The sequence below is a fragment of the Pseudomonas sp. OA65 genome (genome assembly GCF_017498305.1).
Lineage (GTDB): Bacteria > Pseudomonadota > Gammaproteobacteria > Pseudomonadales > Pseudomonadaceae > Aquipseudomonas > Aquipseudomonas zanjanensis.
This window is the reverse complement of record NZ_JAGDEZ010000030.1, coordinates 1-57,150: the sequence shown is the minus strand read 5'-3', so window position 1 is coordinate 57,150 and position 57,150 is coordinate 1. Positions and strand designations below refer to the sequence as shown.

54 protein-coding genes and 2 tRNA genes (1 of these 56 only partly in view) are annotated in these 57,150 nt (G+C 59.5%); 35 read left to right on the top strand and 21 right to left on the bottom strand.

Annotation, left to right across the window (positions count from 1 at the left end; genetic code table 11):
- The 6 genes from J3361_RS21730 to J3361_RS21705 form a co-directional block, all read left to right on the top strand.
- Nucleotides 1–33, top strand: the end of a protein-coding gene (locus J3361_RS21730) for an NAD(P)/FAD-dependent oxidoreductase (protein ID WP_207966260.1). 954 nt of this gene lie to the left of the window's left edge; only the last 33 of its 987 coding nucleotides appear in the window; its start codon lies off the left edge, out of view; it ends in the stop codon at nt 31–33.
- Nucleotides 34–209: 176 nt separating this feature from the next.
- Complete coding sequence (locus tag J3361_RS21725) at nt 210–1,172, top strand: DUF523 and DUF1722 domain-containing protein (protein WP_207966259.1); 963 nt, start codon at nt 210–212, stop codon at nt 1,170–1,172.
- Nucleotides 1,172–2,116, top strand: coding sequence for a MerR family transcriptional regulator (locus J3361_RS21720; protein ID WP_207966258.1), 945 nt, complete (start codon nt 1,172–1,174; stop codon nt 2,114–2,116). Before J3361_RS21725 ends, J3361_RS21720 begins: the two co-directional genes overlap by 1 nt.
- Before the next feature lie 12 nt (nt 2,117–2,128).
- Nucleotides 2,129–3,580 (top strand): deoxyribodipyrimidine photo-lyase, encoded by a 1,452-nt coding sequence (gene phrB / locus J3361_RS21715; RefSeq protein ID WP_207966257.1) that lies wholly within the window; start codon nt 2,129–2,131, stop codon nt 3,578–3,580.
- 121 nt (nt 3,581–3,701) lie between these two features.
- Nucleotides 3,702–4,475, top strand: a complete 774-nt coding sequence (locus tag J3361_RS21710) for an SDR family oxidoreductase (protein ID WP_207966256.1) — start codon at nt 3,702–3,704, stop codon at nt 4,473–4,475.
- Between the two features lie 27 nt (nt 4,476–4,502).
- On the top strand, nt 4,503–4,808 hold the full coding sequence (locus J3361_RS21705) for a YkgJ family cysteine cluster protein (RefSeq protein WP_207966255.1): 306 nt from the start codon (nt 4,503–4,505) through the stop codon (nt 4,806–4,808).
- Between the two features lie 193 nt (nt 4,809–5,001).
- Here the strand turns inward: J3361_RS21705 and J3361_RS21700 are convergent, their stop codons facing one another.
- From J3361_RS21700 to hemA, 6 genes are all read right to left on the bottom strand, one after another.
- On the bottom strand, nt 5,002–5,520 hold the full coding sequence (locus J3361_RS21700) for an acyloxyacyl hydrolase (RefSeq protein ID WP_053125191.1): 519 nt from the start codon (nt 5,518–5,520) through the stop codon (nt 5,002–5,004).
- Between the two features lie 114 nt (nt 5,521–5,634).
- Nucleotides 5,635–6,426 (bottom strand): glutamate racemase, encoded by a 792-nt coding sequence (murI, locus tag J3361_RS21695; protein ID WP_207966254.1) that lies wholly within the window; start codon nt 6,424–6,426, stop codon nt 5,635–5,637.
- Nucleotides 6,419–7,174 (bottom strand): molybdopterin-synthase adenylyltransferase MoeB, encoded by a 756-nt coding sequence (locus J3361_RS21690; RefSeq protein WP_207966253.1) that lies wholly within the window; start codon nt 7,172–7,174, stop codon nt 6,419–6,421. The genes murI and J3361_RS21690 overlap by 8 nt, the downstream gene beginning before the upstream one ends.
- Complete coding sequence (gene prmC, locus J3361_RS21685) at nt 7,168–7,998, bottom strand: peptide chain release factor N(5)-glutamine methyltransferase (protein ID WP_207966252.1); 831 nt, start codon at nt 7,996–7,998, stop codon at nt 7,168–7,170. Before prmC ends, J3361_RS21690 begins: the two co-directional genes overlap by 7 nt.
- A 14-nt stretch (nt 7,999–8,012) precedes the next feature.
- Nucleotides 8,013–9,095 (bottom strand): peptide chain release factor 1, encoded by a 1,083-nt coding sequence (prfA, locus tag J3361_RS21680; RefSeq protein WP_207966251.1) that lies wholly within the window; start codon nt 9,093–9,095, stop codon nt 8,013–8,015.
- Nucleotides 9,092–10,381: a glutamyl-tRNA reductase gene (hemA, locus tag J3361_RS21675; protein ID WP_186705006.1), complete on the bottom strand. Its 1,290-nt coding sequence runs from the start codon at nt 10,379–10,381 to the stop codon at nt 9,092–9,094. Before hemA ends, prfA begins: the two co-directional genes overlap by 4 nt.
- 172 nt (nt 10,382–10,553) lie before the next feature.
- Between hemA and J3361_RS21670 the strand changes: the two genes are divergently transcribed.
- The 8 genes from J3361_RS21670 (at nt 10,554) to ychF (ending at nt 17,471) form a co-directional block, all read left to right on the top strand.
- Entirely contained in the window at nt 10,554–12,278 is a 1,725-nt protein-coding gene (locus J3361_RS21670) for a tetratricopeptide repeat protein (protein WP_207966250.1), read from the top strand.
- Between the two features lie 4 nt (nt 12,279–12,282).
- The gene (gene lolB / locus J3361_RS21665) at nt 12,283–12,900 is read left to right on the top strand and encodes a lipoprotein insertase outer membrane protein LolB (RefSeq protein ID WP_186705004.1); all 618 of its coding nucleotides are present in this window, start codon (nt 12,283–12,285) and stop codon (nt 12,898–12,900) included.
- A gap of 1 nt (nt 12,901) precedes the next feature.
- Entirely contained in the window at nt 12,902–13,753 is an 852-nt protein-coding gene (gene ispE / locus J3361_RS21660; RefSeq protein WP_207966249.1) for a 4-(cytidine 5'-diphospho)-2-C-methyl-D-erythritol kinase, read from the top strand.
- A gap of 37 nt (nt 13,754–13,790) precedes the next feature.
- A tRNA-Gln gene (locus J3361_RS21655) sits at nt 13,791–13,865 on the top strand.
- Between the two features lie 47 nt (nt 13,866–13,912).
- Nucleotides 13,913–14,854 carry a ribose-phosphate pyrophosphokinase gene (locus tag J3361_RS21650; protein ID WP_003171603.1) on the top strand — a complete coding sequence of 314 codons (942 nt, stop codon included), beginning with the start codon at nt 13,913–13,915 and terminating at the stop codon, nt 14,852–14,854.
- A 140-nt stretch (nt 14,855–14,994) separates the two neighbouring features.
- Nucleotides 14,995–15,597, top strand: a complete 603-nt coding sequence (locus J3361_RS21645; RefSeq protein WP_207966248.1) for a 50S ribosomal protein L25/general stress protein Ctc — start codon at nt 14,995–14,997, stop codon at nt 15,595–15,597.
- Nucleotides 15,598–15,763: 166 nt separating this feature from the next.
- The gene (pth, locus tag J3361_RS21640) at nt 15,764–16,348 is read left to right on the top strand and encodes an aminoacyl-tRNA hydrolase (protein WP_003185374.1); all 585 of its coding nucleotides are present in this window, start codon (nt 15,764–15,766) and stop codon (nt 16,346–16,348) included.
- Nucleotides 16,349–16,370: 22 nt separating this feature from the next.
- Nucleotides 16,371–17,471: a redox-regulated ATPase YchF gene (gene ychF / locus J3361_RS21635; RefSeq protein ID WP_207966247.1), complete on the top strand. Its 1,101-nt coding sequence runs from the start codon at nt 16,371–16,373 to the stop codon at nt 17,469–17,471.
- 94 nt (nt 17,472–17,565) lie between these two features.
- Here the strand turns inward: ychF and J3361_RS21630 are convergent, their stop codons facing one another.
- Entirely contained in the window at nt 17,566–19,629 is a 2,064-nt protein-coding gene (locus J3361_RS21630) for a calcium-binding protein (RefSeq protein ID WP_207966246.1), read from the bottom strand.
- 296 nt (nt 19,630–19,925) lie between these two features.
- Between J3361_RS21630 and J3361_RS21625 the strand changes: the two genes are divergently transcribed.
- Nucleotides 19,926–20,093, top strand: coding sequence for a nucleoid-structuring protein H-NS (locus tag J3361_RS21625; protein WP_207966273.1), 168 nt, complete (start codon nt 19,926–19,928; stop codon nt 20,091–20,093).
- 619 nt (nt 20,094–20,712) lie between these two features.
- Here J3361_RS21625 and J3361_RS29575 read toward each other — a convergent pair.
- From J3361_RS29575 to J3361_RS21610, 4 genes are all read right to left on the bottom strand, one after another.
- On the bottom strand, nt 20,713–21,084 hold the full coding sequence (locus J3361_RS29575; protein ID WP_243458972.1) for a c-type cytochrome: 372 nt from the start codon (nt 21,082–21,084) through the stop codon (nt 20,713–20,715).
- Between the two features lie 5 nt (nt 21,085–21,089).
- Nucleotides 21,090–21,677, bottom strand: a complete 588-nt coding sequence (locus J3361_RS21620) for a hypothetical protein (protein WP_207966245.1) — start codon at nt 21,675–21,677, stop codon at nt 21,090–21,092.
- A 4-nt stretch (nt 21,678–21,681) separates the two neighbouring features.
- The gene (locus J3361_RS21615) at nt 21,682–22,125 is read right to left on the bottom strand and encodes a DUF3592 domain-containing protein (RefSeq protein WP_207966244.1); all 444 of its coding nucleotides are present in this window, start codon (nt 22,123–22,125) and stop codon (nt 21,682–21,684) included.
- Between the two features lie 233 nt (nt 22,126–22,358).
- Nucleotides 22,359–23,576, bottom strand: coding sequence for an MFS transporter (locus J3361_RS21610; RefSeq protein ID WP_207966243.1), 1,218 nt, complete (start codon nt 23,574–23,576; stop codon nt 22,359–22,361).
- 330 nt (nt 23,577–23,906) lie between these two features.
- On the opposite strand from J3361_RS21610, the gene J3361_RS21605 reads away from it, so the two are divergent.
- Nucleotides 23,907–25,964, top strand: coding sequence for a methyl-accepting chemotaxis protein (locus J3361_RS21605; protein WP_207966242.1), 2,058 nt, complete (start codon nt 23,907–23,909; stop codon nt 25,962–25,964).
- A gap of 103 nt (nt 25,965–26,067) precedes the next feature.
- Nucleotides 26,068–26,144 (top strand) — tRNA-Met (locus J3361_RS21600).
- Nucleotides 26,145–26,249: 105 nt separating this feature from the next.
- Here the strand turns inward: J3361_RS21600 and J3361_RS21595 are convergent.
- Complete coding sequence (locus tag J3361_RS21595; RefSeq protein ID WP_243458971.1) at nt 26,250–26,996, bottom strand: autoinducer binding domain-containing protein; 747 nt, start codon at nt 26,994–26,996, stop codon at nt 26,250–26,252.
- A 117-nt stretch (nt 26,997–27,113) separates the two neighbouring features.
- On the opposite strand from J3361_RS21595, the gene J3361_RS21590 reads away from it, so the two are divergent.
- The 11 genes from J3361_RS21590 to ggt all read left to right on the top strand — a co-directional run bounded on the left by J3361_RS21590 (nt 27,114) and on the right by ggt (nt 39,093).
- The gene (locus tag J3361_RS21590; protein WP_207966241.1) at nt 27,114–27,659 is read left to right on the top strand and encodes an acyl-homoserine-lactone synthase; all 546 of its coding nucleotides are present in this window, start codon (nt 27,114–27,116) and stop codon (nt 27,657–27,659) included.
- A gap of 25 nt (nt 27,660–27,684) precedes the next feature.
- Nucleotides 27,685–28,278 (top strand): NAD(P)H-dependent oxidoreductase, encoded by a 594-nt coding sequence (locus J3361_RS21585; protein WP_207966240.1) that lies wholly within the window; start codon nt 27,685–27,687, stop codon nt 28,276–28,278.
- Nucleotides 28,275–28,805 (top strand): DUF2867 domain-containing protein, encoded by a 531-nt coding sequence (locus J3361_RS21580; protein WP_207966239.1) that lies wholly within the window; start codon nt 28,275–28,277, stop codon nt 28,803–28,805. Before J3361_RS21585 ends, J3361_RS21580 begins: the two co-directional genes overlap by 4 nt.
- A 23-nt stretch (nt 28,806–28,828) precedes the next feature.
- A complete protein-coding gene (locus tag J3361_RS21575; RefSeq protein WP_207966238.1) occupies nt 28,829–31,159 on the top strand; it encodes an MMPL family transporter in 2,331 nt (776 codons plus the stop codon).
- Between the two features lie 34 nt (nt 31,160–31,193).
- Complete coding sequence (locus J3361_RS21570; RefSeq protein ID WP_207966237.1) at nt 31,194–31,949, top strand: outer membrane lipoprotein-sorting protein; 756 nt, start codon at nt 31,194–31,196, stop codon at nt 31,947–31,949.
- Nucleotides 31,949–33,175 carry a hypothetical protein gene (locus J3361_RS21565; RefSeq protein ID WP_207966236.1) on the top strand — a complete coding sequence of 409 codons (1,227 nt, stop codon included), beginning with the start codon at nt 31,949–31,951 and terminating at the stop codon, nt 33,173–33,175. Before J3361_RS21570 ends, J3361_RS21565 begins: the two co-directional genes overlap by 1 nt.
- A gap of 28 nt (nt 33,176–33,203) precedes the next feature.
- Nucleotides 33,204–34,436: an AfsA-related hotdog domain-containing protein gene (locus J3361_RS21560; RefSeq protein WP_207966235.1), complete on the top strand. Its 1,233-nt coding sequence runs from the start codon at nt 33,204–33,206 to the stop codon at nt 34,434–34,436.
- Nucleotides 34,433–35,581, top strand: coding sequence for an NADH:flavin oxidoreductase (locus J3361_RS21555; protein ID WP_207966234.1), 1,149 nt, complete (start codon nt 34,433–34,435; stop codon nt 35,579–35,581). Before J3361_RS21560 ends, J3361_RS21555 begins: the two co-directional genes overlap by 4 nt.
- Before the next feature lie 11 nt (nt 35,582–35,592).
- Nucleotides 35,593–36,366 carry an SDR family NAD(P)-dependent oxidoreductase gene (locus J3361_RS21550; RefSeq protein WP_207966233.1) on the top strand — a complete coding sequence of 258 codons (774 nt, stop codon included), beginning with the start codon at nt 35,593–35,595 and terminating at the stop codon, nt 36,364–36,366.
- Between the two features lies 1 nt (nt 36,367).
- On the top strand, nt 36,368–37,099 hold the full coding sequence (locus J3361_RS21545) for an SDR family oxidoreductase (protein WP_207966232.1): 732 nt from the start codon (nt 36,368–36,370) through the stop codon (nt 37,097–37,099).
- A 161-nt stretch (nt 37,100–37,260) separates the two neighbouring features.
- Complete coding sequence (gene ggt / locus J3361_RS21540; protein ID WP_207966231.1) at nt 37,261–39,093, top strand: gamma-glutamyltransferase; 1,833 nt, start codon at nt 37,261–37,263, stop codon at nt 39,091–39,093.
- Here ggt and J3361_RS21535 read toward each other — a convergent pair.
- From J3361_RS21535 to J3361_RS29725, 3 genes are all read right to left on the bottom strand, one after another.
- Complete coding sequence (locus tag J3361_RS21535) at nt 39,075–39,308, bottom strand: helix-turn-helix transcriptional regulator (protein WP_207966230.1); 234 nt, start codon at nt 39,306–39,308, stop codon at nt 39,075–39,077. The genes ggt and J3361_RS21535 overlap by 19 nt on opposite strands.
- A gap of 7 nt (nt 39,309–39,315) precedes the next feature.
- Nucleotides 39,316–39,870 (bottom strand): DUF2975 domain-containing protein, encoded by a 555-nt coding sequence (locus tag J3361_RS21530; protein WP_207966229.1) that lies wholly within the window; start codon nt 39,868–39,870, stop codon nt 39,316–39,318.
- Nucleotides 39,871–39,962: 92 nt separating this feature from the next.
- Complete coding sequence (locus tag J3361_RS29725; RefSeq protein ID WP_207966228.1) at nt 39,963–41,279, bottom strand: PAS domain-containing methyl-accepting chemotaxis protein; 1,317 nt, start codon at nt 41,277–41,279, stop codon at nt 39,963–39,965.
- A 218-nt stretch (nt 41,280–41,497) separates the two neighbouring features.
- Between J3361_RS29725 and J3361_RS21520 the strand changes: the two genes are divergently transcribed.
- From J3361_RS21520 to J3361_RS21510, 3 genes are all read left to right on the top strand, one after another.
- Nucleotides 41,498–42,916 carry a TIGR00366 family protein gene (locus J3361_RS21520; protein ID WP_053187292.1) on the top strand — a complete coding sequence of 473 codons (1,419 nt, stop codon included), beginning with the start codon at nt 41,498–41,500 and terminating at the stop codon, nt 42,914–42,916.
- Between the two features lie 113 nt (nt 42,917–43,029).
- Nucleotides 43,030–44,190, top strand: coding sequence for a hypothetical protein (locus J3361_RS21515; RefSeq protein ID WP_207966227.1), 1,161 nt, complete (start codon nt 43,030–43,032; stop codon nt 44,188–44,190).
- A gap of 175 nt (nt 44,191–44,365) precedes the next feature.
- Nucleotides 44,366–44,893 (top strand): lysine methyltransferase, encoded by a 528-nt coding sequence (locus J3361_RS21510; protein WP_207966226.1) that lies wholly within the window; start codon nt 44,366–44,368, stop codon nt 44,891–44,893.
- A 9-nt stretch (nt 44,894–44,902) separates the two neighbouring features.
- Here J3361_RS21510 and can read toward each other — a convergent pair whose 3' ends face one another.
- Nucleotides 44,903–45,547 (bottom strand): carbonate dehydratase, encoded by a 645-nt coding sequence (can, locus tag J3361_RS21505; protein ID WP_186704992.1) that lies wholly within the window; start codon nt 45,545–45,547, stop codon nt 44,903–44,905.
- 132 nt (nt 45,548–45,679) lie between these two features.
- Between can and J3361_RS21500 the strand changes: the two genes are divergently transcribed.
- Nucleotides 45,680–46,084: a serine kinase/phosphatase gene (locus J3361_RS21500; protein WP_207966225.1), complete on the top strand. Its 405-nt coding sequence runs from the start codon at nt 45,680–45,682 to the stop codon at nt 46,082–46,084.
- Nucleotides 46,085–46,950: 866 nt separating this feature from the next.
- On the opposite strand, the gene rimI is transcribed toward J3361_RS21500, so the two are convergent.
- The gene (rimI, locus tag J3361_RS21495; protein ID WP_003205585.1) at nt 46,951–47,403 is read right to left on the bottom strand and encodes a ribosomal protein S18-alanine N-acetyltransferase; all 453 of its coding nucleotides are present in this window, start codon (nt 47,401–47,403) and stop codon (nt 46,951–46,953) included.
- The gene (locus J3361_RS21490; RefSeq protein ID WP_207966224.1) at nt 47,396–48,175 is read right to left on the bottom strand and encodes an energy transducer TonB; all 780 of its coding nucleotides are present in this window, start codon (nt 48,173–48,175) and stop codon (nt 47,396–47,398) included. Before J3361_RS21490 ends, rimI begins: the two co-directional genes overlap by 8 nt.
- Nucleotides 48,176–48,355: 180 nt before the next feature.
- On the opposite strand from J3361_RS21490, the gene mksB reads away from it, so the two are divergent.
- From mksB to mksF, 3 genes are read left to right on the top strand one after another with little or no spacing between them, the layout of a single operon-like run.
- Complete coding sequence (gene mksB, locus J3361_RS21485; RefSeq protein ID WP_207966223.1) at nt 48,356–49,636, top strand: Mks condensin complex protein MksB; 1,281 nt, start codon at nt 48,356–48,358, stop codon at nt 49,634–49,636.
- Nucleotides 49,626–50,327, top strand: coding sequence for an Mks condensin complex protein MksE (gene mksE / locus J3361_RS21480; RefSeq protein WP_207966222.1), 702 nt, complete (start codon nt 49,626–49,628; stop codon nt 50,325–50,327). Before mksB ends, mksE begins: the two co-directional genes overlap by 11 nt.
- Entirely contained in the window at nt 50,324–53,164 is a 2,841-nt protein-coding gene (gene mksF / locus J3361_RS21475) for an Mks condensin complex protein MksF (protein WP_207966221.1), read from the top strand. The genes mksE and mksF overlap by 4 nt, the downstream gene beginning before the upstream one ends.
- A gap of 195 nt (nt 53,165–53,359) precedes the next feature.
- Here the strand turns inward: mksF and J3361_RS21470 are convergent, their stop codons facing one another.
- The 3 genes from J3361_RS21470 to J3361_RS21460 are packed head-to-tail and all read right to left on the bottom strand — an operon-like array spanning nt 53,360 to nt 56,925.
- Nucleotides 53,360–55,663, bottom strand: coding sequence for an MlaD family protein (locus J3361_RS21470; protein WP_207966220.1), 2,304 nt, complete (start codon nt 55,661–55,663; stop codon nt 53,360–53,362).
- Nucleotides 55,656–56,279 carry a paraquat-inducible protein A gene (locus J3361_RS21465; RefSeq protein WP_186704986.1) on the bottom strand — a complete coding sequence of 208 codons (624 nt, stop codon included), beginning with the start codon at nt 56,277–56,279 and terminating at the stop codon, nt 55,656–55,658. The genes J3361_RS21470 and J3361_RS21465 overlap by 8 nt, the downstream gene beginning before the upstream one ends.
- Complete coding sequence (locus J3361_RS21460; RefSeq protein ID WP_207966219.1) at nt 56,266–56,925, bottom strand: paraquat-inducible protein A; 660 nt, start codon at nt 56,923–56,925, stop codon at nt 56,266–56,268. The genes J3361_RS21465 and J3361_RS21460 overlap by 14 nt, the downstream gene beginning before the upstream one ends.
- Nucleotides 56,926–57,150 lie beyond the last annotated feature (225 nt).

Sequence of the window (57,150 nt, the reverse complement as noted above, 5' to 3'; positions counted from 1 at the left end):
GCAGCACGTCGCCTGCATGCCAGCCTGCAGTAGATCGCGCGTTAGCGCTCATCATCCGCTGCTGTCGAACAAGACAGCAGCCTGCCTGCAACACCCATTGCGCCACCCCCTTGAATAAAATCCGGTTGACTTGCAGACATTCGGACCTATGATGAAAATATTGTACAGAAGAAAAAAACTGTACAAGATTTAGCTATCAGAGGCCATCCATGTCCAACGCAGCCATCGCCAAACCCAGAATCGCCATCAGCGCCTGCCTGATGGGAGCTGAAGTTCGCTTCAATGGCGGACACAAGCAATCGCCATTGTGCAGCCGCACCCTCGTCGATTATTTCGATTTCGTGTCGGTGTGCCCTGAAGTCGCTATCGGCCTGGGCATTCCCCGGGAACCGATCCGCCTGGTGGGCGACCCCGAACACCCCGAGGCGCTCGGCACGGTGAATCGCGACCTCAACGTGACCCGGCCACTGGCTGACTATGGGCAGCAGATGGCGGGTGAGCTGGAGGACATCTGCGGCTACATCTTCATGCAGAAATCGCCCTCCTGCGGACTGGAGCGGGTCAAGGTCTATGACTACAACGGCGTGACCCAGGACGGCGGCGGGCGCGGCATCTATGCCCAGGCCTTTTGCGAACGCCATCCCGACCTGCCGGTGGAGGAAGACGGTCGCCTCAACGACCCGGTGCTACGGGAAAACTTCCTGACCCGGGTGTTTGCCTATGCCGCCTGGCAATCCTTGCGCCGCCAGGGCCTGACCCGTCGCGACCTGATCGAATTTCACGCGCGCTACAAATACCTGCTCATGGCGCACAACCCGGAGCAGTACAAGGCCCTGGGCAAACTGCTGGGCACCATGGGCAAGGCCGACGCCAATGAGCTAGGCCCACGCTACTTCAGCGCATTGATGGCCGCCTTGAAGAAGTGCGCCACCCGCCGCACCCACACCAATGTGCTGCAACACCTGAGCGGGTACCTCAAGCGCGACATCGACGCAGAGGACAAACAGGAGGTGCAGCACCTCATCGGGCAATATCGCCTCGGCATCGTGCCCTTGGTGGTGCCGCTGACGTTGCTCAAGCATCACCTGCGCCAGCATCCCGATCCTTACTTGGCGCAGCAGGTCTACCTGCAACCGCACCCGGAAAACCTCAGTTTGAGAAACGCTATCTAATGAAGAACGACCCCGACGCCAGCGCCCGCGAAGACTTGGGGGCCGATTTTGCCCAGGCCTTGGCCCAAGGCTGGCTGCCCATCCGCGAAGTCGCCCGGCAGACCGGTGTCAACGCCATCACGCTGAGGGCCTGGGAACGCCGGTACGGCCTGATCGTGCCGCACCGCACTCCCAAGGGACACCGACTGTTCAATGCCGAGCATGTACAACGGATCCGGAACATCCTCACATGGATCGATCGTGGCGTTGCGGTGAGCAAGATCAAACCGTTGCTGGATACACCACCGCCGACCGAAACCACGCAGCCGGCGGAGAACGACTGGCAGCGTCAGCGCCACGCCCTGGTGCTGGCGGTGACGCAACTGGCCGAGCGCCAGATCGACGACCTGGTCAACCAGGCGATGGCGCTGTATCCGCCCTGGACCGTGTGCGAACAATTGCTCCTGCCACTGCTGGCCGACCTGCACCTGCGCTGGCAAGGCCAGTTCGGTGCGCAGTTGGAACGGGTTTTCCTGTACTCGTGGCTGCGTAGCAAGTTCGGCAGCCGGATCTATCACAACAACCGCCAACTGCGCGGCGCGCCCTTGTTGCTAGTCAATCATTCGGACTTGCCCCTGGAGCCGCACCTGTGGCTCACCGCCTGGCTGGCCAGCAGCGCCGACTGCCCAGTGGAAGTGCTCGACAGCCCGCTCCCGGCGGGCGAGCTGGCCCTGGCGGTCGAACGTCTCAAGGCCCGTGGCGTCCTGTTGTATTCCAGTCACGCCCTCAACCTGTCCCAACTGCCCAAGCTATTGGGCGCAATTGATTGCCCAATCATCATTGCCGGCCCAGCCGCGTCGATCCACCACGCCCGGCTATCCACAGGCGTCTCGATGATCGAGGTGTCCTGGGCCGAAGACCCGCTATCGGCTCACCGCGAACTGAGTCGCCGAGAACTCCTTTAGATGAAGAACAGCATGCGATTGATCTGGCTGCGCAGCGACTTGCGCCTGCGCGACAACACCGCCCTGGCGGCCACCGCAGCCCAAGGGCCTTGTGTGGCGGTGTACCTGACCAGCCCCGAGCAATGGCGTGCCCATGACGACGCCCCGTGCAAGATCGATTTCTGGCTGCGCAACCTCGGCGCGTTGAGCGCGGCCCTGGATGAATTGAACGTCCCACTCTTGATCCGCGAGGCAGCGCATTGGCACCAGGCGCCACAGGTATTGCTCACGCTATGTCGCGAACTGAACGTCGACGCCGTGCATGTCAATGAAGAGTACGGCGTGAATGAAACGCGACGCGACACCGAGGTCGCCCGCGCATTGAATGATCAGGGCATTGAGTTTCACAGTCATCTCGACCAACTGCTGTTCAAGCCCGGCAGCGTGCTGACCAAGACCGGCAATTATTTCCAGGTGTTCAGTCAGTTCCGCAAGGTCTGCTACAACCGTCTGCACTTCTCATTGCCGAGCCTGGTCGCCACACCGCCGCGGCAGGCCCCCACCGGCATTGCCCGCGACCCGGTGCCGACGCAAGTCGATGGATTCGCCCCGCCCAGTGAAGCATTGCGCGACCTCTGGCCCGCGGGTGAAACCGAAGCCCGACGGCGCCTGGACAGCTTTGTCGACCAGCACCTCGACGATTACCAGCACCAACGGGACTTCCCGGCCCGGCCCGGCACCAGCCAACTCTCGGCCTACCTGGTGGCCGGGGTGGTGTCGCCGCGTCAGTGCCTGCATGCCGCGCTACAAGCCAACCAGGGAGAATTTGAGAGTGGAAATGCCGGAGTTTTGACCTGGATCAATGAATTGCTCTGGCGCGAATTCTACAAACACATTCTCGTGGGTTATCCACGCGTGTCGCGTCATCGCGCGTTCCGTCCGGAAACCGAGGCCCTGGCGTGGCGCAAGGCCCCGGCGGAACTTGAGGCCTGGAAACAGGCACGCACCGGCCTGCCGATCATCGATGCGGCCATGCGCCAATTGTTGGAGACCGGCTGGATGCACAACCGTTTACGGATGGTCGTGGCCATGTTTTTGACCAAGAACCTGTTGATCGATTGGCGCGAAGGCGAGCGCTTTTTCATGCAGCACCTGATCGACGGCGACTTGGCCGCCAACAATGGCGGCTGGCAGTGGAGCGCCTCCACCGGCACCGATTCGGCGCCCTGGTTTCGCATCTTCAATCCGTTGAGCCAGTCGGAAAAATTCGACCGCGACGGGCTATTCATCAAGCGCTGGTTACCTGAGTTGAACGATCTCGATAAACAAAGTGTCCACCACCCTAATGCGCAGGGCGAATTGTTTGACAATACAAACTACCCGGCACCGATTGTTGATCTGGCCCAATCCCGGGCACGTGCGCTGGCAGCGTTCAGAAACCTGCCGACGCGACAGGACGCAGCCCTTGGAGGGATGGGCGATTAGCGAACATGAAATTGCCAGCCTTCGGGGTGCATTATTTATCCGCTGACATATAGTCTTACTAAACGCAGGAGCTCCACTGAAGCGGTGTATCAAAGCCCTGCGCAAGCGAAAGGAGTATGAAATGGGTCTACGACCGCCACGGCGCTATTGGCTTACCGGGGCTGGCAACGGAATCGGCGCTTCGCTGGCTGAAGCGCTACTCGAGACAGGTGCCTGCCTGGCCGTCAGTTCGCGCTCGGCCCGATCGTGCGAAACCCTTTCGATACGTTATCCAGGACAGGTGCTGATAGCGCCCGGCAATTTGACCGACAGCCAGACCGTGCGCGAGATCGGCGAACACATCACTCGACATTGGGGCGCGCTGGATCAGGTGATCCTCAATGCAGGTACCGCTGAGTACGTTGACGGACAGCCCGCCGATCACACATTGATCGAGCATATCGTGCGCAGCAACCTGCTGGCCGCCAGCTTCTGCATCGAAGTGGCGATGCCCTTGTTGCGCGCCGGGATCGAACCTCATCTGGTGGGTATTGCCAGCCCGGCGACTTACGTGCCGCCTTCGCAAATCGAAGCGGGGGGAAACGGAATGCGTCATCTGTTCGAATCGGCTCGCACAGCACTGTCCGGCGCAGGTATCGACGTGACCTTGGTACACCCTGGCTTCGATGGCCCATCGCCGGGGACCGACGATTGTTTCCCAGCCCCGACTCACTGGTCGCCGGAAGAAGCGGCGCGGCATGTGCTGAATCAATTGGTCGACCGCCCCCGGGAAGTTGCGCTCCCCATCGCGTCCATGACCGCGCTCTGGCCCTTGCCTTCCTGCACCGAAACCCTACTGGCCGACATCGACGCGGGCTTGGCAAAAAACGGCTATCCGATCAAGGGACGCCCCTGAGCCGCCGATTGCCTTACACTGCGCGCCATGAAAACCATCCCCCTCCATGAAGTCCCGACACCGGCCGTCACGTGCTCGACGTGCGCGGCGTGCTGCTGCCAACTGGAAGTGATGCTGATCACCGACACCGGAGTCCCGGAGCGATTTATCGACACGGACGATTGGGGCGGGGAAGTGATGCTGCGGCTTGACGACGGGTGGTGCGCAGCACTGGATCGCGACAGCATGATGTGCACCATCTACGAAAAGCGCCCACTGATCTGCCGCGAGTTTGAAATGGGTGCACCGGAATGCCTGGAAGAACGCCAAGGCATTGCCACGGCGTATCGGTAGAAGATGCTCGGCTTTTGAGGGCATGCAGCGCTATTCACTCAGCAGGATGATAAACCTGTGGCGAGGGAGCTAGCTCCCGCTTGAGTGCGAAGCGCTCATAAAACAGGCTGCTGCGCAGCCAGCGGGAGCAAGCTCCCTCGCCACAATGAATCAAACAACCCTTAAGTGAGCAACATTGCCAAGGGTTCGAGCTTTACAACGGCATCGTGTAGTGCAGCGCGTAGCTTTCCACACCATCGTTGGTCGACTTGATACCCGCGTTGGAGTAGTGAGTGGCGCGAATGCCCACTTCATGTCCGCCATTGAAGCGCAGGCCGAACCCGATGCGATCTTCGAACTGAAAGGCCGTGCCAAGCTTGTTGTCTTCCACTTGGGTATTGGCGAACAACGCCACGCCGATACCCGCCTCAATGTAAGGCTTCACGTTCTGGCCGGAAAATTCATACACGAACACGGGCGAGAACGACAGGCTGTGGTTGCTGGATGCTTCGTCCCCGTCCCAATAGGTATAGGCGCCGCTCCAGTAGCCCGTCAGGCGACCGACATCACTTTGCAGCCAACTCTTGTCCCAGTCGAATTGCATGCCCAGGCGATAGGTCATGGTCGAGTCACTGGTCTGGCCAACCCCAAATTCCACACCCGCTGCCTGCGCAGTGTAAGTGTGCCCCATCAACGCAGCCGCAAACGCGGCAAAGCAGAATAAGCGCTTCATTAGAAACATCCTTTTCCGAACAGACTTAGTAGATTTTGTTACAAACACACAAAGCTATAGAAATCCGCGCTAAAACAGAAGTTCAGCAGAAATTACATAATTTTCACGTTTTTTTTACAGATCGAAGCTTCCCACAACGCCAGACGAATGCCATAGCGTTGGTAGGATTTTTCTTAGATGTGCCGGATCTGCACTCGTCCAGAAGTGCGTTTCGCTGGCCGGTCCTTCAGCCAACAGCCCACGCTCAATCAACAGGCGCTGAAGTTGCCGGGCCACCGCGGCACCCGTGTCGATGAGACTGATGTGCTCAGGCACCATCCGCGCGAGCAACGGCTTGAGGAATGGATAATGCGTGCACCCCAGGATCAGCGTATCGCAGCCGGCCGCCAGCAGAGGCTCGACGTACTGTTGTAGCAACTGATACAAGGCCGGGCTCTGCAGGTCACCCGTTTCGATCAGTTCCACCAGACCCGGACACGGCTGCGTGATGACCCGCACATCGGTGGCGAAACGGTCGAGCAACGCGGCGAATTTGGCGCTCTGCAAAGTGCCGGTGGTGGCCAACACGCCGACGATACCGCTGCGGGTCGCAGCGGCCGCAGGCTTGACCGCCGGCTCCATGCCAACGATGGGCCAATGGGGAAAATCACGGCGCAGATCGGCAACGGCAGCCACCGTTGCAGTGTTGCAGGCAACGACCAACGCCTTGGCGCCCTGGCCCAGTAGAAAGTCGGCAATGATCGCGCAGCGTTGTCGGATGTATTCCGGAGTTTTTTCGCCGTAGGGAATATGCCCACAGTCAGCCACATACAACAGCGATTCATTGGGCAGCAGTCGACGGATCTCCCCCAGCACCGACAGCCCGCCGACACCCGAGTCGAGCACACCGACCGGCGCTTCACTCATGTGGCTCACCGCAGACGCTGCACCCCGGGTCACGCTTGACCCGCAGTTCACGGAATCGCGTCCCCAAGGCATCGATCAACAGCAGGCGCCCCACCAGCGGCTCACCGAAACCGACCAGCAACTTCAAGGCTTCAAGGGCTTGCAGACTGCCCACCAACCCCACCAGCGGCCCGATCACACCGGCTTCGCTACAGGTCAGTTCGGCTTCGCTGCCGTGACCGTAGAGGCAGTGATAACAAGGGCTTTCAGGGCGGCGCGGGTCGAACACCGACAATTGCCCTTCCAGGCGAATCGCCGCGCCGCTGACCAGTGGCTTACCCGCTGCGACACAGGCCGCGTTCACCGCTTCGCGGGTCGAGAAGTTGTCCGAGCAGTCGAGCACCACATCCACCGCCCCGACCGCCGCGGCCAGGCTGTCTTCGTCCATGGCCGCTCGATGAGGCACCAGCCGAACCTCGGGATTGATCGCCCCCAGCCGCCGCATGGCCGAATCGATCTTGCTCAGGCCGACGCTGTCGGTGTCGTGGATGATCTGGCGTTGCAGGTTGGTCAGGTCGACGCTGTCGAAATCCGCCAGGTGCATCTCGCCCACGCCAGCAGCGGCCAGGTACAACGCCACCGGGGCGCCGAGCCCGCCGAGCCCGATGATCAGCACCCGGCTTTGCTTGAGACACAACTGGCCGTCGATGTCGACGTGCTGCAACAGAATCTGCCGGCTGTAGCGCAACAGCTCCTGATCATTCAGCACGGCAGGCACCCCAAGCTGATGCGTTCATGAGCGCCGAGGTCCTTGCGGCTGTGGACTTGCGTGAAGCCTTGGGCGCTCAACAAACCGCGCACCGCCTCGGCCTGGTCGTAGCCGTGCTCGAGCATCAACCAGCCACCCGGCTCGAGGTGCGCCGGGGCCTGGGCCACGATCTGGCGCAGGTCATCGAGCCCGTCCGGCCCGGCCACCAAGGCGCTGGCCGGCTCGAAACGCACGTCGCCCTCGACCAGGTGCGGATCGCTGGCCGCGATGTACGGCGGGTTGCTAATGATCAACTGGAAACGTTCGTCTTCCAGGGCACTGAACCAGTGGCTGCTCAGTACCGTGACGTTGCGCAGGTCCAGGCGCTGGCGATTGCGCTCGGCCAGGGCCACGGCCTCCAGCACTCGGTCGACCGCCGTGACGCTCCAGGCCGGGCGCTCGCTGGCCAACGCCAGGGCAATCGCGCCACTGCCGGTGCCCAGGTCCAGGACCCGGGCCGGCGTCGCCGGCAACAAGGCCAGTGCGGTTTCCACCAGCAGCTCGGTATCCGGACGCGGGATCAGCGTATGGGGTGCGACTTCCAGATCGAGTTTCCAGAAGCCTTGTTGCCCGAGAATGTAGGCCACCGGCTCGCCGGAACGCCGCCGCCGCAGGTATTCGGAGAACAGCAGTGCCGCCTCGCTGGGCACGATCCGCTCGGGCCAGGTGTGCAGGAAGCTGCGGGACTTGCCCAGGGCTGCGGCCAGCAACAACTCGGCGTCCAACCGTGGCGTGGGCGAATCCGGCAGCTCGGCGGCGCGTAACAGACTGGCGATGATGGTCATTTATTCACCTGTGCTCACTCGCCAATCGCCGCCAACTGGTCGGCCTGGTATTCGGCCAGCAACGGCTCGATCACCGCATCGACGCCACCGGCAAGGATCTCGTCCAGGGAATACAGGGTCAGGTTGACGCGATGGTCGGTGACCCGGCCCTGGGCGAAGTTGTAGGTACGGATCCGCTCGGAACGATCGCCCGAGCCCACCAGCAACTTGCGTTCGCTGGCGATGGCATTGGCGGCGGCGCTGGTCTGCTGGTCGTTGAGCTTGGCCGACAACCAGGCCATGGCCCGCGCGCGGTTCTTGTGCTGGGAACGTTCTTCCTGGCACTCGACCACGATGCCCGAGGGCAAGTGCGTGATACGGATCGCCGAGTCGGTCTTGTTGACGTGCTGGCCGCCCGCGCCGGAAGAACGGTAAGTGTCGACCCGCAGGTCCGCCGGGTTGATCTCGATGGCTTCCTGCTCGTCCGGCTCGGGCAATACCGCCACGGTACAGGCCGAGGTGTGGATACGCCCCTGGGATTCGGTGGCCGGCACGCGTTGCACACGGTGGGCGCCGGATTCGAATTTCAGCTTGCCATAGACATTGTCGCCTTCGACCCGGGCGATGACTTCTTTATAGCCGCCATGTTCGCCCTCGTTCTCCGAGAGAATTTCCACCCGCCAACCGCGACGCTCGGCGTAGCGCGAATACATGCGGAACAGGTCGCCGGAAAAAATCGCCGCCTCGTCGCCGCCGGTGCCGGCACGAATTTCAAGGAACACGTTGCGCCCGTCGTTCGGGTCCTTGGGCAGCAGCATGCGTTGCAAGCTGCTTTCCAGTTCAACCAGTTGCTCCTTGGCTTCGCGGACTTCCTCCACGGCCATTTCGCGCATGTCCGGGTCGCTGTCCTTGAGCAGCGCCTGGGCGCCTTCGAGATCGCCCTGCACTTTAAGCAACTGTTTATAGGTGACGACAATCGGCTCGACTTCCGCGTATTCCTTGGAATAGGTGCGGAATTTGTTCTGGTCGGAAATGACTTCGCCGTCGCCCAGCAAGGCGGTCAGTTCTTCGAAACGGTCCTGGAGGATGTCCAGTTTGTTGAGCAGTGACGCTTTCATTGCGGTTTTTTATCCGAAAAGCTATCCGGTGAGCCCTCACCGAGGGCAAAGAGTTCCTGGGCCATGGCCAGCGCATCGAGGCGGCCCTCGGCGGTCAGTTTCTTGAGCTGGACACTGGGAGCGTGGAGCAATTTGTTGGTCAGGCCGCGAGCCAGTTGCACCAGCACCTCTTCGGCGCTGCCGCCATTGGCCAGCAGGCGCTGGGCCTTTTGCAGCTCCTCGTCGCGCAGGCGTTCGCTCTGTTGACGATACGCCTTGAGCACATCCACCGCAGCCAGCTCGCGCAGGCGGACCATGAAGTCCTCGGCGCCAACGCTGATCATCTCCTCCGCCGCCTGGGCCGCGCCCTGCCGGCTCTTGAGGTTCTCGGCGACCACCTCGTGCAAGTCGTCGACGCTGTAGAGGTAAACGTCGTCCAACTCGCCGACTTCCGGCTCGATGTCCCGGGGAACGGCGATGTCCACCATGAAAATCGGCTTGTGCTTGCGCAGCTTCAGGGCACTTTCCACGGCGCCCTTGCCAAGAATCGGCAACTGGCTGGCGGTGGAACTGATGACAATGTCGCTGTGCACCAGCTCGGCGGGAATGTCCGACAGCAGCACCGCATGGGCACCGAACTGTTCGGCCAGGGTACTGGCCCGCTCCAGGGTGCGGTTGGCAACGACAATGCGTTTCACACCCAGGTCGTGAAGATGGCGGGCGACCAGGGTGATGGTCTCGCCGGCGCCGATCAGTAGCGCCTGGCTGCGTTGCAGATCACTGAAGATCTGTTTCGCCAGGCTGACCGCGGCAAATGCCACGGACACCGGGTTCTCGCCGATGGCGGTGTCGGTGCGCACCTGCTTGGCGGCGTTGAACGTCGCCTGGAACAAGCGCCCCAGCAGCGGGCCGACGGTGCCGGCCTCGCGGGCCACGGCGTAGGCCGACTTCATCTGGCCGAGAATCTGCGGTTCGCCCAGCACCAGCGAGTCCAGCCCCGAGGCTACGCGCATCATGTGACGAACGGCCGCATCGTCTTCGTGCACATAGGCACTGGCACGCAGCTCTTCAAGGCTCAGATCATGGTATTCGGCCAACCAGCGCAACACTGAATCGGACGAAACGTGATCCTGTTCTATATAGAGCTCGCTGCGATTGCAGGTGGAGAGGATCGCAGCTTCGCGGCTGTCGGTCAGTCGGCAGAGCTGCTGCAAGGCCTCGACCAGCTGCTCAGGCGTAAAGGCCACGCGCTCGCGGACGTCTACTGAAGCAGTCTTGTGGTTGATACCGAGTGCAAGGAAGGCCATTCAAGGTCGCTGATGGTGACGAGAAGCCGGCAATTGTCCTACTTCGTCAGATCCAGAACAACTACTCCATCTCTATCGCCCGGCCCTGGAGGGTAAATCGACGGGGCGGTTATGCTTGCCCCAAGGCTTGTGTCATGATGATCCGACCGCAGGTTAGTCGTCCTCTTCCTATATGAATAGATCTTCCGCGTTGCTCCTCGCCCTCGCCGTGCTCAGCGGCTGCCAGTCCATGGCCCCCGTTTCGACGGACGGTACGCCGCCCGTCGAAGACAGCGTGCAGGCCCCTGAAAAACCCAAGGTCTACGGCTCCTTCAGCGAAGAAACCATCTTCAGCCTGTTGAGCGCCGAACTGGCTGGCCAGCGCAATCGCTTCGACATTGCGCTGGACAACTACGTGACCCAGGCCATCAACACCCAGGACCCGGGCATCTCCGAGCGGGCATTTCGCATTGCCGAATACCTGGGCGCCGACCAACCCGCGCTCGATACGGCGCTGATCTGGGCCAGGAACGCCCCGGACGACCTCGAAGCGCAGCGCGCCGCCGCCGTGCAACTGGCCCGGGCCGGGCGCTACGACGACTCCATGGTGTATATGGAGAAGGTCCTGCTGGGCAAGGGCGACACTCATTTCGATTTCCTGGCGCTGTCCGCCGCCGACACCGACCAGGAAACCCGCAACGGCCTGATGAAAAGCTTCGATCGCCTGTTGCAGCGCCACCCGAACAACGGCCAGCTGATTTTCGGCAAGGCCCTGCTGTTGCAACAGGACGGTGACGCCCAGGGCGCCCTCACCCTGCTGGAAGACAACCCGCCGGAAGCCGGCGAAGTGGCGCCGATCCTGTTACGGGCACGCCTGCTGCAAGGCTTGAACCGTGGCGACGAAGCGCTGCCGCTGCTGCAAAAAAGCATCAAGAAGTATCCGGACGACAAGCGCCTGCGCCTCACCTACGCCCGCATGCTGGTGGAAAACAACCGCATGGACGACGCCAAGGTGGAGTTCTCCAGCCTGGTCCAGCAATACCCGGAAGACGACGAGTTGCGCTATTCCCTGGCGCTGGTCTGCCTGGAAGCCAAGGCCTGGGAAGAGGCCAAGGGTTATCTGGAAGACCTGATCGCCCGGGAAAGCCATGTCGACTCGGCCCACCTGAACCTGGGTCGCATCGCCGAGGAACGCAACGACCCCGAGAGCGCACTGATCGAGTACGCCCAGGTCGGCCCGGGCAACGATTATCTGCCGGCGCAGTTGCGCCAGGCCGATATCCTGATCAGCAATGGCAAGACTGCCGATGCCCAGAGCCGCCTCGCCGTACAACGTGATTCCCAACCGGACTACGGCATCCAGCTGTTCCTGATCGAAGCCGAAACCCTGTCGGCCAACAATCAGGGCGACAAGGCCTGGAGCGTGCTGCAACAAGCCTTGAAGCAATACCCGGACGATCTGAACCTGTTGTATACCCGCGCCATGCTGGCGGAAAAACGCAATGACCTGGCCCAGATGGAAAGAGACCTGCGCCTGATCATCCAGCGCGATCCGGACAACGCCATGGCCCTCAACGCCCTGGGCTATACGTTGTCGGATCGCACTACCCGCTACGACGAGGCCAAGCTGCTGATCGAACAGGCCCACCAGATCAATCCGGAAGACCCGGCGGTACTCGACAGCCTGGGCTGGGTGAATTACCGCCTGGGCAATCTCGACGAAGCCGAACGCCTGTTGCGCCAGGCCCTGGAGCGCTTTCCCGACCAGGAAGTCGCCGCTCACCTGGGCGAGGTCCTGTGGGCCAACGGCAAACAACGCGAAGCCCGGCAGATCTGGAGCCGATTCCTCAAGGATCAGCCCGACAGCCCTATCTTGCGCAGCACCATCAAACGCCTGACCGGATCCGAGACTCTTTAAGATTATGTTTTTGCGCCATCTCATCGTTTTCAGCTTCATTGCCCTGCTCGCCGGTTGCGCGGGCTTCGGCGCCCGTGAATCCGTCCAAGGCCAGGGCAACCAGGCCCAGTGGCGCGAGCACAAGCAGCAACTGAGCGGCCTGGACGGCTGGCAGATCGACGGCAAGATCGGCATCCGCGCCCCGAAAGACTCGGGCAGTGGCACGCTGTTCTGGCTGCAACGCCAGGACTACTACGATATTCGCCTGTCGGGTCCGCTGGGTCGTGGTGCGGCCCGCCTGACCGGCCGGCCGGGCCAGGTTTCGCTGGAAGTCGCCAACCAGGGGCGCTACGAGGCGCCCAGCCCCGAAGCGCTGCTGGAAGAACAGCTGGGCTGGAAACTGCCGGTTTCCCACCTGACCTGGTGGGTTCGTGGACTGCCGGCACCGGACAGTAAAAGTCGTCTGACCCTCGACGCCGACAGCCGCCTGTCCAATCTGGAACAGGACGATTGGCAGATCGAATACCTCAGCTATGCCCAGCAGAACGGCTACTGGCTGCCTGAACGCATCAAGCTGCACGGCAGCAACCTCGACGTCACGCTGGTGATCAAGCAATGGCAGCCGCGCAAGCTGGGGCAATGACATGACCGCTGCACGCCTGATCCTGCCCTCCCCGGCCAAGCTCAACCTGATGCTGCACATCCTTGGACGCCGCCCGGACGGTTACCACGAGTTGCAGACTATTTTTCAGTTCCTGGACTACGGCGACGAGATCACCTTTGCCGTGCGCGACGACGGCGTGATTCGCCTGCACACTGAATTCGAAGGCGTCCCCCACGACAGCAACCTGATCGTCAAGGCCGCACGAAAACTCCAGGCGCAATCCGGTTGCGCGCTAGGCATCGATATCTGGATCGAAAAAATCCTGCCCATGGGCGGTGGCATCGGTGGCGGCAGCTCGAATGCCGCGACGACTTTACTGGGCCTCAATCACTTGTGGCAGTTGGACTGGGACATCGATCGCCTCGCGGCGCTGGGCCTTTCGCTGGGCGCCGACGTGCCGGTTTTCGTGCGTGGCCACGCCGCTTTTGCCGAAGGCGTTGGGGAAAAACTCACCCCGGTGGAACCCGAGGAACCCTGGTACGTGGTGCTGGTGCCGCAAGTCTCTGTAAGTACAGCAGAAATTTTTTCAGATCCACTGTTGACACGTAACTCTCCTCCCATTAAAGTGCGCCCCGTTCCCAAGGGAAACAGTCGAAATGACTGCTTACCGGTGGTAGCAAGGCGTTACCCAGATGTACGTAACGCATTGAATTTGTTAGGTAAATTTACCGAAGCAAAACTCACCGGAACTGGAAGTTGTGTGTTTGGGGGCTTCCCAAGCAAAGCTGAAGCTGATAAAGTCTCGGCCCTTCTGACAGAGACCCTTACAGGGTTTGTAGCAAAGGGAAGCAACGTTTCGATGTTGCATCGCAAGCTGCAAGACCTGCTCTAAAAGGAATCGAGTGCTGGGCACTCGCAGCAATAGATACAGGGGCGTCGCCAAGCGGTAAGGCAGCAGGTTTTGATCCTGCCATGCGTTGGTTCGAATCCAGCCGCCCCTGCCATTTTCCTATACTCATCCAGGTATACCCTCAGCCTTCAGGTACTGCGCGTGTCCAAGATGATGGTCTTTACGGGGAACGCTAACCCCGATCTGGCTCGGCGTGTCGTACGTCAGCTGCATATCCCTCTCGGTGACATTTCTGTCGGTAAGTTTTCCGACGGCGAAATCACTGCCGAGATCAATGAAAACGTTCGCGGTAAAGACGTCTTCATTATTCAGCCGACTTGCGCTCCGACCAACGATAACCTGATGGAACTCGTCGTGATGGCTGATGCCTTCCGTCGCTCCTCGGCTACTCGTATCACTGCTGTTATTCCTTACTTTGGTTATGCCCGTCAGGATCGCCGTCCGCGTTCCGCACGTGTGGCAATCAGCGCGAAAGTCGTGGCTGATATGCTGACCGTAGTCGGCATCGACCGTGTTCTCACGGTTGATTTGCATGCTGACCAGATCCAAGGTTTCTTCGATATCCCCGTGGATAACATCTACGGCTCCCCGGTCCTGGTGGATGATATTGAAGATCAGCGCTTCGAAAACCTGATGATCGTGTCCCCGGACATTGGCGGCGTCGTGCGTGCACGGGCTGTTGCCAAATCCCTGGGCGTGGATCTGGGTATCATCGACAAACGCCGTGAGAAAGCCAATCACTCCGAAGTGATGCATATCATCGGCGACGTCGAAGGGCGCACCTGTATCCTGGTCGATGACATGGTCGATACCGCCGGCACCCTGTGCCACGCGGCCAAGGCCCTGAAAGAGCATGGCGCTGCCAAGGTCTTTGCCTACTGCACACACCCTGTGCTGTCGGGTCGAGCGATCGAGAACATTGAAAATTCCGTGCTGGACGAGCTGGTGGTGACCAACACCATCCCGCTGTCCGCTGCAGCACAAGCCTGTGCGCGTATCCGCCAACTGGATATCGCACCGGTAGTTGCCGAAGCGGTTCGCCGCATCAGCAATGAAGAATCGATCAGTGCGATGTTCCGTTAAGGGCCCTGCCCTTTCCAGAAGATCTCGTTGACGAAAAGCGCCCCGCCCCAACACTCATGTTGGGGCGGGGCTTTTTTGCCCATACCGCTTTGGCGTCGGTCGCAGACGTCATTCGGAAATGGCTATTTTGGAGATACAACATGAACGATTTTACTCTGAATGCTGAAGTGCGTTCCGACCTGGGGAAAGGTGCGAGCCGCCGCCTGCGTCGTCTCGCAAGCCTGGTTCCAGCTGTAGTCTACGGTGGCGACAAAGCCCCTGAGTCCATCAGCATGCTGGCCAAAGAAGTTGCCAAACTGCTCGAAAACGAAGCGGCCTACAGCCACATCATCGAGCTGAACGTTGGCGGCACCAAGCAAAACGTCGTGATCAAAGCCCTGCAGCGTCACCCGGCCAAAGGCCACGTGATGCACGCTGACTTCGTCCGCGTTGTTGCCGGTCAGAAGCTGACTGCTGTTGTTCCAGTGCACTTCATCAACGAAGCTGCCCCGGTCAAGAAAGGCGGCGAAATCTCGCACGTGACTTCGGAAATCGAAGTGTCCTGCCTGCCGAAAGACCTGCCTGAATTCATCGAAGTCGACCTGGCTGACGCCGAAGTCGGCACGATCATTCACCTGTCCGACCTCAAGGCCCCTAAAGGCGTTGAGTTTGTTGCTCTGGCACACGGCGATGACAAGGCTGTTGCCAACGTCCACGCTCCACGTGTTGCTCCAGAAGCCACTGAAGAAGGCGCTGCAGAGTAATTTCACTCTGTCGCCGGAGTGACCGGAAACATCGCGGACTGGAACGTAGCGAGACAGCGGGCGAGAACGCGAAGTTTACTTAACGGTAGATCCGCCATTTTCGTCCACTGTCGCAACAACGCCTGATTGCGACATTGTTATCCACACTCCAGGAAGGGCCCCTATCGTGACTGCCATTAAACTGATCGTTGGCTTGGGAAATCCAGGCGCTGAATACGAACAGACCCGGCATAACGCAGGGGCCCTTTTTGTTGAGCGCATCGCGCACGCCCAAGGCGTCAGCCTGGCCGCCGATCGCAAGTATTTCGGCCTGACCGGGCGCTTCTCGCACCAGGGTCAGGATGTTCGCCTGTTGATTCCCACCACCTACATGAACCGCAGCGGCCAGGCCGTGGCGGCATTGGCCGGTTTCTTCCGCATCAAGCCTGAAGAAATCCTGGTGGCCCACGACGAACTCGACCTGCCTCCGGGCGTTGCCAAGCTCAAGCAGGGCGGCGGCCATGGCGGTCACAACGGGTTGCGCGACATCATCGCGCAACTGGGTAATCAGAATACCTTTCACCGCCTGCGGCTCGGCATCGGCCACCCAGGCGTTGCCAGTATGGTTTCTAACTTTGTCCTGGGTCGTGCGCCTCGCGCCGAACAGGAAAAACTCGATGCCAGCATCGACTTTGCCCTCGGCGTGCTGCCGGATATCCTCGCCGGTGAATGGAACCGCGCGATGAAAAACCTGCACAGCCAGAAGGCCTGACACTTATCCGAGGGGAAACACCATGGGATTCAATTGCGGCATCGTCGGCCTGCCTAACGTCGGCAAGTCCACCCTGTTCAACGCCCTGACCAAATCCGGTATCGCGGCCGAGAACTTCCCCTTCTGCACCATCGAGCCGAACAGCGGCATCGTGCCGATGCCCGATCCGCGCCTGGAAGCCTTGGCCGCCATCGTCAACCCCAAGCGCATCCTGCCGACCACTATGGAATTCGTCGACATCGCAGGCTTGGTGGCTGGTGCGTCGAAAGGCGAAGGCTTGGGCAACAAGTTCTTGGCCAACATCCGTGAAACCGATGCCATCGCCCACGTCGTGCGCTGCTTCGAAGACGAGAACGTGATTCACGTCTCCAACAGCGTCGACCCGAAACGCGACATCGAAATCATCGATCTGGAACTGATTTTCGCCGACCTCGACAGCTGTGAAAAACAGCTGCAGAAAGTGGCCCGCAACGCTAAGGGTGGCGACAAGGACGCGGTCGTTCAGAAAGGCCTGCTGGAGCAGTTGATCGCCCACTTCACCGAAGGCAAGCCTGCGCGCAGCCTGATGAAGAACATGAGCACCGACGAGAAGCTGGTGATCAAGGGTTTCCACCTGCTGACCACCAAGCCGGTCATGTACATCGCCAACGTCGCTGAAGACGGTTTCGAGAACAACCCGCACCTGGACGTGGTCAAGGCCATCGCCGAAGAAGAAGGCGCCATGGTCGTGCCGGTCTGCAACAAGATCGAAGCGGAAATCGCCGAGCTGGACGATGGCGAAGAGAAGGACATGTTCCTCGAGGCCCTGGGCCTGGAAGAACCTGGCCTGAACCGCGTGATCCGCGCGGGCTACGAGATGCTCCACTTGCAGACCTACTTCACCGCCGGTGTCGAAGAAGTCCGCGCCTGGACCGTCCGCGTCGGTGCCACCGCGCCGCAAGCCGCTGGCGTGATCCACACTGACTTCGAAAAAGGTTTCATCCGTGCTGAAGTTATCGCCTATGGGGATTTCATTCAGTACAAGGGCGAAGCGGGCGCCAAGGAAGCGGGTAAATGGCGTTTGGAAGGCAAGGAATACATCGTCAAGGATGGCGACGTTATGCATTTCCGCTTCAACGTCTGACGCTTTTTCATATCAGGTCATTGGGGGCGATCAACGTCCTCAGACCCCATCGCGTGGCAGCTACTCGCTGCCACGCGACCGTCTGGAGCTGACGTCAGGTCAATAAATGCCCTGGATCGGCCTCGGGCGCTACCCCGATCAGCCCTATCTCGGCGTCGGGCGCAAAGATCATGTCATCCTCATCAAGGCTTTCTCGCCAATCCCCAGCAAGCGCGACCTGGAATCCGTGGCCTTGTGCGTCCGCTTCCACATCCCTCAGGTAAGTGCGGTACAGTTCGTTGTTGTAAACCATCTCCAGCGTAGTGCCCGTACCGTCTCCGAAGCCGGTATAACCCAGGGCCGATACATCGATCTTGTCGTCAACGGTAAAGCCTTCGATAAGGTCGGCAAAGCTTTGGCTGTCCGTACGATAGCTGTCCTCGGTAGAGAGATAGCGGAACACGTCGGCGTTTTCACGGTTATCTGTCCACAACGAAATGTCGGTTCTATCGCCGCCGTTGAGACGGTCTGCGCCCGCGCCACCGATGATGACATCAGCACCAGCACCGCCGTTGATACGGTCATTGCCATCCAGGCCGTAGATGATTTCCGACAAGGCAGAACCGGTAATCGTATTTTTACCAGACGTCCCCTCGACAGTGGGCGCGGTGAACACCAAGTGTGTGTTGTCCAACTGCCCCGACAAGTCGCCGTCCAAGGTCAGTTCAAACCGTTGCCCGGAGGCATCCGCATCGTAGTTCTTGAGGTAGGTGCGGGTGCCATCTGCGCTCGCCATGACAGCCAAGGTGCCGCCATGGCCATCGCCAATGCCGGTGAAGCCCAGGCCTATCAGGTCGATGCGGTCCTGTGAGACGTCGAAGTCCACGACCCGGTCGCTGTTGTTTTGCGTAGCCGTGCGGAAACTGTCGCTCAGCTCGGTGTAGCGGAAAATGTCAGCGCCAGCGCCGCCCTGCAGAACGTCGCGTCCGCCGTTGCCTTGGAGCACATCATCACCCGCCAAGCCGTGGATGATTTCGCCGGCATCGCCCCCCTGCAGGATTTCTTCGCCGGCGTATCCGTCCACATGAAGCTTGCCGTCCTGGCTGCCGAAGCCGGTATCCACACTGCCATCCGCGTTCAAACGGATGATGCTGAAATCCCCATTGTTCGTGCCCGCGGCGAGGATCTTGCCATCGCCTTGTACCGTCAAAGCGACAGGCGTGTCGGCCTCGAACGTCATCCTACCATCGGAGCCGAAGCTGGTATCGAAGGAGCCATCAGCATTAAGCCGCGCGACAGTAACCAAAGTATCGCCTTCGCCATGGCCCATCACGATGATCTTGCCGTCAGCCTGCACGGTGACGACTGAGTCTTCGCCAAAACCCGTGGCAGCGCTCAGGGAGAGGACACCGTCATCACCGAAACGGGTATCCAGCTGACCGTCGGGGTTGAAGCGCTGCAGGGTGTACGTCGGATCACCAACGCCGGCGGCATTGTATGCAGCCCCGACCACAACACTTCCATCTGCCTGCACCGCAGTAGATATCCCTCCGTTGTAGTAAGCGTCTTCGGGAATCTTGACAGTCAGCACGCCATTGTCGCCAAAACCTTCGACGAAAGTGCCGTCATTGCCGATCCTTGTCACTGTGGCCTGGTCAAATCCACGGGCGCTGATCTGGAATGTGCCATCCGCATTCGCCGTCAGGTCGATGTCCTTGAAGTCATGGCCGATGTCGACCGTAACAGCACCATTTTGGCCAAAGCTGGCATCGCGTGTCCCGTCGCTGTTGAAGCGCTCCACCTGTACGCCGGTGTTCAACGCAACGGCGACTAGCACCTTGCCATCGGGCTGCACCGCCGTCAGCTCGTAGCGCGACGCCGGGGCTATGGCAACAGGTACGATGTCAATGCCACCTTCATGGAAGCTGGTGTCCAGGCTACCATCGGCGTTTAGCCGGACAACGGAATGGTTCTGTTCGTAACCGTAGCTTTCCTCGCCTGGCGCGCCGGGGTATCCCCAAGCCAGGTACTCGGTATAGCCTCCAACCAATATCTTGCCGTCCGGTTGGATAATGATGCTCTGGTTATCATCGAACTGGCCGGTGAGGTCGACCTGGACAGTGCCCGGGCCAGTTATCACGGTATGGGTATTTGCCATCGTGCTATCGCTGGTTGCCATGGGTTAATCCTTTAACGGGTGTTGGATTCGTCACTCTAGTAGAGCAGTAAAGATTTGCACGCCGCCCCAGCGTTGGCATGAGCGGAGTTCGACCAGTGGTTTGTTGAAGCCGACGAGAAGGGACACTTCCGCTTTAACGTCTAACTTGCACGTGGTGTTGCGGGGGATGAGGTGTATATCCGTTATTTAGGTAACGGCTACTTATGGTTCCGCTCTTACAGCGGGTCACTTTCGAAAAGCGCGAAAGTAACCAAAGCGCTTCTGCCCCACCACTCGGTGCCTCGCTAGGGCTCGGCATGCCCTCACTCCGGCATTGCTCCGTGGGCCGCCGCGAAGGGCCATCCATGGCCCAGCGCGGCTATCCCGGCATCCATGCCGGGATGCCCACTCCACAACGCCTGCGTTCGGCCAGCGTGGTTAACGGGGCGCCCGAGATCAACGTCCACCGCGAGGCGGCCTTATAGCCGACCTGGCTCTGGATGGGACCGCGTTTCTCCTGTGGGAGCGGGCTTGCTCGCGAAGACGGTGTGTCAGTTTGCGATGATGTTGGATGGGGCGGCCTCTTCGCGAGCAAGCCCGCTCCCACAGGTTTTGCGGTGCACATGAATCTTGTGTCTGCTGAAGATCAAATGTGGGAGCGGGCTTGCTCGCGAAAGCGGTGGCTCAGTCACATAGATACTGGATACACGGCTCTTGCTTTGCTTTGCTTTGCTTTGGATCTTAATCTTGATCTTGATCTTGATCTTGATCTTGATCTTGATCTTGATCTTGACGCCCCGTTAAACCACGCTGGCCGAACGCAGGCATTGCGCAGTGGGCACCTCGGCATGGATGCCGAGGTAGCCGCGCTGGGCCATGGATGGCCCTTCGCGGCGGCCCACGGAGCAATGCCGGAGTGAGGGCACACCGAGCCTTAGCGAGGTGCCGAGTGGTGGGGCAGAAGCGTTTTGGTTACTTTTGACTGGGCCGGCTTCCGGGCTCTTCAAAAGTGACCCGCTGTAAGAGCGGAACCATAATTAGCCGTTACCTAGATAACGGATATACACACAAGATCATCAACAACACGAAAAAAAGCCCCGAAAGTCACCGGCCTTTGAAAATCACACCACTCATATACTGATTCAAATCGCGAAACTCCCTAACCCCCCAATCAAACGGCACCAACTTCACACCATTCTCTTTCAACGTCCTGGGAATCAAGCCCCCATTGGGCCGAAGTATTACCGACGACACAATAACCCCCGGATAAACCCTCAAGCGTTCCTTGAAAGCCGCAGTCGTAAGATCAGGCGTAGGAGGATTGCTCTTATGAGCCAAAGGCCCCGTCCCCTTGAGGTCCACCCCATGGCACATCACACATCGCTGCAAATAGATATTTTTCCCATTGGCATTATCCGCAAAGGACAGCGATGTTTGAATCAGCGACAAAATCCCTAGTGAAGCAATGACTGACATTCTCACTAGAACAGATAACCCATATAGATCGCCGCACCACCACCGGCCTGCAACCCAGCATTCACACCCGCCATGACCACCGCCCCCTTGGCCGAGCGCGCCAGTTGCCGGTTGACCGTGGTCGCCGCAATGAGCGAAGTCGCCGGGTTGGCGCTCAAGGCCACCGATAACGCCAGCAACTTGGGGTCGAGCCCGAACAGCAGGGCCGTGGCCGAACCGCCGACCACCAGGCCCACGCCCACTTCGGTATACATGCAAGGACCCGTGATGTCGTCGCTGGTCAGGTCGCGATTGACCAAGGCGTCGCTGACAAACACCTTGCCGGTGCTGGGAAACGCCTCCGCCGCACCGGCCGCAGCCACACCCTTACCCTTGATCTGGATATTGATCTTGCCGAAGCGCGGCAGCCTTGCGCCAAACCCGACACCCACGCCAACACCGCCATAACGGTAGCTGACGTCCTCGCCCTGGGGCGAACGCAGGATAATCGAGCCGCCGCTGCCGGCCACCATGACCACGGTCAGGCCGCCGCCGCTGGCGGTCTGGTACTGCCAGCGACTTTCATTGACCGGGAGAGGGATGTTGGAGCTCATACGTTCAAAGTCCTTTATGTGAATGAGCCGCACCGCGGCCGCGTTGACGGAAAGCTTTTAGCAAGCCGACAAGGGTGAATACCAAACCGATCAACCCCAACACCCCGGAGGTGCCCCACAGTGCGGCCGGAGCATCGACGATGGCGCTGCCAGCCGGCTGCTCGGGCAAGTAATGCACGCGCACCGGCTGGTCTTTCTGATAACCGAAGATGAAACCGCCCTGGGGGTAGGAGATTTTTTCACCGTTGACGGTGGTGAAGGCGATTTCAGGATGCGAACCACCGGCATTCAAATGGCTGACGATGCCATCGGCGGTCTGTGCCCGGGCGAGAAAGTCGCGACGGTCGAGGGTGAGGTTGACGGCAATGCCCAACAAGCCAACGCCAATCAGCGCAAAAAGCAGGCCCAGCAGTATCGTCCCTATGCGTGACGGGGTGTCGTTAGCCATAGCTTGTCCCGGTATTCATCCATGAAAGAAGGCGGTGAGAATAACAAAAAGCCAGGCTATGGCGTATCACTGGATTTGAATACAGGGCTACGGTGTCGGGTCAGCTTGAAATGATGCTGGAGATACCGACGCCTTCGCGAGCAAGCGCGTGAACACCACTGAACGTGTGGGAGCGAGCTTGCTCGCGATAGCGGCGGCTCAACTCACATAGATGTTCAAACCTCTCGCCCCTCTCAAGCCTTCCGGGCCCTCGGCAAGAAAATCGCCAACACCCCGAGCAACGGCAGGAACGAGCACAGCCAGTACACATACTCGATACCACGGATGTCCGCCAGGTGCCCCAGCAACGCGGCGCCAATCCCGCCGAAACCAAACATCAGCCCGAAGAACACGCCGGCGATCATCCCGACATTGCCCGGCACCAGTTCCTGGGCGTACACAACGATGGCGGAGAACGCCGAGGCCAGGACGAAACCGATGACCATGCTGAGGATGCTGGTCCACAGCAGGTCGACGTGGGGCAGGATCAGGGTGAACGGTGCCACGCCGAGGATCGAGAACCAGATCACCGCCTTGCGCCCGATCCTGTCGCCAATCGGCCCGCCAAAAAAGGTCCCCGCCGCCACCGCGCCGAGAAACAGGAACAGGTGCAACTGCGAAGAGGCCACCGAGAGGTCGAACTTCTCGATCAGGTAGAACGTGAAGTAGCTGGTAAAACTGGCCATGTAGAAATATTTGGAAAACACCAACAGCCCCAGCACCACCAGCGCACTCAAGACCCGGCCCTTGGACAGGCCATGAGTGGCCGCCTGGCCTTGCTTGAGCTTGAACAGGTTCAAGTGGTTGGCGTACCAGCGACTGATGCGGTACAGCACGTACAACGCAAACAGTGCGAACAACCCGAACCACGCAACATTACCTTGCCCATAGGGAATGATGATCGCCGCCGCCAGCAGCGGGCCGAACGCTGAGCCGGCGTTACCGCCCACTTGGAACGTCGATTGCGCCAGCCCGTAGCGGCCTCCCGAGGCCAGTCGCGCGACCCGCGACGCTTCCGGGTGGAAGGTCGACGAGCCAATGCCGATCAACGCAGCCGCCAACAGGATCAGGGCAAAACTGCCGACCATGGACATCATCACAATGCCGATCAGCGTGCACACCATCCCGGCCGGCAACAGCCACGGCTTGGGGTGCCGGTCGGTGTGATAGCCGACCCATGGCTGCAACAACGATGCGGTCAACTGGAACGTCAGGGTGATCAGGCCAACTTGGGTGAAGGTCAGGCCATAGCTGTCCTTGAGCATTGGATAGATCGACGGCAGCACCGCCTGGATCAAGTCATTGATCAAGTGCGCCAGCGCCACGGCGCCGATGATGCGCATGACCAACGGGCTGCTTTGCGCCGGAGCGGCAACGGCCGAGGTGTCGGCCTGGGTATTGCTGATAGCCATGGAGGTTTCCATACGACAGAGGGTGCACACGGGCAGGTGCGTCAATGTGCCATTTTTCGGTGCGACAAGGCTATCCCCTTAGCTAGCTATCGACCTTGAAAAATTGTCGAAATCCAAGGTGATAGCCCAACGCCATGGTCTGAATCTTGCCTTGTTAATGAGCTATAACGCGGCTCCTTACAAAGGGGACCGAGAATGGGAAGTTTCGCTACAGAGCTGGCCTACCGAGCCAATTTGGACAAACTTTCGAAGCCTTTTAAAAGGGCACCCGTTTTAGCACTGTGTAGAAACGCACAAAAACAGTGCAGGGGTGTTCAGGGGAGTATGGGCATGCAGGCTTTTCTATCACCAGGCATCAGGTTGTTGGGGCGTTTCGGATTCGCCCGCAAATTCCAATTACTGTTCCTGCTTTTTATCCTGCCGCTCATGGGCAGCCTGTGGCTCATCGGCCAGGATTATCGCGACAAACTCAGCCTGATTTCCGGGGAACGCGCCGGGGTACGCCAATTGCTGGCCCTGGATAACCTCGACAACCTGCTCACCGCCCAGCGCAACCGCGCCGCCCGGTGGCGTGCCACCGAGACCAATCGGCAGCCAACACCCGCGACGCTGGCCGCCATGGCGGCGTACGATGCAGTGCAACCGGCCCTCAACCAGGCCGCCAGTGACCTGGCCAATACCCTGCAAACCGAAGGGGCCGAAGCCGATACCCTCGCCCGCTACCAAATCCTGCAAACCAGCCTCAACGGCCTGGATTCGAAAAGCCTGGGCAGCGTGGGTTGGTGGCCGGATGGCTACGACCGCTTCACCGCGGCCCTTAGCGCCCTGCAGGCGTTGCGCGAACAGATGGTCATGGACAACCGCCTGACCCTCGCCTCCTGGCTGGAGACTTATCTGCTGACCCAGATTTCCACCCAGCAGACGCCGGACCTGATCGAACGGGTCGGCCGCCTCGCCAGCGTCGGCCAGGCCTCCGTCGTATCGGGCCAGTTCACCTTGCAGAGCCGCCTGCAACTGCGTGACCTGCGCAGCCGTATCGGCGACGCCCGGGATCAACTGGTCAAGACCGGAACATTGCTGGAAACCCGCCTGCCCAGCGATCTGCAGACTTGGGCCGGCCAATTCCAAGGTAGCCTCAAACATTTGGATGCCGGCCTCAAAGTGCTGGATGACGGCGTGTTCGGCGGCGCCATCAACCTGAAGCCGGAAGACTTCGAAAAACACATGGACGCCCTCCTCGCCGACCTGGCGACCCTGCGGCAACAATCGCTGGTGGCGTTGGATACGCGACTGGACCACTACCATGGCTCGGCGATTCGCCAGTTCATCCTGGTCGCGATGGTCCTCGGCTGCCTGCTGCTGGCCGCGCTGTATCTTTTTGTCTGCCTGCAAGCGTCGATCCGGCGTAGCGCCAGCGGTATCACCCTACTGGCCGAGGCTCTGCGCGACGGTAATCTCAGCCTGCAAGTGCCGGTGCAAGGGCGCGATGAACTGGCGGCCATCAGCACCGCCCTCAACGTCGCCGTGGTGCAGTTGCGCAACAGCCTGCTGGGTGTGGATCACGAGACGTTGCAGTTGAGCAACGCCGTGCGCACCCTCAATACACACTCCAGCGGCGCCCTGGGAGAGGTCGAGGCCCAGCAAATGCAAATCAGCCAGATCGCCGCCGCCGCGACGCAACTGGCCGCCACCTCCCAAGGTGTGGCAAAGAGCTGTGAACAAGCTTCCGACAGCGCCCAGCAGACCCGGCGCATCGCCGCCGACAGCAGCCGCGACAGCCAGCGCACCACAGCGAGCATCCAGCAGCTCAACCAGCGACTCAACGAAACCGCCGCCGCACTGGGGCGGGTCAGCGAACAAGGGCAACAGATCCAACTGGTGGTCGATACCATTCGTGGCGTCGCCGAGCAGACCAATCTCCTGGCCCTCAACGCCGCCATCGAAGCGGCTCGCGCCGGCGAACAGGGCCGTGGTTTCGCGGTGGTCGCCGATGAGGTGCGCAGCCTGTCGCAACGCACCCAGTCCTCCACGCAACAGATTGCCGGCACCGTCGACAGCCTGCGCGCCACGGTCAACGAAGCCGTCAGCCTGATGGAGGCCGCCTGCGGCCAAGCCCAGACCGACGCCCAAGCCGTCACCGGCCTCGGCGAACGGCTGGGCGAAATTGCCAACGCCGTGCAAAGCGTCACCGACACCCTGGCGCAAATCGCCACCGCCGTGGATGAACAAGCCAGCACCGCCGACGAAGTCAGCGGCAACATCCAGCAGGTCGACCAGGCGGCCATGCGCCTGCTCGAAGGCGCACGGGCCGTGAATGTGGCGGCCGATACCTTGAGCCAGGGAAGCCAGGCCTTGAGTGCCAACACAGGGAGATTTCAGCTCGGCTGACAGGGATTTGCAGCGACGATTGTTAAGCGGTTGAAAGCGCAGAGAAATATTTCAGATTTACGCTTGACACATCTTCGTTACCGGCGAATAATGCGCGCCACTTGGCTACATAGCTCAGTTGGTTAGAGCATAGCATTCATAATGCTGGGGTCCGGGGTTCAAGTCCCTGTGTAGCCACCAAGTCCTGTTCAAAGACGTTCCTGAATGTCTTTGAACAACAAGAAGCCCGCCTAGTGCGGGCTTTCTTGTGTCTGGCCCTCCAGATCTTCACCTCACCTGCTCTGTTTACCAGAGCAGGCCCAGCAGCGACGCCTTCACAGCAGCGGCAATCTTGTTCTGACAATCGAGCTTCTTGATCGAGTGATCAATATGGAAGTTCACGGTGCGTTGCGAAATGCCAAGAATCACCGCTATGTCATCCGAACTCTTGCCATCGGCCGTCCACTGGAGGATTTCCCTCTCTCGCTGCGACAACTGAGTTTGAGTCTGCTCCTGGGGAGAATTTGCGCGATGAATAAGACGCCCCATCCCCATGTGAGTGATGTGGCCTAACCACCACAGCGCCGCCTGCTTCTTTTTGAGTTCGCAGGGAGTGATGGTTTCACCGGATCGAGCAAACGTCACCAGCCCCTGCGATTTACAATCGGCAAGAGCCTGCCCCCACCCATCAGTCAGGCCATGACTCTGTGCGTCATCCCAGAATTCCGGCTCCTGTGTTTTCAGACACTCATCCCAAACGACAGGCTGCTGGCTTTTAAGGCATTTCGCGACATAGGGATCTATTTCCAGATAGCGCTTCGAAGCATAGGTACTCTTCCAGGCATCTGAATAATTACTAACGAGGAACAAACGTTGGCGGGTGAGCGGGAAGCGCTGGCGCGAGCCGTAAGCGACATACTCGAAACCCAGTTGATGGGAGACTGTGACTATTTTTTCAAATAACTGCGCAACACTGGACGCCCGCATGGCGTCGTCTAAAAGCTCGGCATAACAATCCGTCATCAGCCCCCCCTCTCCTTGGGTAATACTCATTGGCTTTGCAATGTTATCGGTTTTATAAACATTCGAACAGCTGTCAACTTTACGAGTTGCCGCTCCCATCGGACTGAGCTCTAATCCGCGCCGCTTCAGCTAGGGCAAGGACGACCGATGCAATACGTATATGGATGCTTCAAGACCATGGCGCCTCTCCAACTGCGCCGACTCGCACGCTATCGGTACGAGGTGTTCGTCGAACGCCTGGGCTGGCAATTGCAGACGACAGCCCGTTGTGAACTCGATCAGTTCGATCACGAAGGTGCTCACTACATCATGGCGGAACAGCCTGACGGCACGATCAAAGGCTGTGCCCGGCTCTTGCCGACTGTCTCCCCGTACCTGCTCAGCGAAGTCTTCTCCCCCCTGCTCGGCAAGCATGCGGCTCCCGCCCGAGCAGACGTCTGGGAGTTGTCACGGTTTGCCGCGCTGGACCTCGTCGACCCCGCCAACGACAAGCAAATGGGCGATGAATGTGCCATTGACCTTCTGAAGGCCACCATGCGCTACGCCAAGAGCTTCGGCGCGACGCGCCTCATCTCGGTGTCACCTATCGGCGTGGGACGACTGCTCAAACGCGGTGGCATTCGTTTCGAAATGATGGCTGAACCCAAAGTCCTCAATGATCGAACTCTGGTCGCTTGCAGCATGGCCGTTTAACTGTTCTTAACTCTCGAGATTCTCAATGAAAACCCTGGTAATTATTGCTCACCCTGATCTTGCTAGATCGCGCGTCAACGCCACGTGGAAAACCGCGCTGCTGACGCGAACCCCATTTCAGGTGAAGGACCTGGCCGAACAATATCCCGATGCTGTATTCGATATTGGCCGCGAACAAGCAGACCTGATCGAATGTGAACGGATTATTTTGCAATTCCCACTGTTCTGGTACTCGTGCCCTGCGTTGTTGAAAAAATGGATCGATGATGTCTTCACCCCCGGGTTCGCTTATGCTCGCGGGGGCGACAAACTCAAGGACAAGGAGTTGATGCTGTGTATTTCGGTGGGTGCTCCGGAAGATGGCTACCGTGCAACCGGCTTCAATAACTTCACGCTCGATGAGTTGCTGCGTCCATTCCAGCAGACCGCAAATTACGTCAAGGCTCGACTGGTCACGCCTTTTGTCTTCTATGAGTCGGTGTTTGCCAGCGATGCGCAAATCGACCAATGCACCGAGGACATGCTGGCTCACGTGACGCAAACCTGCGAACCGCCGAGCGTCGTCTATGAAAAGCTGTTGCTCAGCGCCGAAGCCATGAGCGTGGCCCTGATTTCATGAAGCATGGCGCAGCGAGTGGAGCTTTCCAGGCCACCAAAACCTTGCCCCATAAGGACAGCCTCTGCCGCCATCGTTTCGACAATGCATTCTATGCAGATTGCTTTAGCCGACAGACCGCCAGCGCGCCGTTTGACAGTGCGCTGTCCTGCTACCTGTCGATGACGGCGAAAGCCCCCGGCTGGGTAAATGGATTGTTGAGGTTGCGGGATCGAATGGTGGTCCCTTTAGGGATGAACCCGACTCACGGTTTTCGGGCGCAAGAGCTTGATTCGCCCATTGTGACGAAAGGTGACCGTCTGGATTTCTTCACCGTTGTGTCCATCAGTCCGCGAGAGCTTGAGCTCCAATTGGATGACCGCCATTTCACCGTATCGATCTCGATCTATCTGTCAGCGCATCCGCCGGCACAGAGGCTCTACATTACATCCATAGTGAACCCCGTTTCGCGCGTGGGGAAAGTCTACGTAAGTTTGATCACGCCCTTCCATCGGGCGGTTGTGAAGACCTTGCTCAACCGCTTGGGTTGACGCCAGCCAGCATAAGGACACGTATGAAGTTGTTAAACCACACCGATCGGTGGGTATCTGCCTGGGCGGGATTTATCCAACGATGGCCGAAATCAGCCATGACGGCTTGCCTATTGTTGACAATAAGCTTTGCCTTCGGCCTGGCTCAAATCAAGATAGCCACTAACTACAAAGTCTATTTTTCGGCGCATAACCCTGAAGTCCTGGCGTATGAAAACTTCCAATCAACTTATACAAAAGGCGATAACTTCTTTTTCGTCCTGATGCCAAAAGAAGGCAACATCTTCGCCAACAGGCCCTTGCAGCTCGCCGCCGAGCTGACCGAGCAAGCCTGGCAACTGCCCTACTCCACCCGAGTCGATTCGCTGACCAACTTTCAGCATAGTCGTGCCACCGGCGACGATCTGGAGGTTTCCAATCTGGTGAGCCAAGCCGGATCGTTGAGTGATTCACAACTGGCAGATCTGCGGACCGTGGCGATGGCCGAACCACTCCTTAGCGGCTTGCTGGTGAGTCAGGACGCCGGTGCGATGGCCATCAACGTGTCGCTTAAATATCCGGAACTCTCGCTTGATGAGGTCCCGCAGGCAGCCGCTGCGGCCAGAGCGATGGTTGAAAGACTCGGCGCTCGCTACCCCGACATAGACATCCTGGTGTCCGGCACTTCGATGCTCAATAACGCGTTTGCCGAAGCGGGCCTGTACGATTTACTTCACTTGACCCCTGCGATGTATTTGCTGCTCTTCGTTGCCATGTGGGTAATGAACAGATCCTTTATCCAGGCGGCGATGGTCATGAGCCTGGTGCTTTGCTCTTCGATCATTGCCATGGGTTATGCAGGATTTGCCGGAATCCTGATGTCCCCTATCTCGTTTTCCGCCCCCGTTATCGTGGCGACCATCTCCGTGGCCAACGCCAACCACTTACTGCTCGCGGCAAAAAACAATTTTTCCCGTGGCATGCAACTCAACGCCGCGATCCACAAAGCATTGGTCGATAACTTCTTTGCGATCACCGTAACAGCGCTTTCAACATTGCTGGGTTTTCTGGCCGTCAACTCATCGGAGTCGCCGCCGCTGCAACATTTGGGTCAGATCACGGCCGTTGGCATTGCCGCGGCCTGGGTGTTGTCGTTGACCTTGCTGCCGTCGCTCATGCGATGGGCCGGACTGACAGGAACGTCTGCGCAACTGGAAGGCACACCGCGGGTCGAGCGCGTAGCCGATGCGATCATTCGCCATCGCAAGAAGATCTGCGCGACGGTCCTGGTGTCGCTTTGCCTGCTGGCCGTCTGCATGTCTCAACTGCGCTTGAGCGATGACTGGTTCAAGTACGTCGAGCAAGGTAACAGCTTCCGCCAGCAGTCTGATCGGATCATGAAGCAGTTCGGCTTGTCGCCTGTCGAGTTTTCAATACCGGCCAATGGCACAGCGAGCATCAGCGACCCGACCTACCTGCAAAACCTCGATGAGTTCGTCACCTACTTGCGCGCCCAACCCCACGTCAGCCATGTCTATGCCGTCGCTGATGTGTTCAAGAGGCTCAACAAGAACATGAACGGTGACATGCAGGAAGCGTTGCGCCTGCCGACCGATAGCGAAACCGCGGCGCAGTTTCTGTTGCTGTATGAAATGTCCTTGCCTTATGGCCTGGATCTGAACGATCGCATCAATATCGACAAAACCGCCTCGCGGGTCACGGTCATGCTGGGCGATGTCACAACGGAACAGTCCCGAGCCTTCATCGAAAACGCTGAAAACTGGCTCAAGACCCATCACCCTTCTATGGCGAGTTCCGCTACCGGCTCCACCGTCATGGTTTCAATGATTGCCCAGCGCAACCTGGACAGCCTCGCGTCCAGCACGGTACTGGCTGTGCTGGCCATTTCCGTGGCCATTGCACTGCTGCTTCGCAGCCCGCTGATGGGGTTGATGTGCCTCGTATCCACAACGTTGCCCATCATGGCCGCTTTTGGCGTCTGGGCGCTGGTTGAAGGGACGGTAGGCTTCTCCATCGCAGCGGTCGCTTCAATTTCCATCGGGATCATTGTCGACGATACCGTCCACTTCCTCACCAAGTACACGCGGACGAAAGGCACCTACGGCTGCAGCAATGCCGAAGCGGCCAGACAGGCGTTCATTGCTGTGGGTCCGGCAATCATGGCCAATACAGCGGTCCTGATGCTGGGCTTCCTATCGCTGTTCTTTTCCACCTTCAAGCTCAACGTCGACATGGGGATGCTGACGTTCCTGGCCATTGGCCTGTCAATGGTGTCCACGTTTTTCTTCGTCACGCCCCTGCTCGCCATGCAGGGCCGTCAACAGTCCGTTCCCGAGGTATATGAACTTGCTTAAGCACTCACTCCCCTTCGCCCTGACGCTTGTATGCATGAGCCATTTCGCCGTGGCAGCAGCGCAAGACTCGAAAAGTGAACAAGGCCGTCTTATCGCCGTCGCCTACGACCAGAGCGATGCCGGTTTCAAAGACAGCCGGGTCAACATCAACATGGTGCTGCATAACGCGGCAGGTGAATCGATTTCCCGCTTGCTGGTGCTCAACACATTGGAGAAAAACTCCGCGGATTCGGGCGATAACACCCTGGTTGTTTTTTCCTCACCGGCCGATGTTCGCGGCACCGCACTGCTGAACCATCCGCATATCGAAAACGCCGATGACCAGTGGCTTTACTTGCCCTCGATAAAACGCGTGAAACGCATCTCCACAAGCAATAAGTCCGGCCCGTTCGTGGGATCTGAGTTTGCCTTTGAGGATTTCACCTCCCAAGAAGTGGATAAATACACTTACGAGTACTTGCGTGCGGAGGACCTGGGCAATACTCAGGTGCAGGTGGTTTCCCGTATCCCAAGAGACGCCAACTCTGGGTACAGCAAGCAAGTGGTGTATTTCGATATAAAGAACAACCAACCGGTAAAAATCGATTTCTTCGATCGCAAGCAGGCCTTGCTCAAGACCCTGGTATTGTCCGACTACCGCCAATATCAGGGTTTCTGGCGGCCCAACAGCCAGAAGATGTTCAATCACCAGACCGGTAAATCCACGGACCTGCTGATGTCCGATTACGAATTCGGCGTGGGATTCAAAGCGACTGACTTCGACAGCTCTGCCTTAATGCGGCTGCGTTAATGCCTGGCGTCCCTTATAAAAACTGTTTCGGCTGGATTGGCTTGTGCGTATTGGCCGGCGCTTCTCAAGCAGCGGAATGGGACGTTCAGTGGGAAGGCAACATTCAGTTGCAGAACCGTGCCTATTTTCATGAGCCGGCACCGCAACAACATACCGGCCCTGACTACAGCTATGCATTGACCCCTCAGCTCAAGGCCGGGGACCCTGCGGACGACGTGCTGCTGACCGGCAAGCTTTTCTATCGAAAAGACTTCACCGATCGCGCAAGGACCCATTGGGATATTCGCGAATTGAAGCTCGACCAGAATTTGGGCGACACGCAGATAACCTGGGGGGTGGATAGCGTTTTCTGGGGCAAGACCGAGTCGCAGAATCTGGTCGACATCATCAACCAGCGTGATGGTGTCGAAGGGGTCTTTTCGGATGAAAAACTGGGACAACCCATGGTCAGGTTGCGCCAGCTATCCACCCGCGGCGTATTGGAAGCGTATTACTTGCCGTACTCGCGACAGGCAACTTACGCCGGGCGTGATGGAAGACTGCGGACCATGCCGGGTATCGAGGGTGATCGCGCCCAATATCGCAGCGGCGCAGGCCAGTGGTATCCGGGCTTCGCAATGCGGTGGGAGCCGGACATGGCCGATGTTGACCTCGGGCTGAGTGTGTTTCACGGCTTGTCACGAGACCCATCGTTCGTGCCAATCCGCCACGACGCAGAAGCGTGGTTCGCGCCGGTATACAGCCCCGTCACACAACTGGGCCTGGATAGCCAGTACGTGACGGAGCAGACGCTTTATAAGCTTGAAGCGATCTACCGCACTGGACAGTTGGACCTGGCCCTGCGCGAGCGCAACTACGCCGCCGTGACGATAGGCCTGGAACATACGTTGGGAAGTTTCATGGGCGGTAGTGGTGATCTGGGCTTGATACTGGAATACAACCGCGACGGCATGGGCAAACGGTCTATCAATCCTTTGCAGGACGATATCGTTCTAGGGGCCCGGTATACCCTGAACGACAGCGCCGATACCTACCTGCTGGCGACCGTCGCCCTGGACAGGATCTACGCCAGTCAACTGTACAAGATCGAACTGACGCGGCGCCTGGGACAGTCATTGAAGCTAACAGCCGAAGCCTTCATACCTTCGCTCAATGACGACCAAGAATTTATCTACGGCTATCGGCGAGACGCTGTAGTCACCACATCACTAAGTTATTACTGGTAACGCGGATTACGCGAACAAAGGGACCTGTATGATCGAATTGGAACGAAAAATCAGTAAAGACATCGTGCATAAAAGTCACGACGATGATGTGCTGATCTATGATGCTCGCAACATGCTGCCCGCTTGGCTGACGAATGCCTTTGTCGACACGGCAGTTTCAGACCCGATCGCCATCGAGGCGATTCGACAGGCCTATCGCCCCTGCGGCGAACGGTGGGTATTACGCACCTTGCCCGAGCGGTTCAGCGCAGAGGCGCTGCAACGCCATGGCCTGGACAGTTGCCTGGAAGAGCTCACGACCCACTATACCCAGCAGGATGGCGAATTCGTGCTGACAGGACTGTGGGTGCTTGAAAGCACCGAAGCCAGGCTGGGCTGTTTCGGAGAATGCACAGACCTGGGCGTTACCGAACGGCAACAGGTCTATAACGCGCTTGAAAGGGTACCGGGCTACCCGCAACAGGGCATGGTGTATTACACCTTGTTCAATGATACGTCCAACTACTTTTTCTATCGCAAACATCACGAGCATGTTCCCGGACTGATGCTGATAGAAGTGGCGCGACAAGCCATGTATGCACAGTTTTACGAACACAGTGGTTATCGTCGCGGCGAAGTTTCGATTTCCATCGTCGATTTGCTCTCCTGCTTTCCTCGCTACACCGAATCGTCCTATCAGGTGGATGTACTGGTGTGTGACTACGACGAACAAACTCAACAACGAGCGCGTAAAGTCGACAAGCGAGCGAGATTCTTCCAGAACGGTGAATTGGTCGCCGATATTCGCCTGCGCGGTGAAGCGATCAAAATGCCGGTTTTCAAGCGCATGCGAAACATCAACATCAACGCTGCACATTGGTTCCGGCCGCTCAAAGGCATACGCAACGAAGTCCTGGTGCGCCTCGACTGCGGCCGACACATCTGCGGTCACTTGGAGTTGCTGGCAATGAACGGCCTGCAGGTTCGCTGCATGGAAAAGACCATTGCCCTGGATTCACTGACCCATGGCCATGTTTATCTGTATCTGGAAAACGAAGGTATCGTGATGTTGCCCGTGCATGCGCTTCACGAGCAAAGCGCGGTCGATGGGCGCTCGATCAAACTCCATCTGGCGGATCTTGACCCAACGCTGCGCTATAAATGGCGAGAAGTGCTCAAGCAATTTGCTTATTTCTCCCATCAGGAAACGCTTGGCACCGATGCCATGGAGGATGCCATCCAGAAGCCGGCCGCATCTCCCGTGCTGGAACTGAGTGTATGAATGACGCCTACCGGCATGTGCTAGAGCCGCTGTCCTTGTCGCCGCACCTGAAGCTGAAAAACCGCCTGTTCTTTGCCCCGATGGGCATTGATCTGGCCGATGAAAATGGCTGCTTCACCCCAGCCATGCTGGACTTCTACAAGTCCATCTTGGCAGGCGGCTGCTCCATGGCGTTCCTGAGCAATGCCACCGTGTCCGCGCAATCACGGCTTCAAAGCGCTGGCCTTGGGTTGTATGCCCCCGAGCAGGCCAGCGCCCTCAAACCTCTGCTCGCCTGGTCGGAGCAGGTGGGTGTGCCGGTTGGCGTTCAGTTACAGCACTACGGCGGACAAGGCACTACGACCCTCACCGATGCGCCAGTGATGACGCCCAGCGGAGTGCCCTGTCCCCGGGTCTCCCAACTCGATCCGAATTACCGGGTTCGTATCATGGACGAGGCAGATATCGCTGAAGTGGTTGAGCAATTTGCCCATTCAGCCTGGCTGGCCTGGGGCGCGGGTGCTCGACTGGTACAGTTGCAGGCGTCCAACGGATACCTGTTGGGGAGCTTTCTATCACCGGCAACCAACCAGCGAACCGACCGTTACGGAGGTAGCGAAGAGAACCGCGCCCGGTTGTTGCTGGAAGTGATAGAGGCTATCCAGCGCCGGACCGGTCCCCACCTGCTGATTACGGTTCGCCTGGGCATCGATGATCGCCTTGGAGAGAAGGGCCTGCAATTCAGCCAATTGAAAGAGACGGTACAGGCGCTTTGCCGGGCGGGTGTCAGCGCGTTGGAATGTTCGATGTGTGTCGGCGCCACTTTCAACCAATTCTTGACGTACTCACCGGCCATGGATGAGTACCTGCAGGCAGGTGTCAGGGCCATCAAATCGGTGTCGACCGTTGCAGTCGGCTACGCCGGTTTCATCGATGGCCTGGACAAAGCGGAACGCCTGCTGGCAGAGGGCGTATGCGATTGGATAGGCATGTCCCGAGCGCTCTTTGCCGACAACGATCTCATCAATAAGACATTTGAAGGGCGAGCGCACCAGATCAATCGCTGCCTGTGGGACGGGCAATGTTTCAAAGATAAAAGCAACCCTCGATTCGACCGAGTTTATTGCTGTGTAAACCCCAACTATCTAAGACCGGCACTCGTTTAAAGGAGCAAGACATGCACGACTTTTCAGGGAAGGTGTACTTGGTTACCGGCGGAACCAGTGGCATCGGGGCTCGGGTCAGTGAACGACTAGTGGAGGCAGGCGCACAGTTGATCGTGCTCGCACGCGATTCTGACAAAGGCGCCAGCTTCGCCGACCGATTGGGTAGCAACTGCCGGTTCATTCAATGTGACGTGGCGGATCCGCTGCAAGTCGACGAAGCGTTCGGCATCATCAAACGGGACTACGCAAAGCTCGACGGCGCGTTCAACAACGCGGGAATCACGGCAGCGTACGGAAAGATCGCCGACTCATGCGCCGATAACTGGGAGACGGTCATGAACGTCAATGTCAATGGGACCTATCGATGCATGAAGCATGAACTGCAAATGATGCTTGCCGTCGGCCAGGGCGGCTCCATTGTCAACACGTCGTCCTGCGCAGGCGTAATGCCTATCGGTGGGCAGGCCGCCTATGTGGCCAGCAAACACGCTATCAACGCGATGACTCAAGTGGCGGCGATAGAAAACGCGAAACTGGAAAATGATGCCTGCATTCGTGTCAATGCCGTTGCTCCGGGTCCGATTCTCGGCGGGATGAACAGCCCGGAACGCCTGCTGGCGGCACCGGAAAATACCCAGCGCAAAATCAATGTGACCGCCATGAAGCGCTTCGGCCTGGCCGATGAAGTGGCCAATGCGGTGCTCTGGTTGTTAAGCGAACAAGCCTCTTATGTGACCGGTACGATCATGCCCGTCGACGGCGGTTATGCGAGCGGAAAATTCTGATATGAAAAGCGTTTTCATTACCGGCGTCAGTCGTGGTTTCGGGCAAGCACTGGCACGCAAATTCCTGGCTGAGGGTTATCAGGTTTATGGCTGCTCGCGAACGCCCCCCGACATGCTGCATCACCCTTGTTTCCATTGGGGTGCCGTCGACATGAGTCGCCCCGAGCCACTGGCGGCAGAACTTGAAGCGCTGTTCACTCAATGGCGCTGCGACACCTTTGACCTGGTGGTACTCAATGCCGGAATGTTCGGCCCCTCCCCGCGCAAGGCCAGTGACATCAGCCTGGGCGAGTTCCAGACCGTACTGAACGTCAATCTGATCGCCAACAAGATCATCCTTGACCTGCTACTGAGCCGCTTCAGCATCAAACAGTGCCTGTTTTGCGCCTCGATCGCGGGCGTGCGCCTGAGAGCCGGGACACTGGCCTACGGGGTGTCCAAGGCCGCCCTCAACGCGATGGCGCAAGTCTATGCCTCGGAAAATCCGCAGAGCTTCTTCGCGGTGCTGGGATTGTGCAACATGCAAACCGATCTGTTGAAAAACGCCTTGGATGGCCCCCATGTCCGGGACTTCCCGGAAATTTGCGCCTTGCGAGATCGCGCAACCTCGGAGGGTTACGTCACCCCGGCGACGCAACGCGCCGAGCAGGTATGGGACTTGTTTGACGGCGGCCTTCACAAGTACCTGGTGTCAGGCCAGTTCAAGGAAATCAGAACGCTGACGGACCAGTAATCAACCTGTTTCAACCCGGTCGAACGTTTCGCAAGCAGGCCCGTACCCTGTTTGACGGCCGGGTTATTCGACAATCACTCGCCCTATTGCCCCTCGACACGCCGTTGCCCCATTGCGCCCAGGCCGATACAGTCATCACATCGACCAAGGACGACCGCATAATGCTCAAGCTCAACCGCAATCGACTGTCAGCCGTTTCGCTATTGGCTATCGCACTGACACTCACCAGTTGTAAGACCCCGCCATCCACCTCTACCAGCGCAGTATTACCCACCGCTCCGGAAATCTCGTCCGGCTACCGCGCCGACCTGCAGACTCGCCGCGCCGACAGGCATATGGCCGCTGCGGCCAACCCGCTGGCGGCCGAGGCGGGGCGGGAGATGCTCCGGCGCGGCGGCTCGGCCATCGACGCAGCGATTGCGATGCAGGCGGTGCTGACCCTCGTGGAACCCCAATCGTCGGGCATTGGCGGCGGTGCGTTCATCGTGCTGTGGGATGGCGAGGCCGTGCGCACCTACGACGGCCGCGAAACAGCACCGGCCGGCGCCAGCGAAAGACTTTTCCTGCAGGCCGACGGCAAACCCATGCCGTTTACCGCCGCTCAGATCGGCGGCCGCTCCGTTGGCACCCCGGGGGTGTTGCGCGCGCTGGAACTGGCCCACCGCAAACACGGCCGGCTGAAATGGGCGACGCTGTTCGAGCCGGCCATCGCACTGGCGGAGCACGGTTTCGCGATTTCACCCCGGCTGCATTCATTGATCGCGACCGACCCGTCCTTGCCGGACTCGCCGGACATGGCGGCATACTTTCTCAATACCGATGGCAGCCCGAAGGCCGTTGGCACCGTCCTGAAAAATCCGGCCTTGGCAGGGGTCCTCAAGCGCATCGCCAACGAAGGTCCCGATGTTTTGTACAAAGGGCCGGTTGCCGAGGAGATCGTCGCCAAGGTGCAGGGTCACGCCAACCCCGGCAGCCTTTCGCTGAACGACCTCCAGCACTACACCGTACGGGAACGGCCCGCGTTGTGCACCGACTACAAGCGCTGGCAAATCTGCGGCATGCCACCACCGTCTTCGGGCGGGGTTGCCGTAGCACAGATCCTCGGGACGTTGCAGGCCCTGGAACAGCGCGACAGCAACGCGGCCCTCGCCCCCTTGAAACCCCTCAAGACCGATAAACCCGCCGGCATTGAACCTTCTCCAGAAGCGGTGCACCTGATCGTCGAAGCCGAGCGCCTGGCCTACGCCGACCGCGCCCAATACATCGCCGACCCGAATTTTGTAGCCGTGCCGCTCGAAGGACTGGTCGATCAAGGTTACCTTGCCAGCCGAGCCAGCCTGATCGGTCCACGCAGCATGGGCGTCGCCAAGCCTGGGACACCGCCGGGCATCCAGGTCGCCTATGCGCCGGACCGCTCGCCACTGCGCATTTCCACCTCGCAAGTGGTGGCGGTGGATGACGAGGGTGGTGCGGTGTCCATGACCACCACGGTGGAGTCGGCGTTCGGCTCGCACTTGATGGTCCAGGGTTTCATGCTCAACAACCAGATGACCGACTTCTCGTTCATCCCTGAAGAGAACGGGCAAAAAGTCGCCAACCGCGTCGAACCCGGCAAACGCCCGCGCTCGTCCATGGCGCCGACATTGATCTTCGACCATCAGGGTAGACTGCTGGCCGCTGTCGGCTCCCCCGGCGGCTCGCAGATCATCGAATACGTCGCCAAGTCAGTGATCGGCCTGCTGGACTGGAACCTGGATCCGCAAACCGCCATCAACCTTCCCAACTTCGGCAGCCGCAATGGCCCCACCGAACTGGAGAAAGGACAGTTCAGCCCGACGCTGGTCCAGGCGCTGAAAGACAAGGGCCACACGGTGAGCGAAATCGACATGAACAGCGGCACCCAGGCTATTGTCCGGGTGCGTGATGCTCAGGGGAAAACCTCACTGGCCGGCGGCGCCGACCCAAGACGCGAAGGTCAGGCACTGGGCGACTGATCCAACTCGCTTGGCGGTTGATAGACCAGCAGATCCGCAGGCTGACATTGCAGATAACTGCAGATGGCTTCGAGGGTCGCCAGGCGGATACCCTTGACCTTTCCTTGTTTCAACAAGGAAAGGTTGGCTTCAGTAATGCCGATTGCAGCCGCAAGGTCCTTGGATTTGACCTTGCGCATGGCCAGCATCACATCAAGTTGAATAACTATGGGCATGACGATCTCAAACGAAAGTTCTGTTTTCTGAATCGACTTCACTGGCCTGGGACAGTATCCGGGCAATGATCGCAATGCAGGCGGCGAGAAATAAAGCGACGAAAGACGGCGCGGTAATACTGAAGCTGAGCAATCGCTGGCCGACCGGCGCATTGATCGTCACCAGCAGGCTGAGAAACGGCTCGCAGATGAAGTCCAACAGCACCCACACCGCCACCGCGCGCCCCGCATTTCCCAGGTAAACCGCCGCGGCGCTGGAAAAGTACTGCCCTTGGGCGTAGTGCTTGAAGAGCCTGCGCAAGTTGGTAAGCCCGACCGCCAGGGCCAGCAAGGGAATGCTCGTCAACAGTGCTCCACCCAGGCATTGCCATCCCGTCAACCGCAGCGCCTCTTCAGGCAGACTCGACAGTTGCCGCTCGGTCAGGGCAAACCCCAGGCCGTATCGCGAGGTCGCCTCAGGATACAGCCAGGCCACAGCGTTGACGGCCATCATCGCGACCATGAAAACAAGGGTGATGGCTGCCATCCGCTGGCTATACAAGGCAAGACGATTCGAGTGCATGTGAGGCTCCGATAGAATAAAGGAGCCCAGAACATAACCAATAAATTATCGATAAACAATAATTAATATGTAAAAAACGATAATCACAGACCTTACGTGGACAGCTGATTAGCGAACTGGCTCACCGCATCGACCACTTTTTTCGCCCCGTCCTGGATCTCAACGATCACCGTCCCCGCCTCGGCGGCCAAGGCCAGTCCATGTTCGGCCTGGTGCTGGCCGTCGGTCATCAGCGCCACGGCGTTGCGGGCCATGTCCTGGTTCTGGCGAACCACGCCGACGATTTCATCGGTGGCCTGGCTGGTGCGCGATGCCAATTGGCGCACCTCATCGGCCACCACCGCAAAGCCCCGGCCTTGCTCGCCGGCCCGGGCCGCTTCGATCGCGGCGTTGAGCGCCAGCAGGTTGGTCTGTTCGGCGATGCCGCTGATGGTCTTGACGATGGTGCCGATCACCAGGGATTGCTCGTTCAACGCCTCGATGCCTTGACCGGCGGTTTGCATGTGCCGGGCCAGGTCGCGCATCACGTCCACGGCCTGGGTCACCACCGTCGTGCCGCGCTGGGCGCTGTTGTCGGTCTGCAGCGAGGTGCTGTAGGCAATGTTGGCCGCCTCGGCGACGGCTTTTTCCTGGTTGACCTGGTCGGTGATGTTGGTGGCGAACTTCACGACTTTATACAGTCGGTCGTTGGCATCGAGCACCGGGTTGTAGGAGGCTTCCAGCCAGACCTCACGACCACTGCTGTCGAGACGCTTGAAGCGGCCAGCCACAAATTCACCACTGTTCAAGCGCTTCCAGAACTGCTCGTAGGCCGCGCTGTTGTATTCCTCAGGTTCACAAAACGTACGGTGGTGCTTGCCCTTGACCTGCGCAAGGCTGTAACCCATGGCGTTGAGGAAGCGATCATTGGCCGTCAGTACATGACCACCCAAGTCGAATTCGATCACCGCCGTTGAACGCACCAACGCGCCGATGAGGTTTTCATGTTCCCGGGATGATTCGATGGTGCGGGTCAGGTCATTGGAATACATCGAAAAATAGCGGACCCGCCCGTCAGCATTCCGTACGGGCTGGAGGATCGAACGCAGCCAGGCTTCCTGGCCATTGCCCCGCAGCAGGCGCACGGCACCGGAGAAGTGCTCGCCACGGGTCAGCGCCGACTTGAAGCGAACCTGGAACTCATTGGATTTCAAATACGCGGGAACCAGCTCATCCACAGGCCGGCCGATCAGGTCCTGGCTCTTGTAGCGCATCTCGTCGAGGAAATTCTGATTGACCGATTGAATCCGTCCATCGGCATCCAGGGTGAGGCCAAGCATTTCGCGATCCAGGCTTTCCTTGACTTGCACAAGGCTGGACAGTTCTTGGCGAAGAGCCAGTAGCTCCTGCTTCAGGCGATTGTTGAACATTGGGCAGCTCCGACAGCAGGAGAATTAAATGCTGTTCCCTGGCCATCGGCCTGGCGGTTTTTTTCTAAAGAGCAGCGCGAGCCCCTCGTGAAAATATTCCAGGACGCCCTCGAACCCGATAGCCCTCCCATGGTCACTGGATTGTTCTAGTGTTGCGCCTGTCCCTTGAAGCCTTTGCCGCCATCAATGCCCATAACCATAAAAACGAGGTAATTGCCGTGACCACCGACATTGAAGACAGCCGTTCCGCCCGCTTCGCCTTGCGCTGTTCCAGTTTCGCCGAGCGCTGGTTTCCCGACTCCTGGGTCTTCGCCGCGCTGGCGGTGCTGGTGGTCGCCGTGGCGACGCAATTCATCGGCGCCACGCCCACGGCAGCGGCCATGGCGTTCGGCGACGGCTTCTGGAGCCTGATCCCGTTCACCATGCAAATGGCCTTCGTGGTGATTGGTGGTTACGTGGTCGCCAGCTCGCCGCCGGCCGTAAAATTGATCGATCGCCTGGCGCGCATTCCGACCAACGGTCGCTCTGCGGTGGCGTGGGTGGCGCTGATTTCCATGGTCGCGTCGTTGCTCAACTGGGGCCTGTCGTTGGTATTTGGCGGTTTGCTGGTGCGCGCCCTCGCCCGGCGCACCGACCTGAAGATGGATTACCGCGCCGCCGGCGCCGCCGCTTACCTGGGCCTCGGCGCGGTATGGGCCCTGGGGTTGTCTTCGTCGGCGGCGCAATTACAGGCCAACCCGGCCAGCCTGCCGCCGTCGATCCTGTCGATTACGGGCGTCATTCCATTTACCCAGACCATTTTTCTCTGGCAGTCCGGCGTGATGCTGCTGGCGCTGATCGTGATCTCGCTGATTGTCGCCTACGCCACCGCTCCCGGCCCCAACAGCGCACGTGATGCCGCCGCGTGTGGAATCGATCCGAGTTTCAGTATGCCGGCATTGCAGCCCCGTACCCGTCCGGGAGAATGGCTGGAGCACAGCCCGCTACTGACCATTGCCTTGGTGCTGCTGGCCGCCGGCTGGCTGTTCCATGAGTTTTCGACCAAGCCTGCGATCAGCGCCATTTCCGGGCTCAACACGTATAACTTCCTGTTCATCATGCTGGGCGCCTTGCTGCACTGGCGGCCGCGCAGCTTTCTCGACGCCGTGGCCCGCGCGGTGCCGACCACCACGGGCGTGTTGATCCAGTTTCCGTTGTACGGCTCGATCGCCGCGCTGCTGACCACGGTCAAGGGCAGCGATGCCCAGACCCTGGCCCACCATATCTCGACCTTTTTCGTCCAGATCGCCTCCCATGACACCTACGCCTTGTTGATGGGCGTCTACTCGGCGGTGCTGGGCTTTTTCATTCCTTCCGGTGGTGGCAAGTGGATCATCGAGGCACCCTACGTCATGCAAGTGGCCAACGACCTGAACTACCACCTCGGTTGGGCCGTGCAGATCTATAACGCCGCCGAAGCGCTGCCGAACCTCATCAATCCGTTTTACATGCTGCCGTTGCTGGGAGTGTTGGGGCTCAAGGCCAGGGACTTGATCGGGTTTTCCTTCGTGCAGTTGCTGGTGCACACGCCGCTGGTGCTGGTGCTGCTGTGGGCGCTCGGGACGACATTGACGTATTTGCCGCCAGTGATGCCATAAAGCCATAAAAAGGGGCCGATATTTCTATCGGCCCACTTCTTCTTCGGCTCGGTCTGTTTCAGTATGGATACGCCCTGCTTTTGAGGGTCCCTCACGCTGAAAAGGATCTGAGCATGTTCAAACTCGCCGTACTTCCTCTTGCCGCCCTCGCCCTGAGCGCCACCGTCCACGCCGCCGACATCGACGTAAATCTTGGCAGCACCGAACGCGTCACCCGTCTCTTCGCTTATCCCAACAACTGCAACGTCATTTGTTTTCGCGACTGGACTCTGGAACAGACCGTCGAGCATTACCTGACGCAAAGTGTCCAGCGCGACGGCTACGACGCGGCCAAGGTCAGCGTCAAAAGCGACAACGGCACCGTCTACGCCAACATCAGCGGCGTGCCGAAAAGCTATGGCCAACCGCTGAAGGCCCTACTCGACGCTGGGGACCTGGCGTACAACGGCGCAACCAAACTCAACAACGACAAGAAATGGTCCTACAACTGGTACCTGTTCCTGCCGCTGGGCATGGCCCTGGAAAACCGCAAGAGTGTCGAGTTGCTGCACTTTCCGCCGGATTACTCCCTGACCCAGGCCCAGGATTACCTGGAGTCGGCCACCACTGACCGCTGGGCCACGCTGCTCACCGTCAACGGCATCGCCGCGCCAAACACACCCGCCTACCAGACCATCATCGACATCGCGCCCATCGCGGCGCCATCCAATGCTGGCAGCACCTTGGAGGGGCTCTACAGCTACTTCAACGATTACCAGACCACCATGGTCAAAGAGGTTACCCAAACCGCCAGCGGCGCCGCATTGCCGATGGTGGCCTTCGGAGCGCCCGTTCGGAACTGGATCCAGACCCAGTACGGCCAGACCATAGGCGTGCTCGGCCTGGCAACCATCACGCCGACGGCGGGGGTCAAGGTGCCGGTCCTGGGCTCGAACCACCCGAGCTATATCTGGTACGCCGCTGACAAGGAAAACTACGACGGCGACGAAGCCAAGGCAGATGCCGCCGGCTTGAAGGTCATGGGCCAGGACTTGAGTGCTGCCTGCTGGCAGGCCGGCATGGGCAGCAAGCCGGGCACCGACCCAAGCACCCTATTGAACCAGTGCACGCAGACCTGGCAGGTCACGGACAAGGAAAAGACCTGCGAGTTGTTCTACACCTCGATCCGAAAAATATCCGCCGATGACGCGGCAAAAAAATGCGAGACCCCGCCGATCAAGTCGCAACTGCAGCAGTTGAAAGTGCCCATGCCGTTGCCCGCCGAAGCGGTTTAATGCTGTCAGGCATTCCCGTGTAAGCCGGCGCTCACACGGGGATGCGCTTTTGGCTCCTGTCAGAGTCGACAGTAGAAGCCGTTCACGGTTTGGAGGAAGCTATCAGGGTTTTCAACAATCGCTGGCAGGATGCCTGCGCTGGAAAGTCGAGTGTTTAGCACCGACAAGGACTGTCATGACCACGTTCATTGCAGATGGCGCCCGCTCACGGAACCGGGATTGCATCTATCCCGAAACGCCTCTCTGCACCCGCCAGGGTTATCCCTGCATGCGCGACTTTGAAGTGCATAAGACCAAGGACGGTCGTGGCAACGGAATAATCGCTCGCAAACAATTCAAATCGATGGAGCGGATGTGCAGGGTATCGGGGCTGCTGGTGAGCCGTCGACGCCTGCACACGTTACAGATCCTGCCGGATGTGCATATGTTTGATCCGTACTTCGCGGGACTGCTGCTGCACTCGTGCAACCCGAATGTCTTCCTGGACATGAGCGAACTGTGGCTATGGGCGCTGACCGACATCCGCGAAGGCGACTGCCTGACAATGGACTACGCCAGCACCGAGCAGAAGTTGTATCGGCAATTCGCCTGCCGGTGCGGCTCGTCCAATTGTCATGGCTGGATCACTGGCTATGACGAGCCGCCAAATGAGCAGGGCATGGAGTTCCTGCGGCATTGGCGGCGTCGTTGTCATCGCGACTGACGGCTGCCCTCAGGGCGCGCCGACCGGACGCAGCCGATACTGCGGCGGCAATTGCTCGAAGCCGCTGATCGTGGTGTCCAGGCTTTTCCAGCGGCCATCCTTGATGCCGTAGATGCAGCCATGAATCGACAACTTCTGCCCACGGTGCCAGGCATTCTGCACAATGCTGGTGTGGCCGACGTTGGCCACCTGCTGGATCACATTGAGTTCGCACAGGCGATCCACACGTTCCTCTTCGGTCGGCAACTGGCCCAACGCCTCGCGATGCTCGTAATACAGGTCGCGAATCGAGCGCAGCCAGCCGTCGATCAGGCCCAGTTGCTGGTTCTGCATCGAGGCACGCACACCGCCACAGCCATAGTGGCCAGTGACCAGGATGTGTTTGACCTTGAGCACGTCCACGGCGTACTGGATCACCGACAGGCAGTTGAGGTCGGTGTGCAGCACCACGTTGGCCACGTTGCGGTGCACGAACAGATCACCCGGCAGCATGCCGACGATCTCGTTGGCCGGCACCCGTGCATCGGAACAGCCGATCCACAGATATTCCGGGGTTTGCTGACGAGCCAGCTTGGCGAAAAAGTCAGGATCCTCCTGCTTGATCGCATCGGCCCAACGCGCGTTGTTATCAATCAGATCTTGTAATTCGTTCATGCTGTCTAGCCTCGATAGAGAGTGCGCAACTGTGACAGACGACCGCCGGTCGGGGTCACGTCGGCGATGCATTGGAATTCCTGACTGCGCTGCCGGTCGACACCAGTAAGGCCCACAGTATGAGGAATTGCCATGAATGATTCACGACGCCCCTTCGATGCCACGCAGCCGGAACCCATCGATGACAATGAGGATCGCATGGGCTCGATGCATGAGCTGGAGTTCGACGACGAACAGCCCAGCGCGAAAATCGGCGACGAATTGCCACAAGACGAGCGCGAGCAATTGATGCCGCGTGAGCGCGTGCGTGAAGCGGGCATGACCGGCGCCTCGACGGATGACCACCAATCGACCGATGACGACATGAGCCCGGAAACCCTCATCCGCGAAGACGGCGCCCGGGACGCCTCCGAAGCCGGCGACGACGAGCAGGCGGATTGGGACCTGAGTGTCGTGAATGAAAACGACATTGGCGGAGGCGATGGGCTGGACGAAGCGGAAATGGCCGATATCGATCCACTGGATGGCAAGCGCTGACCCGGCAATCGCCATCGCGAGCAAGCTCGCTCCCACAGGGGTTTGTGTTTGGCCTCAGATTTGATGCTCCCCACCAATACCTTGTGGGAGCGGGCTTGCTCGCGAAAGCGGTGACTCAGTTCAAATCGATGTTGGATGTACCGCCGTCTTCGCGAGCAAGCCCGCTCCCACAGTGGTTTTGTGTTTGACCGCGGACTTCATGCACACCGCCAAGCCCCTGTGTGCGAGCCCGCTCGCGATAGCGGTGGGTCAGCATGCATTAATGTCGAATGTGCCGCCGTCTTCGCGAGCAGGCTCGCTCCCACATGGATTTTGGGTTTGATCGCAAATTTGATGTACACCGCCAAGCCCCTGTGGGAGCGAGCCCGCTCGCGATAGCGGTGGGTCAGCTTGCATTAATGTCGAATGTGCCGCCGTCTTCGCGAGCAGGCTCGCTCCCACATGGATTTTGGGTTTGATCGCAAATTTGATGTACACCGCCAAGCCCCCTGTGGGAGCGAGCCCGCTCGCGATAGCGGTGGGTCAGCTTGCATTAATGTCGAATGTGCCGCCGTCTTCGCGAGCAGGCTCGCTCCCACATGGATTTTGGGTTTGATCGCAAATTTGATGTACACCGCCAAGCCCCTGTGGGAGCGGGCTTGCTCGCGATAGCGGTGGGTCAGCTTGCATTAACGTCGAATGTGCCGCCGTCTTCGCGAGCAGGCTCGCTCCCACATGGATTTTGGGTTTGATCGCAAATTTGATGTACACCGCCAAGCCCCTGTGGGAGCGGGCTTGCTCGCGAAAGCGGTGACTCAGTTCAAATCGATGTTGGATGTACCGCCGTCTTCGCGAGCAAGCCCGCTCCCACAGTGGGTCGTGGCAATTCAGTCCACCAAGGTACACGCCATGACCACCGCATCCTCGCGCCCACCCACCGCAGGGTAGTAGTCACGGCGCCGGCCAATTTCATTGAAACCATAGCGCTCATACAGCCGAAACGCCGTGCGGTTGCTGTCGCGCACTTCCAGGAAACATTCCCGGGCCTCGGCCTTGTAGGCGATCGACATCAGGTGTTCCAGCAGACGCAAGCCCAGGCCACGGCCCTGGTTTTCCGGCTTGACGGTGATGTTGAGCAGGTGCGCCTCGTCCAGGATGATCTGCACCACCCCATGGCCGACTTGCTGCTGGCCTTCGAACATCAGCCAGATCTGGTATTTGCCCAGCCCGTCGAGAAATATCCCGCGGGTCCAAGGGTGGCTGTAGGCCGCGTATTCGATTTTCAGTACAGCGTCGAGGTCCGCCTCGGTCATCGGGCGGAACGATACAGCATCACTCATTCGATTCTTTCCAGCGCGCCATCAGCCGGCGCATGGCTTGCCAGACATCAGCCTTGCGCTGTGGCGTTTCCATTAACAATTCCAGCCCGGGCAACGCCCAGGCCGAGCCCAGTCCTTCGACCTGCAATTCGCGATTGAACGCCTCGGCATCCGCCTCGCCGGCAAACTTCACCGCTGGCAGGCCGATCAGCCACAGGCACACGCAGGGCTCATCTTCGAGCCGCGCCGAAACGAAGCCCTGGACGAAATCCCGCGCCGCTTCCGGCCCCTGGTCCATGGTGCCGCGAGACAACAGCGGCCAACGCACCGGCTCGCCGATGATCTGCGGGCTGTCCGGCAGACCGGCGGCGCGCAGCATGTCCTTGAGCAGAAGATAGGCCGGATCACGGCTTTGGAACGGCTCACCCGTGGGCAACTCCACCAACAGCAGGCAACGCCCGGCCCGCAGCAGTTGCAGGGCGAAACGCGGCGGGGCGACATAGGGAGCCTTGGGCGGTGCCTCGACCACCTCCTCCACCGGCTTGGCATTGGTGCGGGTCGAGGCCAGGCTAGGGCGCGGCACTTCGATTTTTGGCCGCTCGGGTGCGGCGGCTGGCGGCTCGGCGACCGTCTTGGCCACAGATGCCGTCATGACCGGCGCGACGTACTCGGGCTCGGGCGTTTCCAGCAGCTCGGGCCGCGACGGGGCGGCGAATGGCAATTCGGTACGCGGCAGCCAGTTGACCACCTGCATGGCGGTCAGATAGGCGCGGCGACGGGACTCGATAAGCAAGGGTCGGCCACTTGTGGATAACTGAAAGTGGAAGCGATTCTACCGCCCTTCGACGCGGATCGCTTCCCTGTGAGTCAATTATCGATCAATAGAGAACGACAGTCCGTCCAAGGGGTGAATCGCAACCGGCCCGATGCAGTACAATCGCCGCTTTTAATTGCCAACCCGACGGCCATTGCGATGATCGAACCCAAGCGCGTCTTGCGCGCCCTCGCTGAACACTGGGCATTGCTGGAACCTTTGTGCGAGCACTTCGACCAGGGCACCCTGAGCCTCAACGAATTGCGTTCACAGCTGGCCGCCCAACAACTGGACAGCACGCCCCAGGACATCACCAACCTGCTGGACGTGTGGATCCGCCTGGACATCCTCGTACCGGTGGCGAAAAGCCCGAACCGTTTCGAGCTCAACGCCCAGATCCATGACTTCCTCGCCTACCTGCGCCGTGAACACCGCCTGGGCCTGTGCCTGGAAATCGAAGCCTACCTGCGCCACCTCGAGCGTCTGGCCGGTTATATCCAGGACGCCTTCGACATACGCGACGGCAACGACCTGGCCCGTCAGTTGCGCCTGCTGGACATGCGCGTGCGCGACGTGCTCAAGAAACTCGCCAACGATGAACAAGCGCTGGTGGCCGTGGCCGAACGGGCCAAGACCAGCGACCGGCAGATCCCCCTGCGCCAGCGCTACGCCGAAGTACTGGCGACCTGGGACGAATACGTCGAACCGATGATCCAATTGGTCAACGCCGACGGCGCCTTCGAGCAAGGCGTGCGCAAAGTCGAGAACGTGTTGTTGCGCATGCTCACCGAACAGCAGCGCCTCGGCCACCTGGTGGACGACGACATGCTGCTGCGCACTCACGCGCGCATTTTGGAGATGCAGACCAGCGCCCAGTTGACCCTGCGCCACGCCCGGGAACTGCTTTTGCCGTTGCGCGAAGAGGCCCGCCGCCATAACGCCGTGACCCGTGGCGCCGCCCTGGCCCTGGCGGCCATTCGCCGCAAAGGCATCGATGCCGTGCCGCAAGCCGCCATGCCGCTGTTCACCCGTCCGCAAAGTACGTTTTTGGGCAGCGCCAGCCAGGTTGAAGCCTACGTCTACGCCCTGGCCCGCTTCGAACCGAAACCGGCGCGTTTCCCCAAGTCCCACAAGACCCACAAGGGTGGCGAAGCGCCGCGTGCGCCACGCACCGTGCGCGAGATGGTCGAGCGCTGCGAAGACGCCCTGCCGATGCCGGACTTGATGACCTGGCTGCTGGAGCAAGAGCCGGACGGCGCCACCGACGAATTGCTGTACTGGTTCTCGCGCCTGTCGCGGGAAAAACGCTTCAAGCGCGAGCGTCTGGAACGCCGCGAATACCATACTCACGAGCATCAGGTCAGCCTGCGCTCCTTCGCCCTGCTCTCGGCCGGCGACACCGCCGCCGAGGATTCTGCGAGCATCCCCCATGCATCTTGATCTATCCGAACTGTCCCAGCTGGCGCCGATCTTCCGCGAGCTGTTCAAGGGTTACCACGTCAGCCGCCGCGACCCGGAACTGTACGCGCAGTTGTCGAACTTCCAGGACCAGTACCGCACGCTGTTCAAGGCCCTGGGCTTCGAGCTGGTGTGCGACACCCGTGGCTTCTACTACTTCGTGCCGGACCTAGCTGCCGCCGCAGTGAACAAGACCGCCCAGCGCCTGGCCCTGTTCACCTTCATCCTCGTCGAACACCTGGCCGACCAGGGCCGCGACCCGATCGCCGTGCTCGACGGCGGCAGCCTGGGCCGCGATGAGCTGCCTTCATTGCTGGAGAAATACCGCGACCTGTTCATCCAGGCCGAAGTACAGACCCAGGAAGAGCTGGAAGAAAAAATCATGCGCCGCATGACCCAACTGGGTTTCGCTAGCGAAGAGAACGGCGTGTACCGCTTCCTGCCGCCGATGCATCGCTTCCTCGACGTCTGCCTGTCGGTCCAGCAGGACCGCGACCTGGCCGCCAGCCTGCACAGCGTGCTGCCGCTGCCGACGCCAGTATTGATCGATGAAGACAGCGACGAAAAACTGCTGCAGACCGATGATCCGCTGGACCTCAGCGAATTCGAAGGTGAAAGCGAAGAAGACGCCCTGGCCCGCGCCATTGCCGAAGAACAGGAGACCGACGCATGAGTAAGGAACGCTACGGCATCCGCCGCTTTGCCCTTTTGAACACCGCCGGCTACAGCCTGGGCTTGTTCCCCTTGGAAGAACCGCTGTCGGTGTATGGCGCGAACAACCTGGGTAAATCCGCCTCGATCAACGCCTTGCAGTTCCCGATCCTGGCCCGCATGTCGGACATGAGCTTCGGCAAGTACAGCCTGGAACAATCCCGACGTTTCTACTTTGCCTCGGACACCAGCTACATCCTGGTTGAAGTCGCCCTGCCCCACGGCCCACACGTGATTGGCGTGGTCGGTCGCGGCCCTGGCGGCGGTTTCGGTCACCAGTTCTTTGCCTATGCCGGCAAACTGGACCTGGCCCACTATCAGAAAAATGACACCTGCCTGCGCCAGAAAGAGCTGTTCACCAACCTGGAACGCGAAGGCCTGAAAGCCTACGAACTCAAGCCGGATGAACTGCGCCGCCTGCTGGTGGGTGGCCACACCTCGATTCCGTTGGACCTGACGCTGATCCCGCTGCGCTCCACCAGCGAGCAAAGCCTCAAGACCTTCCGCGCGCTGTTTATCAACCTGCTGCACATGCGTGAAATCACCGCGGCCAAGCTCAAGCAACTGTTCCTCGACGCGTTCGAACACAGCCTGCGCTCCGGCAGCGTGGACTACATCGCCGCGTGCGAAGAAGCCTTCCGCGATGTACGACGCATGGAGCAGGACTACAACTCCCTGGTGGCGGCCGGTCCGCTGGTGGAAGCGCTGGCCAATGGCGTGAAGCAGCGCGACATCCTGCGCGGCAAGCTGCATCGCCTCTCGCCGTTGCTCGACTCACTGCTGGGCACCTGGTCGGACTACGCCAGCGCGCGCAAGGAAGAGCTGACCATCCAGGCCGAACACTACCGCAACGAGCAGGATTCGCTGCAGAACGACCAGCGCGGCGGCACCCAGGAGCTGATGCGCCTGGAGCGGGAAATCAGCGGTATCCAGCGCTGGATCGGCGAGCTGTCGGTGCTCAAGAACCGCTTTGCCCTGGTGGATGACGTCAAGGTCCTGGAGCAACAACTGCTTGCCGCCAAGGACGCCCACGACGAACTGGCCGGCGCCCTGGCCCAGTCCCGGCAGTTCAGCGCCGAAGACCTGGAAGAACGCCTGCGGGACCTGGAAAAACGCCTGAAGTCGGTCAAGCAACAACTCGATCACGCCGACAACAACAGCTACGCCCGCCTGCGCGAAGAGTTCTCCCAGCAGGACGTCGAACGCCTGATGCGCTTGTTCAACAGCGCCCTGTTCAGCCTGCCGCTGGGCGAACACGGCATCGCGTTGGACGAGAACGGCGAGTGGGTCAAATCCATGGAGCTGATCCTCGACGGCTTCAAGGGCGAGCGTTTCGAAGTGCCGGGCCTGTCCATCGACCTGTCCCACATCGAGCCGCCGGCCCTGCAAGCCCTGGCCGACCGTGCCGCGCTGCGGGACCAGAAAGAGCGCTTGGAAAAAGAGCTCAAGCAGCTCAAGACTCAGCAAGCCGTGGCCGCTGACCGCGCCGCGAGCAAGACCCAGACCGAGGCGCTGTACCAGCAGGTCCTGGACGCACAGAAAGCCCTGGAAGATTTCCGTCGCACCCAGACCTTGAGCGCCGAGGAAGGCGAGAAACTCGAGCAACTGGCGCAGATGGAAGCCGCCCAGGACGAGCTCAAGCGCTCCAGCGATGCCTTCACCGAGCGCGTCCAGCAATTGTCCGCCAAGTTGCAGTTGGTGGGCCGGCAGATCGCCGACATGGAAGCCAAGCAACGCACCCTCGACGACGCCCTGCGCCGCCGTCAATTGCTGCCGGCGGACCTGCCGTTCGGCACGCCGTTCATGGACCCGGTCGACGATTCTATGGACAACTTGCTGCCGCTGCTCAACGATTACCAGGACAGCTGGCAAGGACTGCTGCGGGTCGACGGCCAGATCGAAGCGTTGTACGCGCAGGTGCGCCTCAAGGGCGTGGCCAAGTTCGACAGCGAAGACGACATGGAGCGGCGCCTGCAACTGTTGATCAACGCCTATGCCCACCGCACCGACGAGGCCCTGACCCTGGGCAAGGCGCGTCGTGCGGCGGTGACCGACATCGCCCGGACGCTGCGCAACATCCGCAGCGACTACGACAGCCTCGAGCATCAACTGGCGCTGTTCAACCGCGAGATCAACAAGCGCCAGGTGTCCAACCTGCAGAGTTTCCGTATCGTCCTGGCGCCGAACAAGGAAGCGCTCAAGCACATCGACCAGATCATCCACAGCGCCGGCCAGTACGAAGAAGGCGAGACGCTGTCGGTGTTCGACCTCAGCCAGAACGCCGAGCAAGACAACAAGAACGAAGAAGCCAAGGAATACCTGGCGCGGCTGGTGGCGGCGAACCACAACCAGCTCGGCCTCAAGGACCTGTTCGAGCTGGCGTTCGAGATCACCAAGGTCAACGGCCAGCCGGTGATCCACACCGACATCGACGGTGCGGCGTCCAACGGCACCACCATGACCATCAAGGCGCTGACCAACATGTACTTGTTGCTGCACCTGATGGACCGCGAACAGGCCGGTCGCGTGCGCCTGCCGTACTACCTGGACGAAGCGGCGGACATCGACGAGAAAAACCAGGCCGCGCTGCTGGAAACCAGCCTGCAACTGGGCTTCGTGCCGATCCTTGCCAGTGTAAAGCCGCAAGTCTGCGCCAGTGTCGCCATCGACCTGGAAGGCGGCAGCGGCCCGAACGGCATCTACATCGACGAAGCGGACTGGAAATACATCCGTCGTCACGATGCGGTGAAAGCCACGGTGAATGTCCAGGCCGATGAGCCGGAGCTGGATCCGGTGTGATGTGAATCTCTGGATGTGAAAAAGGCCGCGATCCATTGGATCGCGGCCTTTTTTGTTATCGCATACTCTGTGGCGAGGGAGCTTGCTCCCGCTCGACTGCGCAGCGGTCGCAGACTTTGGGGCCGCTACGCCCGAAGCGTCGGACCGGCCCAGCGGGAGCAAGCTCCCTCGCCACAGGCATCACATCCAAATAGCTTACTTGCCGAGACTGATCTTCGGTGCCCAGGTCAGCCATTCATCTTCAAACTTGTCGAACAGCGCAAAGGTCTGCTCCGGTCGCGCCGGGTTACCCATCCGTTCACCATCCGGCGTTGCGAACGCAATGCCGCCCTGGATCAACGTTTCAAGGGACTCGGTTCGCACCGTCGCGCCCTTGAACAGACCGAAGTCCAGACCGAAGCCACTGCTGTTCCAGAAGCGAGAGCCGCTGCGCACCAGCGGTGCATACTTGGGCTCGATCAGGATATGGATCAGCACCCGGTCCGCCGTCTGGCCAAGTTCATAACCTGTGACCTTGCCCACCGTGATTTCCCGATAGGTGACCGGCACACCGATCTTCAACGAACCACGGCGGGCTGCGCTCAGCACCAGGCTGAGACCGGCCTCGGGTATGGCGCTTTCCGGTGGATTGGCCAGGGCCACGAAGCTTTTCTGTGGCCCGAGGTTTTTCGCCGAAGGCTGCACTTCAATGTATTGGCCTGTGACCAGCGTCTCCAGATTGGAAGTCTTCATCAACCCCAACTCTGGCTTGACCACCCAGAACTGGGACCCGACCCGGGCGATGCGCTCCGGCACTTCAGTGATACGCGCCGTGAGCAGCACCGATTGCATGTCGGCGCTGAGATCGACATCTTCGATCTTGCCCACGTCCAGGCCTTTGAAACGGATCGGCGTACCGCTGCGCAAGCCATCGGCGCGGTCGACCTTGATCGTCACGACCGTGCCCTTCTGCTGTGCGGCTTCGCGATCTGCATGCAAACGAAACCGTGGGATACGCCTTTTCAACGGCACGTTCGGTTCCGGCGTTTCGAAGGCGATCCCACCGGCCATCAGGCTTTGCAGGGACTCGCTCTTGACCTGTATCCCGCCAGTCAAGCCGCCCGTGAGGGTAACGCCGCTGGCGTTCCAGAATTGCGTCGAGCCGTTGACCAGTCCTTCGTATTCCTTCTCGATATGCACGCCGATGATCAGTTGTTTTTTCTTGCGAGAAAACTGGTAGCTCTGCACCGACCCGACCTTGACCTGCTTGTAGAGGATCGGGCTACCGACCTCCAGCGATCCGAGGTTTTCCGTCAACAGGACCAGATGCAGTCCCGGTGAACGCAGGTCCAACGGCGGCGCCTTCGCCCTGGCTTCAAACTCGCGTTGCGGCGCTCCGCCCTTGTCGCCTGGACGCACGGCAATGTAGTTGCCCTTGACCAGCGCCTCCAGGCCAGTGATGCCCGCCAGGGAAATCGATGGTTTGACGACCCAAAACTGAGCGCCGGCCACCAGATAATCTTCGGCCAACGGATCGAGGGTCAATTCCGCGCTGGCGCTGGACAGGTCCGGGTCGACTTTCAAAGTTTTCAGGCTGCCTACCTGGATACCCTTGTACATCACCGGCGTACGGCCAGCCTGCAATCCTTCGAAGTCGCTGAGCTTGACCTTGACGCGAATCCCCGCGGCGGCGGCATCGAAATCTTCGTACAGACGAAACGGCAGGCTTGGGTCCGTAGGTGGGCTGTCTTTACGATTTTCCGGCGTGGCAAACGCGATACCCCCTGCCACGATGCTGGCCAGGGACTCGCTGCGCACTTTGACGCCCGAGAGGTTGGCATCGATGCTGATGCCACTGGCGTTCCAGAAACGCGTGTGTTTACGCACCAGGCTGGCGTAGGTCGGCTCGATGAAGATCTTGATTTCAACAGTGCGCTGGTCTTCGGACAACAGGTAGCTTTTCACCTGGCCAACCTGGATCTGCTTGTAGAAAACCGGACTGCCACGGTCCAACGACCCCAAGCGGTCAGCCTTCACCGTCAGGTGCAAACCCGGCTTGGAATCCGACAACGGCGGCTCTTCGACCAGGGCTTTGAATTTACGGGTCGACTCGCCTTCACCCGGACTGATCGCCACGTAGTTGCCCGATACCAGGGTTTCCAGGCCCGTGATTCCGGCCAGGCTCACGCTCGGCTTGACCAGCCAGAAACGTGTTCCGCTCTTGAGGTATTGACCGACATCCTTGTTCATCTCGATGGTTGCGATAACGCCCTTCGAGCTGCCTTCATCATCGAGTGTGAGGTCTTTCACCTTGCCGACCGTCATACCTTTGTAGACGACCTCGGTCTTGTTGACCTGGATACCTTCACCGCTCTCAAAGCGCACATTGATTTCGATTCCGGTCTCGTTATAAGCCCGCCAGCCGAGCCAGCCGCCGATGATCAATGCGATCAGCGGCAGCACCCAGATGGCCGACCAGTTCGAAGCCGGTCGGGTTTTAGCGGTAGGCAAATCAGTCATGGTCGTTATCCGACTCCGTGTTATCCCAAATCAGTCGGGGATCGAAAGTTACTGCGGCAATCATTGTCAAAATCACTACGCTGGCGAAAGCAATCGCACCGAGACCGGCTTCGACACTGGCGAGTCGTCCAAAATTCACCACCGCCACCAGGATGGCGATCACGAAAATATCCAGCATCGACCAACGCCCAATGAACTCGATGAAACGGTACATCAGGATGCGTTGCCGCGCCGACATGGGCTGGTGCCGCTGTACGGAAAATAGTAACAAGGCGATGCCCACCAGCTTGAAAGTGGGCACGAGGATACTGGCGATGAACACCACGGCGGCGATAGGAATCATGCCGTGCTGAACCAACTCAATGACACCGGCCATGATGGTGCTCGGAGCGCCTTGGCCCAGCGAGTTGATGGTCATGATCGGCAGCATATTGGCCGGGATATAAAGAATCGCGGCAGTGATCAACAATGCCCAGGTTCGCATCAAGCTGTTCGGGCGACGGGGATGGACCCGTGCGCCGCAGCGAGTACAGGTTTGGTTGTCGGTTTCGGCGTCTTGCCGATTCAACTCATGGCATTCCGTACAAACCAGAATGCCGGCATCAATCGCCCGCATGGGCATCTTCTCCTGATAACGCCTGCCAGATCTGATGCGGTGACATCACCACCTCCAGCCAGACCTGAACAAGTAACAAACTGATGAAGCACACCAAGCCAAGGCCTACGGTGATGGCCGCCATGTCTGCCAACTTGACGATGGCCACCAGCACGCCCATGAGATAAACCTCGAGCATCCCCCAATCCCGTAGATGGTGATAAATGCGGTACAGCAACAAACCGTAGCTACGGCCAATATCCAATCGAATGGTCAGCAATACCGCCAACTGACAAAGTAACTTGAGCAGCGGAATACCCATGCTACACAGAAACACCACGACCGAGACGCCTTGCATGCCGGTATCGAACAAACCCACTACTCCGCTCCAAACGGTGTCCTGGGAGGACTGCCCGAGCAGATTGAGTTGCATGATGGGTAAGAAGTTCGCCGGCACATATAACAGCAAGGCAGCGATCACCAAGGCAAGGCTGCGTTCGACTACATTGTGTCTGTGGGCATACAGCTCATAACCACAGCGGGGGCACTCGGCTTTTTCGCCATGGGCCAATTGGGGCTTGCGCATCAACAGGTCGCATTCATGACACGCCACCAGATCGCTCAGGGGTAGATCTGACAACCTATCAGTGTCTGACGGATCGGGCATAAACAGCTCTGGCTCAGCTAAGGTGGGGCTATTCTAGTGCTCCGGCTCGAAAATAACTGTGCAAATTTATCACGAGCTTTCGCAGACTTTTATGACGCGCAAAACAAAACCCCTACCTGCATCAGCAGATAGGGGTTTCGGAATTTAATCTTGACGATGACCTACTCTCACATGGGGAAACCCCACACTACCATCGGCGATGCATCGTTTCACTGCTGAGTTCGG

Bases quoted from the DNA above. Each gene is read 5' to 3' on its own strand.
- J3361_RS21725 (WP_207966259.1), top strand. From the start codon at position 210: ATGTCCAACGCAGCCATCGCCAAACCCAGAATCGCCATCAGCGCCTGC.
- J3361_RS21630 (WP_207966246.1), bottom strand. From the start codon at position 19,629: ATGGCAACCAGCGATAGCACGATGGCAAATACCCATACCGTGATAACT.
- hemA (WP_186705006.1), bottom strand. From the start codon at position 10,381: ATGGCCTTCCTTGCACTCGGTATCAACCACAAGACTGCTTCAGTAGAC.
- J3361_RS21570 (WP_207966237.1), top strand. From the start codon at position 31,194: ATGAGCCATTTCGCCGTGGCAGCAGCGCAAGACTCGAAAAGTGAACAA.
- J3361_RS21620 (WP_207966245.1), bottom strand. From the start codon at position 21,677: ATGAGCTCCAACATCCCTCTCCCGGTCAATGAAAGTCGCTGGCAGTAC.
- J3361_RS21610 (WP_207966243.1), bottom strand. From the start codon at position 23,576: ATGGCTATCAGCAATACCCAGGCCGACACCTCGGCCGTTGCCGCTCCG.
- J3361_RS21550 (WP_207966233.1), top strand. From the start codon at position 35,593: ATGCACGACTTTTCAGGGAAGGTGTACTTGGTTACCGGCGGAACCAGT.
- J3361_RS29575 (WP_243458972.1), bottom strand. From the start codon at position 21,084: ATGTCAGTCATTGCTTCACTAGGGATTTTGTCGCTGATTCAAACATCG.
- J3361_RS21605 (WP_207966242.1), top strand. From the start codon at position 23,907: ATGCAGGCTTTTCTATCACCAGGCATCAGGTTGTTGGGGCGTTTCGGA.
- phrB (WP_207966257.1), top strand. From the start codon at position 2,129: ATGCGATTGATCTGGCTGCGCAGCGACTTGCGCCTGCGCGACAACACC.
- J3361_RS21625 (WP_207966273.1), top strand. From the start codon at position 19,926: ATGCCCTCACTCCGGCATTGCTCCGTGGGCCGCCGCGAAGGGCCATCC.
- mksE (WP_207966222.1), top strand. From the start codon at position 49,626: ATGCATCTTGATCTATCCGAACTGTCCCAGCTGGCGCCGATCTTCCGC.
- rimI (WP_003205585.1), bottom strand. From the start codon at position 47,403: ATGAGTGATGCTGTATCGTTCCGCCCGATGACCGAGGCGGACCTCGAC.
- J3361_RS21515 (WP_207966227.1), top strand. From the start codon at position 43,030: ATGTTCAAACTCGCCGTACTTCCTCTTGCCGCCCTCGCCCTGAGCGCC.
- J3361_RS21535 (WP_207966230.1), bottom strand. From the start codon at position 39,308: ATGCCCATAGTTATTCAACTTGATGTGATGCTGGCCATGCGCAAGGTC.
- lolB (WP_186705004.1), top strand. From the start codon at position 12,283: ATGTTTTTGCGCCATCTCATCGTTTTCAGCTTCATTGCCCTGCTCGCC.
- J3361_RS21560 (WP_207966235.1), top strand. From the start codon at position 33,204: ATGATCGAATTGGAACGAAAAATCAGTAAAGACATCGTGCATAAAAGT.
- J3361_RS29725 (WP_207966228.1), bottom strand. From the start codon at position 41,279: ATGTTCAACAATCGCCTGAAGCAGGAGCTACTGGCTCTTCGCCAAGAA.
- J3361_RS21530 (WP_207966229.1), bottom strand. From the start codon at position 39,870: ATGCACTCGAATCGTCTTGCCTTGTATAGCCAGCGGATGGCAGCCATC.
- murI (WP_207966254.1), bottom strand. From the start codon at position 6,426: ATGAGTGAAGCGCCGGTCGGTGTGCTCGACTCGGGTGTCGGCGGGCTG.
- mksF (WP_207966221.1), top strand. From the start codon at position 50,324: ATGAGTAAGGAACGCTACGGCATCCGCCGCTTTGCCCTTTTGAACACC.
- ychF (WP_207966247.1), top strand. From the start codon at position 16,371: ATGGGATTCAATTGCGGCATCGTCGGCCTGCCTAACGTCGGCAAGTCC.
- J3361_RS21585 (WP_207966240.1), top strand. From the start codon at position 27,685: ATGAAAACCCTGGTAATTATTGCTCACCCTGATCTTGCTAGATCGCGC.
- mksB (WP_207966223.1), top strand. From the start codon at position 48,356: ATGATCGAACCCAAGCGCGTCTTGCGCGCCCTCGCTGAACACTGGGCA.
- J3361_RS21510 (WP_207966226.1), top strand. From the start codon at position 44,366: ATGACCACGTTCATTGCAGATGGCGCCCGCTCACGGAACCGGGATTGC.
- J3361_RS21545 (WP_207966232.1), top strand. From the start codon at position 36,368: ATGAAAAGCGTTTTCATTACCGGCGTCAGTCGTGGTTTCGGGCAAGCA.
- J3361_RS21500 (WP_207966225.1), top strand. From the start codon at position 45,680: ATGAATGATTCACGACGCCCCTTCGATGCCACGCAGCCGGAACCCATC.
- J3361_RS21595 (WP_243458971.1), bottom strand. From the start codon at position 26,996: ATGAGTATTACCCAAGGAGAGGGGGGGCTGATGACGGATTGTTATGCC.
- J3361_RS21565 (WP_207966236.1), top strand. From the start codon at position 31,949: ATGCCTGGCGTCCCTTATAAAAACTGTTTCGGCTGGATTGGCTTGTGC.
- ispE (WP_207966249.1), top strand. From the start codon at position 12,902: ATGACCGCTGCACGCCTGATCCTGCCCTCCCCGGCCAAGCTCAACCTG.
- ggt (WP_207966231.1), top strand. From the start codon at position 37,261: ATGCTCAAGCTCAACCGCAATCGACTGTCAGCCGTTTCGCTATTGGCT.
- J3361_RS21575 (WP_207966238.1), top strand. From the start codon at position 28,829: ATGAAGTTGTTAAACCACACCGATCGGTGGGTATCTGCCTGGGCGGGA.
- J3361_RS21470 (WP_207966220.1), bottom strand. From the start codon at position 55,663: ATGACTGATTTGCCTACCGCTAAAACCCGACCGGCTTCGAACTGGTCG.
- prmC (WP_207966252.1), bottom strand. From the start codon at position 7,998: ATGACCATCATCGCCAGTCTGTTACGCGCCGCCGAGCTGCCGGATTCG.
- J3361_RS21555 (WP_207966234.1), top strand. From the start codon at position 34,433: ATGAATGACGCCTACCGGCATGTGCTAGAGCCGCTGTCCTTGTCGCCG.
- J3361_RS21615 (WP_207966244.1), bottom strand. From the start codon at position 22,125: ATGGCTAACGACACCCCGTCACGCATAGGGACGATACTGCTGGGCCTG.
- J3361_RS21590 (WP_207966241.1), top strand. From the start codon at position 27,114: ATGCAATACGTATATGGATGCTTCAAGACCATGGCGCCTCTCCAACTG.
- J3361_RS21705 (WP_207966255.1), top strand. From the start codon at position 4,503: ATGAAAACCATCCCCCTCCATGAAGTCCCGACACCGGCCGTCACGTGC.
- J3361_RS21700 (WP_053125191.1), bottom strand. From the start codon at position 5,520: ATGAAGCGCTTATTCTGCTTTGCCGCGTTTGCGGCTGCGTTGATGGGG.
- J3361_RS21645 (WP_207966248.1), top strand. From the start codon at position 14,995: ATGAACGATTTTACTCTGAATGCTGAAGTGCGTTCCGACCTGGGGAAA.
- J3361_RS21460 (WP_207966219.1), bottom strand. From the start codon at position 56,925: ATGCCCGATCCGTCAGACACTGATAGGTTGTCAGATCTACCCCTGAGC.
- J3361_RS21710 (WP_207966256.1), top strand. From the start codon at position 3,702: ATGGGTCTACGACCGCCACGGCGCTATTGGCTTACCGGGGCTGGCAAC.
- J3361_RS21580 (WP_207966239.1), top strand. From the start codon at position 28,275: ATGAAGCATGGCGCAGCGAGTGGAGCTTTCCAGGCCACCAAAACCTTG.
- J3361_RS21670 (WP_207966250.1), top strand. From the start codon at position 10,554: ATGAATAGATCTTCCGCGTTGCTCCTCGCCCTCGCCGTGCTCAGCGGC.
- can (WP_186704992.1), bottom strand. From the start codon at position 45,547: ATGAACGAATTACAAGATCTGATTGATAACAACGCGCGTTGGGCCGAT.
- J3361_RS21720 (WP_207966258.1), top strand. From the start codon at position 1,172: ATGAAGAACGACCCCGACGCCAGCGCCCGCGAAGACTTGGGGGCCGAT.
- J3361_RS21465 (WP_186704986.1), bottom strand. From the start codon at position 56,279: ATGCGGGCGATTGATGCCGGCATTCTGGTTTGTACGGAATGCCATGAG.
- prfA (WP_207966251.1), bottom strand. From the start codon at position 9,095: ATGAAAGCGTCACTGCTCAACAAACTGGACATCCTCCAGGACCGTTTC.